The organism is Salinibaculum salinum (assembly GCF_037645885.1).
GTDB classification, from domain to species: Archaea; Halobacteriota; Halobacteria; order Halobacteriales; family Haloarculaceae; genus Salinibaculum; species Salinibaculum salinum.
This window is the reverse complement of sequence record NZ_JBBENW010000002.1, coordinates 1-53,059: the sequence shown is the minus strand read 5'-3', so window position 1 is coordinate 53,059 and position 53,059 is coordinate 1. Positions and strand designations below refer to the sequence as shown.

Sequence of the window (53,059 nt, the reverse complement as noted above, 5' to 3'; positions counted from 1 at the left end):
AATTGGAACGGGACCAGCCCGGCTTTGAGCGCGAACGTGGCGAGCAACAGCCCGGTGAAACCGACGACGGGCGCGCCATCGAGGGACGGGTCTGCGAGCTGGACTGCCATGTCGGCCATGTTGAGCGTCCCCAGCGTGGCGTAGAGCCCGCCGATAGCGAGCAGCATCAGAACGCTCCCGACGGTGTTCAACACGACGTAGCGGACCGCCGCCGCGGTGTGGGTCGCGTTGCCGTAGAAGGCCACGAAGACGTAGCTGCTCATCAACATCACCTCGAACCAGACGAAGAGGTTGAACAGGTCGCCGGTGAGAAAGGCCCCGGTCATGCCGAGCAACATGAACTGGAAGAGGGGGTGGTAGTACACCCGCTGGTTGTCGAGGTCGATGAACAGCACCGAAAAGGCCACGGCGTAGAGCGCGACGACGGCGGTCAGGACGAGCATGAACGCCGCCAGCGCGTCGGCGACCAGCGTGATGCCGAAGGGTGCTTGCCAGCCACCGACCTGATAGCCGAGTGCCGTGGCGTCCGGGCGGAAGACGACCGTCCACGCGATTGCCGCCACCGCGCTCGCGTATGCGAGGACACCGGCGACGCTGGTCACTCGCTGGACGCGCGGCCACCGCCGGACGACGAGCGTGAGCGCGCCGGTTGCCAGCGCGATCACGAGCGGCGCGAGCACCAGTATATCTGTCATCGCTCCTCACCTCCCTGTGCCCACTCGGTGACGTTCATCGTCTCGTTTTCCTGGTAGGCCCGGTAGGACAGCACGAGCGCGAACGCGGTCATCCCGAAGCTGATGACGATAGCCGTCAGCACCAGCGCCTGTACCAGCGGGTCAGCCGTCGTCACGGCCGGCGATTCGTGGCCGTGCGTATCGAGGATTGGGACGAGGTCGAACGTCCCCTCGGCGATTCCGCCCATCGTGATGAGGTAGACGTTGACCGCCTGCGAGAGGATGGAGATGCCGAGGACGATTTTCACGAGGTCGTCGCGCAACAGGAGAAAGGTCCCCATTGCGAACAGCGCGCCGACCGTCAGTGCGATTGCGACGCTCATTCGTTGCCCACCACCGAGAACACCGTCAGGAGGCCGCCAACGACGACGAAGTAGATGCCGGCGTCGAAGACGAGCGCGCTTGCCAGTTCGACCTCGCCGTACAGCGGGAGGTGGACGTAGGTGAACGTCTGTGCCAGGAACGGCTCGCCGAACAGAAGCGGCACCAGTCCGCTGGCGACGACGAGGACGAGTCCGAACGTGAACACCTGTCGGTAGGTGGTGACCGTCCGGTGTTCGTGGATACCCACGTCGGGGTCGACTTCCCGGCCGAGGACGCTCACCTCGACGTAGTCCAGGTCGTAGGCGACGTAGACGAGCGTGAACGCCGCGACCGTGAGGATACCCCCGATGAATCCGCCGCCGGGCAGGTTGTGGCCCTGGAGGAACAGCGAGATAGCGACGACCAGGACGATGGGGACGACGATGCGTGCCGTCGTCCGCATAATCGTCGTCGTCACCGCGTCTCACCCCGGCTTCGCATCGCGAGCAAGACAAGCACCGAGAGAGCCGCAATCAGGACGACGACGCTCTCTCCGAGCGTGTCGAACGCGCGGAAGTCGGTCAGAATGACGTTGACGATGTTCGACCCACCGCCCTCCGGCACGGCGGCGTCTACGTAGAAGCGCGCCGTCTCGCTGAGTTGTCGGTCGGCCGGCGGGGCTGCGAGCAACACCGTTACCGTGGCCGTGGCACCGACGAACACCGAAAAGGCTGCGTCTCTGAGTGCTCTACCCGTGTCGAGTTCGCCGTAGTACGCTGGCATCTGCTCGATGACCAGCAGGAAGATGAGTAACAGCAGCGTCTCGACGATGAGCTGTGTCAGCGCCAGGTCCGGCCCGCTCGCGAGGATGTAGAAGATGGCGACCATCAGCCCCAGAATCCCCAGCGTCAGCACGCCGATGACGTGTGCCTCCGCCCGCGTCACCGCGACGGCCGCGACGACCGCTGTCGCCAGCACCAGCACCATCGCAATCGACGCGTCGACCCGCATCGACGGGAGCGCGACCGACGTGCTCGCGTAGCCCGCCAGCGCGAGTGTACACGCTGACGCCAGCCCCCACGTGACGTAGGTCCGTATCTGCCCGGTGTGGACGGCTGGACCGAGCCAGACACTCGCCGTCTCGACGGCACTCAGCACCCGGTCGTAGAGCGCGGTCGGGTGGACGACGCCCGCGCGGGTGTGGACCCACTCGATAGCGTTTCGAACTTTTCCGACAGCCGTGAACCCCGCCGTGCCGACCACGAGCGCGATTGCGCTCATGACCGCTGGCGGGGTGAGGTGGGTGGGCAGTACGGCGTGAACCTCGACTGATCCGACTGCGGTCGCCTCGGCGGCGTCCTGGACGATGGCGTCGATTGCTAGCTCGGGGGCGACGCTGGTCACGGCGACGAGAACTGCGAGAACCGCCGCCGGAATGACCAGCGCCGGGGACGGCCGGTGGTCGACCGTCGCCGTCTCGGGCTGGTCGCCGACGAACAGCCAGATGAACCGCAGCGAGTACACCACCGTGAAGATGCTGGCAAAGACCGCAAGCGCCGGGAACAGCCACGCGAAGCCGCCAGCCGTCGTTGCCGCGTCCCAGGTCCCCGCGAAGAGCAACTCCTTGGAATAAAAGCCCCCGAAGGGCGGGACGCCAGCCATGCTCAGAGCCGTCACCCCCGCGATAGCCGCGGTCACGGGCAGGTCCCGCCACAGTCCGCCGAGGTCGTCGATGGCGCGAGTGCCGACCTCGTGGGCGACGATGCCGGCGACGAGAAAGAGCGCGGCCTTGAACAGCGCGTGGTTGAACAGGTGGTAGGCCCCCGTTTCGGCTCCGTAGTGTGACTGCAGCCCGAACCCGGCGACCATCAGTCCGAGGTGACTCGCCGTCGAGTACGCCAGCAGTTCCTTGATATCGGTCGACAGCACCGCGAGGACGGCACCGACGGTCATCGTCACCAGGCCGAGCGTCACCAGGATGGCCGTCCACTCCGGCCCGTGAAAGAGCGGGCGGAGCCGGCCGAGGACGTAGACGCCGACCTTGACCATCGTCGCGGAGTGCAGAAACGCGGAGACGGGCGTCGGCGCGACCATCGCCCGCGGCAGCCAGAAGTGCAGTGGCACCTGCGCCGACTTCGCCCCTGCGGCGACCGTAATCAGCGCCAGCGCCGGGAGAAAGAGCCCACTTTCCTCGAGTGCGGCGCGCATCGTCTCTTCGTCTGCGAGCATCGCAGCGAGGTCGAACGCACCACTGTCGAACAGTCCGCCAGCAGCGACCGATAGGAGGAGAACGCCGACGAGCAGACAGAGTCCGCCGCCGACGGTGACGAGCATCGCCATCCGCGCGGAGTAGCGCGACTCGTCGTCGTCCGTGTAGTAGCCGATGAGGACGAACGAACAGACGCTCGTGAGTTCCCAGAACAGGAAGAGTACGACGAGATCTGCGGCGAAGGCGACGCCGAGAATCGACCCCATGAAGGCCAGAAGCGTCATGAAAAAGCGGCCGAGGTTGGGTTTGCCGCGCATGTAGCGGGCGGCGTAGACGAAGATACAGACGCCGATACCGCTGGCCAGTAGCGCGAAGAGCAGCGCCAACCCGTCGACGCGGAGGCGAACCGCCACGTCGAGCGAGGGAATCCACGGGACTGCGACGGTTCCGTCGCGGCCGACCTGCGAGGCGACCAGGCCGAACGACGCGAGTGCGACGAGCGCGCCGGCGTAGCCGACACCTTCGTCGCGCAGTCGCTCTCCGCCGAGCGCGAACAGGCGGTAGGCGAGTGGTGTCAGGGCTGCACCGAGAAATGGCAGCGCAATCGCCGCCAGTACGACTCCCTGTTCGGGTTCCATTGGCTATGCGTGGACAGTGCCACGCGCAACTTAATTGTAGTACCTTTCGATGACAGCGAGTGTTCGCCGCCGAATCACACGCCCGCGCGAGCGCAAGCAAGTGCCTTTTTAGGGGATGGGGGCGTACCGATTTTCAAGATGTTCAACGCCATCGTGAGCGCGGACACGCTCCAGGCGACACTCGACTCTGTGGGCGTGCTGGTGGACGAATGCAAGATCCACCTGGAGGAAGACGGGCTGGAGATTCGGGCAGTCGACCCCGCAAACGTCGGCATGGTCGACCTCAGACTCTCCGCTGAGGCCTTCGAATCCTACGAGGCGGACGGCGGTCTCATCGGCGTCAACCTCGTCCGGTTGATGGATATCGCCGGCATGGCCGACTCCGACCAGCTCGTCCACCTCGAACTCGACGAAGAGACCCGAAAACTTCACATCTCTATCGACGGCCTGGAGTACACCCTCGCGCTCATCGACCCCGAATCGATCCGCGAAGAACCGGACCTGCCGGACCTCGACCTCCCGGCGACTATCGTCATCGAGGGCCGGGATATCAACCGCGCGGTCACGGCCGCCGACATGGTCAGCGACCACATCGAACTCGGCGTCAACGACACCGACGAGGTGTTCTACGTCAAAGCCGAGGGCGACACCGACGACGTGCATCTGGAACTGGACACGGAGGATCTCATCGACCTCGTGGTCGGCCCGGCCTCCTCGCTGTTCTCGCTGGACTATCTGAAGGACATGGACAAGGCCATCCCCTCCGACGCCGAGGTCACGATGGAACTGGGCGAGGAGTTCCCCGTCAAACTCCACTTCGACATCGCCGAAGCCCAGGGCCAGGTCACGTTCATGCTGGCACCCCGCATCCAGAGCAACTGACAGCTCTTCTCGCTTTCCTGACTCGTTGTCTTGCCTCCGTCTGACGTATCGTTTTGTAGCAGGACCGACAACCCGAGGATATGCCAAGTCTCGACGAGGCGTACGACCGGGACCGCTTCACCGAGCGGGACCCGCGCCGCGTCGCGGGTGGGCTCTGTCTCGGTGCCGCAGGTGCGCTTGCGGTACTCGCGGCCATCATCCTCGTCGCAGTCGCCGGCGACACGACGCTGGCGAAAGCACAGTCCGGCGTCCTCGCCGGGCTGGGTGTCCCGGCGATGTTTCTGGCTGTCGTCCTCGTGTTGCCCGCGAGCACCCGCACCCGGCTGGGCGTCGTTGCCGGTTCCGTGCTCTCGGTCGCCGGCGTCTGGCTCTTCTGGCAGGCCTATCCGATGCGGTGGACCCGAACTGCAGACTCGATGGCCTTCGAGACGGTGATGGTGTACGGACTCGGCGGGGCAGTCGCGCTGTGGTTCGTCTTCAGCGCCGTCGCCTCCTTTCGCCGCCGGAACAACCCGCAGGGAACCGTCGAACTCGAAGTCGTCCGGCAGGGTGAGACGAAAACCGTCGAAGTCAGCCGCGACCGCTACCGTCGGATCGTCAGCGACGGTGGCGACGCCAGCGACGTGATCCGGGAACTCGAAGAGTAGTGGTTCTGTTTCTGACCGAACGCCTGTTCTTCACCGACCGACCAGCGACCGGAGACGAGTCCGTGACCAGTACGCCTCGACCAGGAACCACGCCAGTGCGGTCCCACCGAGAACGAGTGCAGCCACGAGGTCCCAGAACGTCATCCACGTCGGCGCGACGTAGAGGAGTCCGTTGACCAGCGGCCCGGTGACGAACGCGACGACCCAGCCCACGCCGGTCTTCCGCTCTGTATCGCTCCCGGCGTCCGTCTGCTGGCCCGTTCCGTTTGCGAGTGCTGCCTTACTCTGGCCAGTCTCGCTCTCTGGACCCGTCCCGAGCCGTTCGGCCTCGTAGGGGGTCGGCACGTCGACTTCCCACACTATCTCGTCGTTCTCGTCGAGTTCGAGGACCCTGTTCCCCTGCGAATCGCTCACGAGCGTGTGGCCGCCGGGCAGGCGGTCGGCGTCGCGAGGCCAGCGGATCTGCTCGTCCTGCCAGGTCCAACTCTGTCGCCACTGGCCGTCGACGCGCTGGTACTCGGCGACGCGGTTGTTCTCCGAATCGCCAACGACGATTGCCGGCCCACCGCGCGATTCCGGGATGTAGTCCGGGTTGTGCTGTTCGTAGAGAATCCCGTAGGCGTCCTCCGCACCGAGCGTCCAGTTTCGCTGGAGTTCGCCGTCTTCGCTGAGGAAGACGACCCGGTCCTGGTTGCGCAGACTCACCATGACGCGGCCGACGTCGAGCAGTTCCACGTCGTTGAGGTGGGTCCAGTCACCCTCCTGGCCGCCGCTATCGGGGTCGAGGTCCGACTCGGCGCGCCACTCCCACTCGATGCTGTCGGTGGTCGTGTTGAGGACGAACACCCGGTCTTCGGCGATACCTGCGATGAGGAGCCGCGAGTCGTCGACCCGGTCCACGTCGTGCCAGATGTCCCAGTGTGTCACTGCCGTGTGTATCTGTTCGGTTTCGCCGGTCGTGAGGTTCGTTCGCTCGATTGCCACCTCTGCACAGCCGTCCTCGAACGTCTCGTTGGCGTGCGTTTCGAGCGATTCCGGGCACTGGTCGTATCGGCTCCCGGCGACGTACAGCACCGTCCGTGACCCGGGCGGATCCGGGTCCACGTCGAAGTAGTTCCCGTACGTATCGTTGTGATAGAGCGTCCGTCCGTCGGCGGCGAAGGCGACGATAGCGGCTGTGCCGGTGTTCCCGCCCGGCGGGTCGGTCGTGATGACGGTCGCGTTGTCCCGCTCGGCGACGACCTGCTCGCGGTCCGAAAACGGGCTCGAGACCTGATTCTTGGCCTCCGACACCGCGTCTGACGGTGCCGACCCCCAGCTGAGGACGAGCGTACCGGCAGCGACGACGAGAACGGCCAGAAAGAGACCGCGGATGACTGTTCGTCTCTTCATTTCACCTCCATTTGATAGCTCGTCGGCAAGACGTTCACGAATCCGGCAGCCGAGCAGCGCAGCGCTCGCCTCGGTGACCGCCGGGTTTTTGCTGGCCCGCCCACAACCGAGTGGCGATGAAGCAACTCCACGCGCGCTACCCCTTTCTCGACGCCGCTCGGCAGGCCGTCGAGGCGGCGGATGTCAACCTCGCGGCGGTCGTCGCCGACGAGGACGCCGTCGTCCAGCGCGCACTCGCCCGCGTCGAGGGTGCCCTGCAGAACGGCACCGTTGGCGACACGCATCGTCGGCCGCGCGTGGAACTGCTCTCCTATCCCGTCGCACGGGTCATCGTTTCACTCGTCGACGAACACGTTCTCACGCGCAAGTACGCCCGCGCCGAAGCCGCGACGGCATACGACCGCTTCACCGAGGAGTTCACGAGCGGCGACGCGCTCAAGAGTACGCAGACTGAACAGCTCTCGCTGGATATACTCCTTGGCGAGTTTGATCTCGCGCGGTCCGTCCGGGAGACGTCCGAGGGCTACCGCGTGGACGTGGGAGCGTATCTCGACCACGCCGCCGACCAGCGCGAGGACGAGTGGCGACTCGTCAACCGCGATTTGACCGACGGCGAGGTTCCGCTGACCGAGCAGGACCTGCTGGTGTTGCTCCGGCAAGCGGTCAGTCACCGCATCGAGGACGGCCTCCCGTTCGACGTGCCCGACCCGATCGGGACGCATCTCGAAGCGGAGCTAGAACACGTCCAGGAACTGCTGGCGGACCTGGAGCTGACCCGCGACATCGACACTGTCGTCCCCGAGATGTTCCCGCCCTGCATGAAGTATCTGCTCGACCAGGTTCAGAAGGGCGAACACCTCGAACACCACTCGCGATTCGCGATCGCCTCGTTTCTGACGAGCATTGGGATGGAAACGGACGAAATTGTCGACCTGTTCCAGGTCAACCCCGGCTTTGGCGAGGAAGCGACCCGGTATCAGGTCGACCACATCAGCGGCGAGACCAGTCCGACCGAGTACTCGCCACCGTCGTGTGCGACGATGCAGTCCTACGGCGACTGCGTGAACATGGACGACCTCTGTGAGACGATTTCACACCCGATGGCCTACTACGAGGCGAAACTGGACGACTCGGACGAAGACGAGCTGACCGACTGGCGCGAGCGTCAGGAGTCGAAGTCCTGACGTTCGAGCCACAGCCCGACGAGTGCCATCACGAGAATAAACCCACCGAGCAGTCCGACGAGCGCGAGCCCACCAGTCGCTGATATCGTACTGCCGCCGTTCGTCCCGTAGGTCTGGCCGATGAAGAACAGCGCGACCACGAAGGCGACGACTGCGAGACCGGCGACGAGAATCTGTCTGACGGTCTCCCCGTCGAGTTCCATGCCCGCCGCTTTTACAGGGAGGGAGAAAAGCGTGTCGAACCCCCTGTCTGCCAGCAGTCTCGCTGCGACCAACTCCGCCCTCGACGAACGACTTAGGGCTGTCCAGCACCTACGTTTCGAGTGGACGCAGCCGGGAAAACGACCGCGTCCGAGACCAATGAGCGATTCCAATACTCCAACCGCACGTCAGAAGACTGCACTCGCACCGGACCTCCGGACGATGCCCGACCGTGCGGCCCGCGCGTGGACCGAGCGGATGGCTGTCCGTCATCTCGGTGGTGCCGACTACGCCATCGACAGCCAGAGCGGCGCGACGTACGTCGTCGACGCCCGCGAGGGGACCTGCACCTGTCCAGACGCGACTATCCGCGGCGAGACGTGCAAACACCAGCGCCGGGTTGCCCTCGAAATCACCAGCAGGCGCGTCCCGCCGCCGGGCAAACGCCGAGCCGACTGTGCGGCCTGTGGCGCCGAGACGTTCGTCCCCGAAGCCAGCCGTCCGCCCGCGCTCTGTGAGGCCTGCAACCTCGACTCGGGTGACGTGATCCGCGACCGCGAGACGGGCGACCGGCTGGTGGTCGCTGCCGTCACCGACCGTCGTGCTGACGAGGTGACAATCGAGGCTGCCGACACCACTGTCGCCGACTATCCCACCAACGAGGGGTATCCGGCCGACGACCTCGTCGTCGAGGTCAGGTATCTGGCCGATGCCGCCAGCGGTCACTCCCGGACGTACTCGTTCCCGCACTCGCGACTCCAGCGAGTCGACGACGCCGCGCTCGTCGACGCCTGAGACTTGGTTGCGAGCTAATTTCTCAGAACTCAGGGCGTCACGACCAGCGACCCGAACGCGTCACTGTTCTCCATCCGACGGAACGCCGTCGCCGTCTCTGCGAGGTCGTAGGTCGTATCCACGACTGGCTCGACAGCCCCGCTGGCGACCAGCGAGAGGACGCGTTCGAGGTCGGGCTGGGTCCCCATCGTCGACCCGGTGAGACGATACTGATCCCAGTAGAGGTCGTCGACGGCGATTTCGGCGCTCGCGCCGGCGGTCTTCCCGCAGACGGCCATCCGGCCGCCCCGCCGGAGCACATCGAGGCCCAGCTGGACGTACTCGCCGCCGAGGTGGTTCAGCACGGCGTCGACTGGCCCGATGTCGGTGACCGCATCTCGGAGCACGTCGGGGTCGCGTCCCTCGATAACGTGGTCGGCGTGGGCGGCGAGACGGTCGCACTTCGCGGAGTCGCCGGAACTCCCGATAGACTCGGCGCCGAGCGCGCCGATCAGCTGGCAGGCGGCGACGCCGACGTTGCCGGTCGCACCGGGGACGAACACGCGGTCCCCGGCGGTCACGTCTGTCCGCCGGAGCATGTGCCAGGCGGTCATGTAGGCCGTCGGGAGTGTCGCCGCCGTGGTCGCGTCGACATCGTCGGGGAGGGGAAGCAGCCGGTCGGAGCTGACACACGCCTGCTCGGCGAAGGCACCGTGAAAGAGGCCGAACTGCTCACAGAGGTTCTCCGGGCCGTCCCGGCAGAAGCGGCAGGTGCCACAGGTCCGGTTCGGACAGAGTACCACCCGGTCACCGGGTGCAACGCTGTCGACGTTCGGGCCGACGCTGTCGACGACGCCGGCGAGGTCCAGCCCGGAGACGAACGGAAAGTCGATGGTGTCGCTCATCGCCGACTCGCCTCGGAGGACGAACAGGTCGTGGCGGTTCAACGACGCCGCGGCCACGTCGACGACGGCTTCGCCGGGACCCGGTTCCGGGTCCGGTACTGTCTGGTAGTCGATAGCCTCAGGACCGGTCAGTTCGGTAAACGTCGCTGCGTGCATGCATCTGGCGACGGCCGGCAGCGCAAAAGGGCTGGCGTCAGTACTCGTCGAGACTGGTGCGGGTGGAGTCGCCGGTCAACTCGTCGAAGTCGGTGCCGTCGGCGAGTGCCGTCTCCTTTTTGACGCGGTAGTTCCCGCCGTCGGTCGTGTACAGGTCGCCGGGATGGAAGAAGTACCAGTCCTCGCGGTCGAAGCGGACGCCGACGCGAGCGCGAGCGCCGAAATTCCGCGAGAAGAAGAGGAGCGATTCGATTTCCTCGGCGTCGAGATAGATCGGGTCGCCGGCGGAGGATTTCGCCTCGATAGCGTAGAACTGCTCGCCGTTGCCCGCGAGCACGTCCGGGAGGTCCCGTTCGGTTGCACTGCCGCTGGCCGGCGCACGCATCACTGCGAAACCGGCGTCGTCGAGTTCGTTCACGAGTTCGCGCTCCATCCGGTCGCCCTTCGCGTTCGACATTGCCAGTAGTTCGCCGACGGAGGGGCTTAAATCGTCTGTCGCCAGCCAGAGAGCTATCATCACTCCACAATTTGGCACACTCCGACACACGTTATTTGTCCCTTCACGCCCTAGCATGGCCGTGTCACAGAAGGTCTCTCCAGAACCGGCGACGGATACCGTCGTGTCGCTGTCGAACGTCACGAAGACCTACGACCTCGGCGGCACGGTGACCGCGCTCGATGACGTGTCGCTGACGCTCGCTCGGGGTTCCTACACCGCGGTGATGGGACCCAGCGGGTCGGGCAAGAGCACGCTCCTGAATCTCATCGGCGGACTCGACACGCCGACCAGCGGGACCGTCTCGGTCAACGGCACCGACCTCGGAACGCTCTCGGAGGCAGAGCGCGCCACCGTTCGCGGCCGCGAAGTGGGCTTCGTCTTCCAGACGTTCAACTTGATGCCCCGGCTCACGGCCCTCGAGAACGTCGCGATGCCGCTCACCTTCCAGGGATGGAGTCACGGCGAGCGAATCGAGCGCGCCCGCGAGTTGCTCACCGCCGTCGGATTGGCCGACAGACTCGACCACAAACCGCCCGAACTCAGCGGCGGGCAGCGACAGCGGGTCGCCATCGCCCGCGCACTCGTCGCCGAACCGGCAATCCTGCTCGCCGACGAACCGACCGGCAACGTCGACACCGAGACGGGCGCGCGAGTGATGGAACTGCTCGGCGAGGTCAATGCCGAGGGACGGACCATTCTGCTGGTCACCCACGAACGGTACATCGCCGAGCACGCCGACCGCATCGTCCACATGCGCGACGGTCGAATTGAGGACATCGAGGAGCTATAACATGGACGCACGCGAGACACTCCGACTGGCGACCCGGTCGCTGCGCGGACACAAACTCCGGTCGACGCTCACCGTGCTGGGCATCGTCATCGGTATCGCTGCCGTCGTCACGTTCGTCACCTTCGGTGCGAGTCTGAAAGCCGATGTCGTGGGCCAAATCGACGACTCCGCGGCGAACAACATCTACCTGCTTTCCTCGTCAGAAGGTGGCGGCGGCCCGCCGACCGGTATTCGTCCCGTCTTTACCGAGACCGATATCGCGACAGTTCGCGGGTTCGAGGGGGTCGACAGCGTCGTCCCACAGGGGCAGGTGGGGATAAGTTCCCTCTCGTACGGCAATCGGACGGTCGCACAAGGGACGGTGACCGCCACCACGTCCGACGCCTTCGACGGGGCGACGTTCCGCGACGGGAGAGGGTTCGCCGTTGGCCAGGACGAAATCGTCGTCAACCAGCAGGCGACTCGGCTGTTCGGCGGCAATCTCTCGGTCGGCGATGAGCTCACTGTCGCCTTTCGCTCGGTCGGAACACGGTCGCTGACCGTCGTCGGCATCGTCAACCGGACGGGGTCGCAGTTGCCCTTCGAGTCCTTCGCCAGCCAGCCTCGCTTTTACGTTCCGACAGAGCCATTCTACGACACGGTCGTCGAGACGCCGCGCGGAACCGACGAGCGGGCGTATCCGCAGGTGACTGTCGTCGCCGACCCCGCCGCGGTCACGTCGACACAGGGTCGTATCGAGGCGTACTTTCCGGACTCGGACGCCGCACAGCTCCAGCCGGCGGGCTCCGAACTGACTGCCCAGACCAGCGGTGACATCGCCGACGGACTCGAGGACCTGGTCGACCGCCTCACGCGCTTCGTGACCGGGCTGGCGCTCATCTCCTTGCTCGTCGGAGCCATCGGCATCGCCAACATCATGCTGGTCAGCGTCACCGAGCGGACCCGCGAAATCGGCATCATGAAAGCCGTCGGCGCGCGCAACCGCGACGTGCTTGTGCTCTTCGTTGCCGAATCTGGGTTGCTCGGTATCGTCGGCGCGCTCATTGCGGTGCCGGTCGGCCTCGCTGGCGCGTGGGCGGCGACCAGCTACGCCGACATCTCGCTGACGCTCCCGATAGAGTGGTTCGCCGTCGCAATCGGCGTCGGCATCTTCGTCGGTGTCGCCGCCGGTCTCTACCCCGCGTGGCGGGCGGCCCGCGTCGACCCGATTGACGCGCTCCGCCGCGAGTGAGGCCGCTTCGATCCCCTGGCGGCCAAAAGTATAATTAGCTGGTTCTCGACTGGATTGGTGGATGGCTGATACGTCTGCCGCAATCGGCACCCTGTCGTTTCTCACCCGATCGGAACCCCGGACGCGGATACTGCTGCAACTACTGTCTTCGGGGTCGCTGTCGCGTCGGCAGTTTCGTGACCAACTCTCTGTCTCCCGGTCGACGATTACGCGCGCACTCGCCGCACTCGAGGAGCGTGACCTGGTCGGCCACGACGGCGGGACGTATCACCTCACCCCGACGGGTCGGATCGTCGCGGAGACGATTGCGGACGCCGTCGATACGCTACAGGTGACTGACGAACTGTCGACGTTTCTCGAGTGGTTCCCCTACTCGGAGTACGACATCGACCTCGACGATTTTCGGACGGCCGACATCACCGTCTCGACGGAAGTTGACCCGTACGCCCCCTCACGCAAACACGCCGAATCACTCGGTGAGTTCGACCAGTTTCGGATGCTGTTACCGTCTATCGATCTGCAAGTTGCCCGAAGTACCGACGACCGACTCAAGAACGGGGACCTGGACCTAGAGCTGCTCGTCTCACCGGAGATGGAGGAGACGATTTCTACTGGTGAGTTCGCGTCGGTGCTTCGCGAGCAAATCGAATCCGGGAGTATGACAGTTCTGATCAGTGCCGACCCGATACCGTTCTATCTCGGACTCTCCAGGAGTGATACTGTCCAGATCGGTGTCGAGGACGACGAGGGGTTCCCACGAGCGGTCCTTGAATCCGACACCGAAGCGCTGCGATCGTGGTGTGAAACGGTGTACCGACAGTTCCGTGCGGATGCCCGGACGAAATCTGCCGACGAGTTCTGAGCGAACCATCTATCTTCGATACTACTTTGAGGCTGAACACAGAGGCCACAACATGCATCGACTTCGCGAGTCAATCGAGGCGGCACCGCTCGTCGACAAGGACGGCTATTCCTATCTCGTTCACCCGCTCAGCAACTGCGTTCCGGCGCTCGACCCGAAACTCCTCCGTGAGACGGTCGTCCGCATCATGCGCGCGGCAGAACTCGAGAACGTCGACAAGATCGTCACACCCGAAGCGATGGGCATCCACATCTCGACGGCCCTCTCGATGATGACCGACATCCCGCTCGTCGTCATCCGCAAGCGCGAGTACGGTCTCGACGGCGAGGTCTCCCTGTCCAAATCCACGGGCTACTCGGAGGGCGAGATGTACATCAACGACGTGGCTGCCGGCGACCGCATCCTTCTGGTGGACGACCTCATCTCCACCGGTGGCACGATGCGGGCCATCGTCGAAGCGCTCGACGATATCGGCGCGGACATCGCCGACATCGTCATCGCTATCCGGAAGGTCAACGGCGAGAACGAACTCGCCGGTATCGACCACTCGGTCCAGACGCTCATCGACATTGAAATCAGTGACGGCGACGTTTTCATCGTCAACGAGAACGGCAGCAGCGGCCGCGAGGCGAGAGGAGAACTCTCTCGAGAACCCACGCCCGTCGAGTAGCGCGGCGCTGCCGCTGTCGGGTGTCGCCTCGCGTCTCGATGCAGTACTGTGTCGGCTAGTTGTGGTTCCGCTGACGCACGTCGATTATATTGGTAACGACCGCATCAGCTTCGGCAACTTGTTTTCCAGTCGGATACGGAGTCCGCCGCGCAACTCGTGGATGCGCGTCATCTCTTCATCGGTCAGCTCGAAGTCGAAGACCGCGAGGTTCTGCGCGAGGTGATCGCGGCTGGTCGAGCGAGGAATCGCCATGACCTGTTCCTGCTGGACGAGCCAGCGGATGGCGACCTGTGCTGCCGTCTTCTCGTAGCGCTGCCCAATCTGGCTCAGTTCCTCGCGACCGACGACGGCACCCCGTGCGAGCGGGCTGTAGGCGGTCAGCGCCACGTTCGCATCCACACAGAACTGCTGGAGAGCACGCTGGTCGGTGAGCGGGTGATACAGCACCTGGTCGGTGACGAGTGGTACATCGGCAATATCTATCGCCTCCGTGAGTTGCGACCGGGTGAAGTTGCTCACGCCGAGATGGTTCACGAGCCCGTCGTCGCACAGATCTTCCATCACAGAGAGTGTCTCCGAGACGGGGACTCGCGGGTGTGGCCAGTGAATCAACAGCAGGTCGACGTAGTCGACGCCCAACCGGTCGAGACTGGCTTCGACTGCCGGCCGGACGTCCTCTGCCGCGAGATTCGAGCGCCAGACCTTCGTCGTCAGGAAAACCTCGTCCCGGTCGACCGGCGCGCGCTCGATGCCAGCACCGACTGCTGTCTCGTTGTCGTAGTATTCGGCAGTGTCGACGTGTCGATAGCCGAGTTCGAGAGCTGTCTCGACTGTGCGTCGACACTCTACGCCGGAGAGCTCGAAGGTGCCGACGCCGAGTGCGGGAATCTCGGCGTCGCCTGCGGAGACGGACTCCATACTCAACGTCTCTCGGACGGTCCTGTAATTTCTGTGGTCCCAGCCGACAGTTCTGCGCGGATAGCCGGCGCTACGTTCCGTGCTGCCAGCTCTCCATGTACTCGCGCTGGTCGTCGGTCAGGTCGTCGTAGGCGACGCCCTCGGCGTCGAGTTTGATTTCCGCGACTTCCTTGTCGAGTTCGTCGGGCACGTCATGGACGCCTGGTTCGTAGTCGTCGCCGTTCTCGACGAGTTCTCGAACGCTGACCGCCTGCACGCCGAAACTCTGGTCCATCACTTCGACCGGATGACCCAGCGCGATGGGCGTCGCGAGGTTGACGAGTCGCCCCTCCGCGAGGACGTTCAGCCGACGCCCGTCTGCCATCTCGTAGGCCTGGACGCCGTCGCGTGCCTCGTACGTGTCGACTGCCCTATCGGAGAGCGCGTCGAGGTCGATTTCCACGTCGAAGTGGCCGGCGTTCGCCAGCAACACGCCGTCCTGCATGGCGTCGAAGTGCTCGTCGACGATGATATCGCGGTTGCCGGTCGTGGTGATGAACACGTCGCCCTCCTCGGCGGCTTCGGCCATCGGCAGCACGTCGTAGCCCTCCATGTGGGCTTCGAGCGCGCGACGGGGTTCGATTTCCGTGACGACCACGTCGGCGTTCTGGCCGCTCGCTTTCTTCGCGACACCCTTGCCACAGTGGCCGTAGCCGGCGACGACGACGGTCTTGCCGGCCCACGAGAGGTTCGTCGTCATGGCGATGGAGGCAAGCGAGGACTCGCCGGTGCCGTGGACGTTGTCGAACAGGCGCTTCATCGGGGTGTCGTTGACGGCGAACATCGGGTACTCGAGCGCGCCGTCCTCGTCCATCGCGCGCAGGCGGTGGACGCCCGTCGTCGTCTCTTCGGCTCCACCGACGATGGAGTCGATGAGTTCGGGGTAGTCCTCGTGGATGGCGGCGACGAGGTCCATCCCGTCGTCGACGGTGATGGTGGGTTCGTGTTCGATGACCGCCTCGATGGCGGCGTAGTACTCCTCGTCGTCGACAGCGCGGCGGGCGTAGGAGGTGACGCCGTCGACGGCGTCGAGCGCGGCGCTCACGTCGTCGTGTGTCGAGAGCGGGTTGCAGCCGGTGATGGCGACTTCCGCGCCACCGGCGGCGAGCACCTCGGCGAGAATTGCGGTCTTGGCTTCGACGTGCATCGCCATGCCGATTCGCTGGCCGGCAAACGGTTGGTCGGCTTCGAACTCCTCGCGCAGGGCGGCCATGATGGGCATATGCTGGCGTGCCCACTCCATCTTGCGCTGGCCGGACTCGACGGCGTCGGCGGGGTCGTCGAGTTGCTCGCGGATAGGGGATGTCATACCCAGTAGATGGGGGAGCGATCAAAAAACCCTACCGAAGCGGGGACAGCAGTCGGCTATTCAGTCCACCGAACGCGTCGGTGACTCAGGACTGCCCTGCGTGATCCGGGGGACCGTGGCGGTCGTCATCGTCGTTGTCTTCCTCATCTTCATCATCGTCGTCGCTTTCACTTTCTTCGTCGATTTCCTCGGCATCCTCTGCTTCGTCATTGCCGGGACCGGCATCGGCCGGTGGCCCCTGTTTGTCGTCGTCAGGGCCAGCATCAGCGGGCGGACCACCACTTTCGGGTCCGCTGGGTCCAGCATCGTCAGGCGGTCCCTGCGTGCCGTTCGGACCCACGTCTTCCGGTGGGCCGCGGTCATCGGTTTCGTTCTCGTCTGCGTCGTCACCACCGACGACCCAGGACGGCGGACCGGCGTGGTCGGGCGCGTTGCCGGGGTTGTTCGAGACGACGAACGACGCGACGAGCGGTCCGAGCGGCCCGCTTTCGTTCTCTTTTGCATCGTCGACGAACGAAGAGACCTGCAGGCCGAACGGGAGTGACCCGCTGTCAGTCTCGTTGCCGACCGAGTCGTTCCCGGCCGTCTCGTCGTCCGTGGTCGAATCATCAGTTGTCGAGTCGTTTCCGGCAGTCTCCTCCGTGGTATTGCCAGCCGTGTTTCCTGCGTCTCCGGCCGCCGCTACCCCTGCCAGCGGCGTCGCACACAGTAGCAGCGTCGCCAACACCAGTGCACACAGTTTGCGCGTCATGCTTGTTCTTCTGTGCAGCTTACTTCCCACTAAACCCCACACGTGGTTCAGGCTGTTTACCAGTCGTTCACGCCAGCTCAGACTCGCTCAGAATCGGCTATACGGTTTAGAAACAGAACTCGTCGTTTAACAGCCGTCCGCGGCGGAACGCATTATTGAGTCGCGTTCGAACGGCCGTCCATGGAGCAAATTGGCTTCATCGGACTTGGCGCGATGGGCGAACCGATGGCGTGGCACGTTGCCGACGAATACGACCTCGGGGTCTACAACCGCACTGCCTCCAGGATGGACCCGTTTGCGGACGCTGGCGTCCGCACGTACGACACACCGGCCGCACTCGCAGCAGATTCGGAGGCCATTGTCACGATGCTCACTGGGCCCGAGGCGCTTCGAGCGGTCACACTCGGCGAGGACGGCGTTCTGGCGGGACTCCGCGAGGGAACTGTCGTCGTCGACGCCTCTACCGTCTCCCAGGGGGCGACTGAAGAGGTGGCTGCGGCCGTTCGTGAGGCGGGCGGAGCCTACGTCGATGCGCCTGTTCTCGGGACCATCGGCCCTGCGGAGTCTGGCGACTTGCTGGTACTTGCGGGAGCCGACGAGGATATTTTCGCCGAAACGAAGTCGCTCCTCTCGGTGTTCGGCGACGTCCGTCACGTCGGCGGCGTCGGCGATGGAACGAGCATGAAACTCACGACGAACCTCATGCTCGGTGTGCTGATGGAGGGGTTCGCGGAGGCGCTGGCCTTCGCCGATGGGCAAGACCTGCCGCTGGAGGAGGTGCTCGACGTGATTCAGGGCGGCGTCCTCGGTGCGCCGCTGTACGACTACAAGGGGCCAGTCGTCCGTGAGCGTGACTTCACGCCGCAGTTTCCGGTCGACCTGCTGTTCAAGGACCTGAATCTCGCTCTCGACGCGGCCGGCGAGACGGAGGTGCCCCTGCCGGCGACGGCGGCGACCCGCGAGGCTGCGAGCGCTACACGCGCGCTCGGTCACGGCGGGGAGGACATGATGGCACTGCTGAAACACCTCGAAGCAGTCACCGGGCGCACTGTCGGGGAGTAGTCACTCCGCCCGCGCGACGAGTGCCTGCGCACGCTCTTGTGCCTGTTCGAGCGCGGCCGCTTCGTCGATAGTCGTCAGCTCGCGGTCTCGCATCAGCACCTGGCCGTCACAGACGGTGTGGCGAACGTCGCTCCCGCTGGCGGCGTACGCGAGATGGCTCACGAGATCGTGCTGTGGCGTCAGATGGGGCGCGTCCAAATCAACGACGGCGAGGTCGGCGTTCGCACCCTTTTCGATACGCCCGCTGTCGATACCGATGGCGTCGGCGCTGCCCTGCGTCGCGATCTCGACGGTCGTCGCCGCGTCGACGGCGCTGGCGTCGTCGGCGGCGAGTTTGCCCAGCATCGCGGCGTCGCGCATCTCGTCGAACATGTCGAGGTCGTTGTTCGAGGCCGCACCGTCCGTCCCGAGGCCGACAGTCACGCCGGCGTCGAGCAGTTCCTGGACGGGTGCCATCCCGCTGGCGAGTTTCATGTTCGAGGCTGGGCAGTGGACGACGGCTGTGCCGCGATCGGCGAGCAACGCCATCTCCGAGCGGTCGACGTGGACACCGTGGGCGATGAAGGAATCATCGGCCAGGAGCCCCAGTTCGTCGGCCCAGTCGAGCGGTCGGCGGTCGCGTTCCTCGACGATGGGGTCGACCTCGTCGGTCGTCTCGTTGGCGTGGAAGTGAATCGGGACGCCGGCCGCCTTCGCTTCGGGGACGAACTCGTCAAAGTGGTCCTCGAACACCGTCGTCAGCGAGTGTGGCGTGAACATCGTCTCAACGCGGCCGTCTGCCGTGCCGTCGTACTCCCGGGCGAAGTCGATGCCCTCCCGGAAGTCCGCGCGGGCGCTCTCGTCGTCCTTGCCCACGGAGATACAGCCGTGACCCAGACGGGCGCGAACGCCCGTCTCGGCGACCACGTCGGCGACTTCGGGCATGAAAAAGTACATATCGGCGAAGGCGGTCGTCCCCGAGCGAATCATCTCGGCGATGCCGAGACGAGCGCCGGCGGCAACGTCCTCGGCCTTCAGTTCCGCCTCGACCGGCCAGATGTCCTCCTGTAGCCACGCGTCGAGCGGTTTGTCGTCGGCGTGACCGCGAAACAGCGTCATCGCGACGTGGGTGTGGGCGTTGACGAGGCCGGGGATGACGAGGTCGCCGTCGGCGTCGAGCGTGTCGGCCGCGCTGGACGCGATGTCCGTCCCAACGGCCTCGATTGTGCCGGCGTCCTGGTCGACGAGTACGTCGGCCCTGTCGACGGTCGCGTCCGGTCGGAGGACGCGCCCGCCGGTGACGAGAAGTGAACTCATACCGCGGCGTTTGCCGCCGGGGAGTGTCAATCCTCGGATTGAGAGCGTCAGCGTCTTTCCCGTCGGTCCCCTTCTCTCGGTAGTGTCATCCACCGTTCGTTCGACACTCGCAACTCTCCGGGAGACGCTTCAGGACGTTCACGGCGACGGCCGCGGCTGGACGCTCCTCGCGGTTGCTGCTGGCTGGTTTTTCGTCCTCGGACTGCGCTTTGTTGTCCCCGCACTCCTGCCGTCTATCACCCAGGATTTCTCGGTCTCGAACGCCACCGCTGGCGGGGCCATTACGTTGCTGTGGGTTACCTACGCTATGATGCAGTTTCCCGCTGGCGCACTCGTCGACCGCCTCGGTGAGCGTCGCCTGCTGGTCGCCAGCGTTCTTGTCGGCGCGGCCGGACTGGTCGGCTACGCGTTCTCACCAACGTTTGGTGTGTTCCTCGCGGCGACGGCCGCCTTCGGCTTCGGGACGGGGCTGTACGGCCCACCCCGCGGAATCGTCCTCTCGCGAACCTTTCCCGACCGCGATGGGCTCGCCTTCGGCGGCGTGCTGGCAGCAGGGAGTCTCGGCGCGGCGCTCCTGCCGGCGATTGCGACGGTCGTCGCCGCGGTCGCTGGCTGGCGGACGGCTATCGCCATTACGATACCCGGCTTTCTGGTGGCTGCACTCGCGCTCTGGCGGGTCGTTCCCGGCGGGCAGTCGGCTGGCGCGGTCCCGGCGACCGACGGCGGCACGGAGAGTGTCCGCGCCGTCGCCGCAGCAGTCGCCGATGCAATCCGGACGCGCCGCATCGGCCTCGCCGTTCTCGGCGTGACGCTGATGCTCTTTATTTTTCAGGGGCTGACTGCCTTCTTTACGACCTACCTCGTCAATGTCAAGCACCTTTCGGCGGGGACCGCTGGTCTGCTCTTTGGCCTGCTGTTCGTGTCGGGTGCCGTCTGGCAGTCGGTCGGGGGCGGACTCGCGGACCGCTACGGGCACGGTCCTGTCCTCGCCGCCGTCGCCTTCTCCGGCGTCGTCCCGCTAGTCGCGTTGCCCTTCGCCTCTGGGACGCTGGTTCTCGCTGTTTTGGCGGTCTGTCTCGGCGTCCGTCTCTCGATGGGACCGGTGACAAACTCCTACATCGTCTCGCTGCTCCCGACGGCAGTTCGCGGGACTGCGTGGGGGTTACTTCGGACTGGCTTCTTCACTGTCGGCGCGTTCGGTTCGACGGTTGTGGGAGCGATGGCAGATCGCGCGCTCTTCGCGGAGGCGTTCTTCCTGCTGGCCGGGTTGTCGGCACTGGCTGGCGTCGTCTATCTGTTCTTGCCCGCGCGCGAGGGTGGGCGCGAGCGGACGACTGGGACAGATTGAGTCCTGCCGAGAGAGGGAAAGACAGTTGCCCGCCGAGTGTGACCTGCCAGTATGCGCATTGCCGTGCCCAACAAGGGCCGTCTCCACGACCCGACACTCGATCTGCTGGAGCGTGCCGGCCTCCACCTCGTCGACGGGGCCGACCGCAAACTCTACGCTGACACCGTCGACCCCGACGTGACCGTCCTCTTCGCTCGTGCCGCAGACATCCCCGAGTACGTCGCCGACGGGGCCGCCGACATCGGTATCACCGGCTACGACCAGGAACAGGAATCGGAAACCGGCCTCGTGGATTTACTCGACCTCGGCTACGGCTCCTGCCGACTCGTGCTGGCCGCACCGGAGGAGGGTGATATCGAAACGGTTGCCGACCTCGACGGCGGTACCGTCGCGACCGAGTTCCCGAACATCACCCGTAATTATTTTGCGGACAAAGCTGTCGACGTGGACATCGCGGAAGTCTCTGGCGCGACGGAACTCACGCCACACGTCGATATCGCCGACGCTATCGTCGACATCACCTCCACCGGAACGACGCTGCGGATGAACAGACTGGGCATCGTCGACGAAGTGCTGAGTTCTTCCGTCCGTCTCTTTGCCCGTCCCGACACGAAAGACGACGAGAAAGTCGAGCAGGTGACCACTGCACTCGCCTCGGTGCTCTCGGCGGAGGACAAACGCTACCTGATGATGAACGTCCCGGAGGAGAAGCTACAGGACGTGAAAGACGTGATTCCGGGGATGGGTGGGCCGACGGTGATGGACATCGCCGGCGGTGAGCTGGTCGCGGTCCACGCCGTCGTCGAGGAGAGCCGCGTCTTCGAGACCATCAGCGACCTCAAGGAGATGGGCGCGAGCGACATTCTCGTGACTGAAATTGAGCGCCTCGTCGAGTGATGGCCGACGACGACAGCGCACCATCTGCTGACGGGGCCTTCGAAACGACGCACCGGGTCACCATCGGCGACGCCCGGGACCTCTCCGTTCCCGACGAATCGGTCGAACTGGTCGTCACCTCACCGCCCTATCCGATGATAGAGATGTGGGACGACCTCTTTGCGACGCTCGCACCCGATGCGGGCAGCGCGCTCGCTGCCGGGAACGGACAGGCGGCCTTCGACGCGATGCACGACGCACTCGACGAGGTGTGGGCGGAACTCGACCGGGTGCTCGTCCCCGGTGGCATCGCCTGCATCAACGTCGGCGACGCCACGCGGAAGGTCGACGGTCGCTTCCGCGTCTATCCGAACCACGCCCGCATCACAGACACGTTTGAGAGACTGGGTTTCGACCCGCTGCCGGACGTGCTCTGGCACAAACCGTCGAACAGCGCGGCGAAGTTTATGGGGTCGGGAATGGTTCCGCCCAACGCCTACGTCACGCTCGAACACGAGTACGTGCTGGTCTTTCGGAAGGGATCACGGCGGTCGTTCGAACCCGGCGCTGCCCACCGCTACGAGAGCGCCTTCTTCTGGGAGGAGCGAAATCGGTGGTTCACCGATCTCTGGACGGACGTGCGCGGCCGCGTGCAGGACCTCGCAGCCGAGGAGTTGCGCGACCGCGCGGCCGCCTACCCCTTCGAGATCCCGTACCGGCTGATCAATATGTACTCCGTCTACGGCGATACCGTGCTGGATCCCTTCTGGGGGACAGGGACGACGACGCTCGCGGCGATGGTCGCCGGCCGCAACTCCGTGGGATGCGAACTCGACAGGGAGTTTCTGGCGCACTTCGACGAGCGCGTCGGCGATGTTCCCGACCTCTCCCGGACCGTGATAGCGGACCGCCTCGACGGCCATCGCGAGTTCGTCGCCGATTGCCGGGCCGACGATGACGACTTGCGCTACGACGCCGACCACTACGACTTTCCGGTCCGAACCAAGCAAGAACGGGAGATTCGCTTCTACGAGGCCAGTGACGTGACCACTATCGAGGACGGCGACCGCCGATATCGCGTCGACCACGACCCGGTGTGACTGGGCAGTGACCAGAGAAACCTAAGACCGCTCGGTCCCTTCGACCGGTGTGTACCAGAAGGGTCACTACGGCGCGGCGCTGCTCGCGTACGCGCCCATCGGATTTGTGGTCGCTGTCGCCGGCTTCCGGCCGCTGGCGTTTGCCGGCGGTGCCGTCGCCGTCGCGCTCGCGATGGTACCCGACTTCGATACCCGGATTCCGTTCGTCGACCACCGCGGACCGACCCACACCGTCTGGTTTGCCGTCTTCGTCGGCCTCGCTGTCGGCACGGCGGGGCTGCTTTTCGGTGAGGGACTGGGTGTCGTTTCGGCGATAGCACTCGCCGGGTTTGGCTTTCTCGTCGGCTTCGTCACGATCTGCTCGCACATCGCCGCTGATTCTATCACGCCGATGGGCGTGACACCGTTTACGCCGTTTTCGAGTCGACACATCTCCTACGATCTGGTGTTGGCGAAAAACAGGGCTGCGAACTGGCTGTTTCTCGCGGCCGGCGTACTCACGACTGGCGGGGTGTTCACGCTGGCCCTGCTGGTCGTCTGAGACGGAGCGAACGACGAAACCGTCTGTTCGCAAATTAGATGAACCCGAAGAGGTTGCCGAGTGCGATGCCGAGCACGGCGGCGAAGGTGAAATGGAGGAGCGTGAGCGGAATCGCCGAGGACCACTTCAGGCGGTAGACGAAACTGATGGCGATAGCGTCAGCCAGCAGCGTCGCACCGATCGTGATGAGGACGCCGACGCCGGGGGAGACGATGCCGCTGCCGATGCCGTACTGCTGGAGAAGCAGACTCACGAGAGCGGGCACGGGTGCGACGGTGGCGGCGCGCTGGCTGGGCACATCACCGATAAAAAAGGTGGCTGCCAGGTGGAGCGTGACGGCGTAAAACAGCGTCGCCAGCAGAAAGGTGACGAGAAGCGCGAGCAGTCCACCGCCCGTGATGTCCACCGAAGACTGGAGGAGCATACGCTGGCTTGGGCTGGCGCTATCTTGTAGGCTGTGTTCTGGAGAGAGACGGGTCGCTTACTCCAGGAGGCCGAGGTCTTCGAGACGCGAGACGATTTTGTCGACGGCTTCGCGCGCGTCGTCGGGCTTCTTTCCGCCGGTGATGACGAGTTTGCCCGAGCCAAACAGCAGCGCCACCACGTCGGGGTCGTCCAGCCGGTAGACGAGACCGGGGAACTGCTCGGGTTCGTACTCGATGTTCTCCAGTCCGAGCCCGATTGCGATGGCGTTGAGATTGAGATTACGGCCCAGGTCCGCGGAGGTGACGATGTTCTGGACGATGATTTCCGGCTCCTCGTCGACCTCGATGTTCAGTTCGCGGAGCTTGTCGAAGACGATGCGGAGGCTCTCGTGGACGTCGTCGGTGCTCTTTGCACCGGTACAGACGATTTTCCCCGAGCGGAAGATGAGTGCCGCCGATTTGGGCTCCTGTGTCCGATAGACGAGACCGGGGAACTGCTCCGGATCGTAATCGGCCCCTTCAAGATCCATCGCCACGCTCTGGAGGTCGAGCTCCTGCCCGATTCCAGTCGAGGCGACGACGTTTTCGATGTTGATGGTCTCCTTTGGGTCAACCATGACTCGACTTAAACGTCGTATTTAAAGCATATAAAGGTTCGTGGCATGGCCACGACCGCCGCATCAGAGAGCGGTCAGAATCCTGACGTTCGACTGTCCTGACGGTGACGATGTCTGCATTTATAAGAGAATGTTGCCGGCATTTGCCGGGGTCGAGCCTGCGTTTTCAGGGCGAGCGGGCAGGTGGCTGACCGATACGCTGATAGGCACGCCGTCGTCAGACAGCATGTGTACGTACTCGAACTCGGCGGACAGGACGACGAGTTTGCGGCGTTCGAGGCCGAGAGCGCTGCCTCTGACGTGACCGTCCTCGCGCCGGGGCTGGCGACCGCACGCGGTGTCACCGACCGGATTCGCACTCTGGCGTACACACACGCCGCGAGCGAACTCCTCGGGCAGTGCGACCCTGATGTGGACAGCGCCCGCACGCTGCTCGAGGCGACCGCGATTCAGCGCACCGGGAGCGTCGCCGTCCGCGCCGAAAACGTCCGGGGTCGGACCGATATCGACACCCAGCGAGCAGAGCGGGAACTCGGACAGGTCCTCGTCGACCGCGGCCACGCCGTCGACCTCGACGACCCCGACAACGAACTCCGCGTCCTCTTTACCGAGGAGACCTGCGCCGTCGGGTGGCTCGTTACCGAGAGCGTCCGCGACTTCGGCGACCGCAGACCAACCGACCGCCCCTTTTTCCAGCCCGGAAGCATGGACCCGCTGCTGGCGCGCGCACTCGTCAACATGGCCGGGGCGCGCCCGGGCGCGACCGTGCTGGACCCGATGTGTGGCACCGGCGGAATTTTGCTCGAAGCGGGCCTCGTCGGCGCGCGCGCGCTCGGCCTCGACGCACAGGAGAAGATGGTCCGGGGCACCCACCAGAACCTCGCGGCTGGTCTCGACACTGGGTGGGACGTTGTCCGTGGTGACGCACGCTCGCTCCCCGTCGCCGACGACGCCGTCGATGCCGTTGTCTTCGATGCCCCGTACGGCCGCCAGTCGAAAATCGAGGGGGAAATAAACAGTCTCGTTCTCGACGCCCTGCAGGAGGCTCACCGGGTCGCTCCGCGGTGTGTCATCGTCGGCGACCGGCCGTGGGCACAGCCAGCCCACGAGGCCGGCTGGACGACCGAGGCCGCCTTCGACCGGCAGGTCCACCGCTCACTCACTCGATACGTGCTCGTTTTGCGTCGGATTTGAGCCAACTTGTTACATAATCACAAGCTTATTGCGTACTGTTACCGTAGCTCGTACAGAGATGACAAAAGAAGACCCGGCACCGTCGCAGGCACCGATCTACGAGTGTCTCGACTGCGGAACGCGCGTCGAGGACCCGGATGGACGGCTCTGCACGTGCGGTGGATACCTGCAGAATATCAGCGTCCCGCGTCCGCAGTAACTCGCGCGCGATCTTTACACTACTCGTCCAAAAGCACTGACCAGAGGCGTCGCGGCTCGCCGTCCATCTGCGAGAGGAGGTCCCGCGCACGGTCGGACGTCGTCCGGGTCACTTCCACGTGGACCATCCCCTCGCCGGGTTGGCCGTAGACGACGCTCGCACCGGTCGGTGCGGCGACTAGCGCCGGCAGCGTCGCCAGGTCTTCTTCGCCGTCGACGACGATGAGCGTCGTCTCTTCGCCGGCTCGCTGGATCGCCGTCCGGAGCGCCGTCAGTAACTCCGCGGTCAACGTGGCAGGCGGGTTCGACACCGTGACCTCACGGTCGAATCCCTCGAAGGCGTCGACGACGCTGTCCTCGACGGCCGTGCGCTCGGTGTGTTCGTCGACCAGGGCCACGTCGGGGATCCGACCTGCCCGCAGCAGGTGGTAGGTGACCATGTCGCCGACGGTGATAATCGGTTGCTGGGCCGTTGCCAGCAGTTCTTCGGTGTCGGTGTAAATCGGGCCCATCGGCTCCTTGAGCTTCGGGCGCAACGCCGGCTGGAGTTCGACGACTGCCTCTGTCACACTACCGTACCTTCAGTGCGTACTGCCCCGGTTCCGTGACGCCCATCTCGGCGGCAATCTCGCTCTCCTCGGGATGGGTAATAACGACGTAGCCCGCCCAGTCTTCGGTCAGCGAGGTGGAGCCACAGGACTGACAGGAGTCTGTCTCGACGGATTCCTGGACGCGGTGGCACTCGCGGCAGACGAGTCTGTCAGCCATGCTCACTCACCTTCCGCCTGTGCCTGGCGACTCTCGCGCTCTTCTTTCAGCCAGCCGTGTTTGCCCAGTCCGACCTGTTTGGCGGTGAGGCCGATCTTCGAGTCCCGCGGGTTGCGCTCGTCGATGCTCTTGGTGACGATGCGCGTCCGGACGGCGTCACCGACGCCCAGCGTCCGGTTGGATTCGCGTGAGGCCAGCGCCTGTCCCTCCTCGTCGTAGGCGAGATACTCGTCTGAAATCTGGGAGACGTGTAACAGTCCGTCGACCGGACCGATGCCGACGAAGGCGCCGAAGTTGACCACTTCGACGACCTCGCCGTCGACGACTTCCTGCATCTGCGGGTCGAAGGTGACCGCGTCGAACTCCGCTTCGAAGTAGACGCCCTCTTTCCCTGGCAGGACCGCGCCGTCGCCGATATCTTTGACTTCGATGACCGATACCACAGACCCCACGTCCTCGTCGACGCGCCCCTCCAGTTTGTCCTGGAGCAGGTTCTTGACGAGGGCGGGCGTCACGTCCGCCAGATGCTTGGGCGGAACCTCGACCGTATCGCGTAGTGTGACCCGTTTGTACATTAGTTAGTGATGCCGAGTTTGTTCTTCCCCCGTAAACTAATTACTGATACGTCCGCGTCGCGCAGACGCTGTTGTAGGGGTTTGTCGTTCGTCACGACGTGTGTCACGTCGTCTGCCTGTGCCAACTCGATGACTGCGTCGTCCGCGTACGCCGCTGTCGTCTCCTGGACACGACACCGCTCGACGAGGTCCAGCCCGACGCTGGCCGCCGTCGCCTCCTCGCTCGAACCATCTGCGAGTTTGGTGAGTTCCTCGACGACTGCCCGTGGCGTCACGCAGTCGGGCGACCCGAGGAGCCTATCGAGTTCCTCGAACACCCGGACGTTACATTCGACGGGCATCATCAGCGCGTTCGTGTCCAGCACGACGCTCATTCCCGGAGCGTCCCGAAGCCGATGAGTCGCCAGCGCGCGCCGACGCGGCGGTTGATGGCGATTTTGACGCCCGGCTCGGCACAGACGGGGCGTTTCAGCGCCACCTCACACTCGCCCGAGCGGGCGCTCGTGACCGACCCGACCGTCGTCGCCGTGCCCACGGTGAGCATCAGCGGCTCGCCGGTCGAGATCTCGTCGACCTCCTCTTCCTCTGCGTCCGCGCCGACGATGCGGTCCAGCAGTTCCACGTCCATCGTGAACTGCTCGTGGACCGGCGGCAGCGTACCCGGCGGGCCAGCGACCTGTCCCGCGAGCGCGTCACCCTTCGTGATGGCGGGGTCGAGTCCCGTCCCGACACCCAGCAGTCCACCTGGTGTCGCCGTCTCGACGGGGTTGCCGCCTGCCTGCAGCGACCGGACGGTGGTCTCGACGGGTTGCCACTCGGTCTGGCCGCCTTCCTCGACCTCCCGGCCGGGTTTGAGTTCGATGTCGTCGTCGGGTTCGAGTTCGCCCGCGACGAGCGACCCGCCGAGGACGCCGCCAGCGAGCTCCTCCCAGGTCGTGCCCGGGCGGTTGATGTCGAAGGAACGCGCGACGAGCATCTCGGCGTCGGCGTCGGGGTCCCGGTCCGGCGTCGGAATCTCTTCTTCGATGGCGTGCATGAGGAGGTCCATGTTGACCTCCTGCTGGGCGCTGATGGGGACGATGGGTGCCCCTTCGGCGACGGTGCCTTCGACGAAGTCCTGAATCTGCTCGTAGTTCGCCTCGGCCTGCTCGCGGTCGACGAGGTCGACCTTGTTCTGCGCGATGACGATGTTCTCGATGCCGATGATATCGAGCGCCATCAGGTGTTCTTCGGTCTGTGCCTGTGGTACCGGTTCGCTCGCCGAGATGACGAGCACGGCACCGTCCATGATGGCGGCACCCGACAGCATGGTGGCCATGAGCGTCTCGTGGCCGGGTGCGTCCACGAAGGAGACCGTCCGGAGCGGCTCACTTTCTGAGCCGTCCGGACACTCCTCGTCGACGGTGTACCGCTCCGGTTCGTCCATATCCGGACAGTGTCGGAAGGTTGCGTCGGCGTAGCCAAGACGGATGGAGATACCGCGTTTCATCTCCTCTGAGTGCTGGTCCGTCCACTGGCCACTCAACGCCTGGACCAGGGTGGTCTTCCCGTGGTCGACGTGGCCGACGAGCCCGATGTTTACCTCCGGTTGTTTGTTCGCTGTCATCTCGACAGTAATCCTGGTAGAGGTTCGCCCCCTGCCGGTGATAAACCTACTGTTTGCGCTTTTTTGCTGCCCCCGCTCGCCAGCCGCCGGACTGATACTCCCCGCTCTGTTAGGGTGGCTATGACCGAGACCGACGCGTGGGCCGAGCGTCTCCGCGAGAACCGCGCCGAGAAGGACCGCTTTCTCTCCGAGCACCGCCAGTCGCCAATCCCGCCCGAAGACCGCGACGACTTCGAGGGGTTGGACTACTTCGACCCCGACCCGACGTATCGTGTCGAGACGACTGTCACCGCCCACGACGACCCCGAACCGGTCGAGATGGACACCAGCGACGACCGCACCGTCCGTTATCTCCGGGTCGTGACCTTCGAGTTCGAACTCGACGGCGAGAGCTACGAACTCGCGGGCTACCAGCAGGAGCCTGCCGAAGACGACACCATCTTCGTCCCCTTCCGGGACAAGACGACCGGCCAGCAGACCTACCACGGCGGTCGCTACATGGAACTGGAACCCGACCGCGCGCTCGAAGACGGGGACGCGGTCACCATCGATTTCAACATCGCCTACTCCCCGTTCTGCGCCTACAGCGAGACGTTCTCCTGTCCGCTCCCGCCCGAGGAAAACTGGCTGGAGACGACCATCGAGGCCGGCGAACGGACGCTCTGACGGCTTTTTATACGACCGCTGTCTACGCTGGGGTGTGTCCGAGTTCGCCTTCGAGCTGGCACTCTGTGCCCACTTCGAACGGGAACGCGATGCCATCGTCAGCCGTCAGCTCGGCACCGCGATCCACGACCGGCGCATCCTCGATACGCTCCTCGTCGAACCCGGGCCGGGCTTCGACGAGCGGGCCGCCATCACCAGCGAGCGCATCCCGCTGCCGGCGATCGAGAGCGACGTCGGTCCCGGCTCGGCCCGCTTCTGGAAGGATGCCTTCGACTGTCATCCCGACCGCGCGCGCTCGCTCGTCGAGTGGGCCGTCGACGTGGGGTTTTTCGAACGCGAGCGCCGCTCCGGCCGCACGTACGTCCGCCAGACGACCCGCTACCCCGACGACTGGTTCGACCGCATCGTCGGCATCGAGAACAAACCCGACCTCGGTCGGCCCGGCGCGCTCGAAACGCAACTGCTGACCGACGTGACACTCGCGCTCGTCGACGAAGTCGTCCTCGCAACGGAATCCCACGTCACCGGCGCGCATCTGAATCGGATTCCAGAGGCTGTCGGCGTCTGGCGATTCGACCCCGAGTCCGGCGAGCGGACCGTAATTCGAGAGGCTGAGCCGCTGCCGACAGACGAGGCCGGCATCGAAATCGTCGAGCGAACCAGTGCGCGAACCGAAATCAGGGTCGCGACCGCCGCGGAGAAGGCACGCGCACGCTGTCGGGTCGCCGAACGCGCCTACGGCAAGGGCTGGCGAACGTTCGATTTCCCGGACTGCGCTCGCGTCGCGCCCGACGACGACGGGCTGCCGTACTGTCCGTACAAGGAGCGCGTCGTCCGGCCAGCGACCGACTGTGGGCCCGCCTGTGGGGGTCACGACCCGACCGACGCACCAGACCAGAACATCGACGGCCTCCGCGCGGCGCGGACGCCGTGGGAGCCGGACCCCGCTGGTCGAAAACGCCGCCAGAGCGGGCTGGACCGCTACGTCGACGACTAGTTCGACCCGACGAGCGATTCGATGGTGTCGGAGTAGAAGGCAAAGACGAGATAGACCACTGCGAAGACGACGGCGAACAGCCCGACTTCGACGGGGTCGACCGTCTGGCGCATCACGAAGGAAATGACCGCGTAGGCGGCGGCTCCGACCGCGACGATGATGCTCAGTGCCAGTACAAGATGCTGTTCAATGATGTCGTCACAGTCGCCCATGCACTGTGGGACGGGTCCCATTGGAAAATCGTTCGTCCCAAACCAATGTGGGTGTATCGGCTCTCGGCTCGGTTCAGCTCGCCTCTGAGAGCCAGCCGGGCTCCTCGACGCTCGTCGAGCCGACATTCGAGAGGTTCGTCGTCGCGTCGATGCTCGTCGTCCCCTGTTGGGTGGTGACCGTGTACGCGATGTCTACCTGCCTGACGGCACCGTCACTGTCGACGTACAGCGTGCCGCTCGCGTCCTCGATGGTCGCGTTCTCGCCGAGTCCGAGGGTATCTCTGTCGGGCTCGCCGGTCAGCGAATACTCGGTGACTGCGTCGCCGTCGACTTCGCTACTCCCGGACTGTTCCCAGGCAAAGCCGTCGACGATTCCGGTGTAGTTCTGTGCGAAGGCGGCGGTGTTGACCGGCTGAATGCCGCCGAAGCTCTGTGGCTCACCGTCCTGCTGGTCGTAGGAGGTCTCGCCCTGGGCGGTCTGCTTGCGGTAGGAGGTACTGCCGTCCGTATAGACGACGGTGGACTGCTCCTGGGCCCCGTCACCGCTATCGACGGTCTGTGTCTGGTTCCGGATGCCGCGGTCGTCGTCGAGGTTGACTCGAAGGGTCGACTCACTCGTCGAGGTCTGTTCTTCGCCGCCCTGACTTGTCGTGAACGTCGTGGTCGTTTCGACGGTAAACGAGCCCGCGCTCTCGACGCTATCGCTCGTCGCGTCCGTCAGCGTCTGCCCGTCGAGGTCGGCCCCGGCCACGTCGTAGCCCGACCCGCTGGCACCGTCGCCGTTTCCGTCGTTGGCGCCGTTGCCACCAGTGAGGCTGCTACAACCCGCCGTCGCAACCAACAGTGCAACCGTCGCTGTCAGCAACAATCGTTTCAGCCGCGTCTTTTCCATATCGGTGCGTATCAGGGGCGACCAAAACCCCTGTCGGTCTCGCGCTCACAGCTGGAACCGCTCGCCGTCGACGGCCAGGTCCGCGTCGAAGGCCCGTTCGGGCGGCGTGAAATGCGAGACGTGGACCAGCCGATGGCGGTCGGCATCCAGATTGGCCGCGAGCGCACGCGCGCCCTCGAAGGTCATGTGTTTCGTCCCGAACGTCCGCGGGACCCCATCGCTGTCGTGATGCTTGCCGCCCAGCGAGTGCTGTTCGCAAAAGCCGGCGTGGACGATGCCGTCCGCAATCAGCAGGTCCGGATTGCGGAGTGCGTCCCGCGAGACGTCCGGGATGTCGTAGGTTGTGTCGCCGCTAATCGACAGCTTCGCGCCAGTCTCTGGGTCTTCGACGACGAGCCCGTAACAGACCAGTGGCGGGTGGTCGACGGGAACGAGCCGGCAGTCGAACCCCGCTGCCTCGAACGACTCCAGTGGCGTCTCGCCAGATACGTCGAGTGCGGCGAGGTAGTCGTACTGTCGCTGAACCGTCTCGGCGACGCTTTCGCCCGTCTTTGGGTCGGTCCGGTTTGTGGCGTGGACCGGTAGCGACCGGGTCAGCCGGAAGACGTTGCCCAGACCGTGGAGGTGGTCGAAGTGAATGTGGGTGATGATAACGGCGTCGGGGGCCGGGAGATCCTCGCGGAGGAACTGCTGGCGAAAGTCGGGGCTGGCATCGACCAGCAGCGACTCGCCGGTCCGTTCGTTGTGGACGTGGACGGAAAAGCGAGTGCGCTCGACGTTCCGGTTTTTGGCCTCGGTACACGTCTCACAGTCACAGCCGACCGTCGGCGTCCCCGTGGTGTCGCCCGTCCCGAGTAGTGTGACCTCCATCACGTCGGGGGGTGGGGCCGACAGCGCCTAAATGGTCCGACTCGAAATCGGCCGGGGACGGCGGTTATTTGTTGGGCCAGTCCCTGGGAATGATATGGCGAAGGCCGCACTCGTCGTGTACGCGGGAACCGACGACTCCTCGGATGCCGGACGCGTCATCAACGCGATGGTCGCCGCGAGGGAGTTCATCGAGGCCGGTGACGAGGTCAGGCTCATCTTCGACGGAGCCGGCACCCAGTGGATTCCGATTCTCGAATCCGCGGAGTACGAGTACCACGACCTCTACACTGTCGTCCGGGACGTGGTGGCCGTCTGTGAGTACTGCGCGAGCGCCCACGGCGTCGACAACGCCGTCCTGTCGGCGGATCTCGATCGCCTCTCAGCCAACGACGGCCACCCGAGCATCCGCTCGCTGGTCGACGACGACTACGAAATCGTCACGTTCTGAAACTCGTCGACGGCGTGTCCAGTCAGTGGTCGTGGTCGTGACCGTCGCTGCCGCCACCGAGGTCACCGCCAGCGACCAGCGCGTCGTGGTCTCCCTCTATCATGTCCATGTTCTTCAGCGTGTCACGCTCTTCGAAGTCCTCGACGGCGTCCCTGAGGTCCTGCTGGGTCAGCGTCGTCCGCTCCTCGGTCAGCGCGTCGAGCACCGCTTCCCGGAGCACCAGTCGGAGGTCGCTGCCGGTCAGCCCCTCGGTAATCTCTGCCAGCGCACCGGGGTCGAAATCGAGGATGTCCATCTCGCGGGTGACGATCTCGAGGATGTCCGAGCGCATGTTGCGGTCGGGTTTGGGGAAGTTGACGATTTCGTCGAAACGTCGCCACGCGGCGGCGTCCAGCTGGTCGGGGTGGTTGGTCGCGCCGATGAGGAGCACCTCGTCCTGCACGAGCGAGACTTCGTCGATGCTCTTCAGGAGCGTGTTGACCGCGCGCTTGATGGCGGCGTGTTCGTCGCTCGACCGGGTCTTGGCGACGAAGTCGAACTCGTCGATAAAGAGGATACACGGCGAGAGGCGCTTTGCCACCTCGAAGGTCTTCTCGACGTTCTTGGCGGTTTCGCCGAGATACTGACTGGTGATCATCGAGAGTTTGACCTCGACGAAGGGGAGGTCGAGTTTGCGTGCGAGCGCGCGAGCCACCGTCGTCTTCCCCGTCCCCGGCGGGCCGACGAACAGGAGCTTCCCGATTTCACGGAGGCCGATGGAGGCGAGGTACTCGCGGTGTTCGATGGCCTTGACGATCTTGAGAATCTCGTTTTCCTGGTCCGCTGTGAGGACGATATCGTCGAGGGTCATCTCGATCTCCGAGGGCGCGCGAACGTCCACGAGGTCGAGCATCTCTCCCTCCTCGTCCTCGTCGAAGTACTCCGAGAGGAGGTCGTCGATGACTGCGCGGTCGGCTCGGGAGGGTCGGTTCTGCCGCCGGGCACTCTCGTAATCTGCCCCCTCAATTTCGCTTTCGAAGTGCTTGGCGATGACGGGATTGTCCTGGATGTCGCTGGTGGTCGCGCGGTCGTGGAACCACTCTTCGGCCATCTCGCGGTCGGTGAAGGTGAGCGAACCGTCGAAGTCGTCCTTGTCGGTGAACATTAGTCCCGAGATGACGTTCCAGGGCTCGTCGACGCCCGTCGCCTCGGCGGCCGTCTCCATCGTCGGGGTGAGTGGTCGCTCGATTCGTCCGTCGCTGTAGAACACGGCGCGATACGACGGCGGCAGGTCGTCCGGCTCCAGTGTCTTGTCTTCGCTGTAGACGTTGGCCGTCAACACGAACTCGACGACGGCTAACTCCGGGTCGTTCATTCCCACAAACGTTGCCACGCAATCGTCATAAGTGCCTCGAATTGCCGGTCAGTACCCGGGTCACCCACCGGCGTTCGGCCGTTGCCGCTCGCTGCCCGCCGTCTCAGACCGCGCGATTCCGCAGTTGCTCGCCGCGGTCCCGTCGGTCGAGGTTCTCCGTCAGGATGTCCGCGACGCGTTCGTAGTACTGCGGTGTGTCTCCGGAGTTGTGCGGCGTGACGAGGACGTTCGACAGCGTCCACAGCGGGTGGTCTTCCGGTAGCGGTTCGGGGTCGGTCACGTCCAGTGCGGCCCCGCGGATGTCGTTGCTGCGGAGGGCGGAAACGAGGGCGTCCGTGTCGACGACGGGGCCGCGTGCGACGTTGACCAGCACCGATTCGGACGGGAGCGTCTCGAACACTGACTCGTCGACGAGACGTTCCGTCGCGTCGGTCAGCGGGCAGGCCAACACCAGATAGTCCGTCCGGGCACACGCCTCGTGTATCTCGTCGAACCCGAGGACCTCGTCGGTCGGCCCGCCCTTCTCGGGCGTGTAGCGAACGCCGACCGTCTCGACGCCGAACGGATCGAGGCGGTCGACGACCGTCTCACCGATGGCGCCCAGTCCGACGACCGTCACGGTGCTGCCCTTGAGTTCCCGCGTCTGGTAGTGTCGCCACTCGCGGCGCTGTGTCTGTTGCCACCCCTGGTGAAGTCCACGAGCGAAGCTGAGCATCGCCCCGACGACGTACTCCGCGATGTTCGGGCCGTGGACACCCGACGCGTTCGTGACAGCGATGTCTCGCTCCTCGAAGGCGGTCAGCGGGAGGTGACCGGTCCCGGCGAACAGACAGGCAAAGAGCTCCAGTTCCGTGGCTGCGTCCAGCAACCCCTCGTCCATCCGAAATCCCGTTACGACCGGTGCAGACGCGACCAGTTCCCGTTCCTGTTCGGGCGTCTGTGCCAGCCGGACGTCTCTGTCCGGCAGCCGTTCGCGGAGTGTCTCGGCGTACGCTTCGATTGGTCGTCCGTGGACGCTCTTCCGGAGCACGACGACGTCTGGATCGCTCATACAGAGAGGGACGTCCCCATCTGCCTTATCGATGGGTGGCGGAAACTCCAGTTCTCTCGCTCACCGTTTGTGAGCGTTTAACAGGCAGGCGGTCGTTGTCGGGACCATGGCACAACCAGTCATCGTCGAAGCACTGCGGACACCGCTTGGCAAGGAAGACGGCGCGTTCGCCGACGTACGCAGCGAAGACCTCTCGATCCCACTGATCGACGAAATTCTCGACAGCACCGGACTCGCCGGTGAAGACGTCGACGACCTGCTGTGGGGCTGTGCCCAGCAGCGCGACGAACAGGGCAACAACGTCGCACGCGTTATTGCGCTGATGTCCAACTTGGGCGAATCCGTTCCCGCGAGTACCATCAACCGGTGGTGTGCGTCTTCCGCCGAATCGGTGATGCGTGCGGCCGACGCCATCGCCGCCGGGCAACGCGACGTGCTCATCGCCGGCGGCGTCGAATCGATGTCACGCGTCAAGATGGGCGAGAATACACACAAGGTTCATCCTCGCCTGAACGAGTATTACAACGTCGGCGAACTCCAGATGGGGATGACCGCCGAGAAGGTCGCCGAGAAGTTCGACATCTCCCGGGAGGCCCAGGACGAGTACGCCCTCCGGAGTCACGACCGGGCCGCCGACGCCACCGAATCCGGTGACTTCGCCGAGGAGATCGTCCCCATCGAGACCGAGGACGGAACCGTCGAGAAAGACGAGGGTATCCGCTACGACACCAGCATGGAGAAGATGGCCAGTCTGCCCACGGTGTTCAAATCCGAGGGGACGGTCACGCCGGGCAACGCCTCTCAGACGACCGACGGCGCATCGGCCCTCGCTGTGACGAGTCGGTCGTACGCGGAGGACCACGGCCTCGATATCATGGCCGAGGTCGGCAACCACCAGGTCGCGGGCGTCGACCCGACTATCATGGGTGTCGGCCCGGTCCCGGCCGTCCGCCAGCTCTGTGAGCGCACGGGGCGAGAGACCGACGAGTACGACCTCGTGGAGCTGAACGAAGCCTTTGCCTCACAGACGCTGTACTGCCGGGACGAACTCGGCTTTGACGACGACATCTTCAACGTCAACGGCGGCGCAATCGCGCTCGGGCACCCGCTGGGCGCGTCGGGTGCGCGCCTGCCCGTGACGCTCTTGCACGAGATGCAACGGCGCGACGCGGAACTGGGACTCGCCACCGAGTGTGTCGGCTTCGGGCAAGGTGCGGCGATCGAATTCGAGCTAGCGTGAGGGCGGCCCCGAGCCGTGCGAGGGGGCGTTTTTTGTCCCAGCTTTTTGGATGAGTGGTCCGCAGCGCGGACCCGAGTCGAAACAGATGGTCGCGGCAGGGCGCGGCGATCGAATTCGAGGTGGTCTGAGGGCGGTCCCGAACTGTGCGAGGGCAGTAATACGCCACGGGGCACCCGCCGCCGGCACTGCGATGCTTGCAGAAAATAATATTCAGAAACTGAATTGGGGAATTAGTGTCTGAATAATACATTATCTCGGCGCAATATTGGGCACTATGGTTGCTGTTTTGCCTCTTGCGTCCGATTGGGAACACGGGGATACCGGCCCGCCGGTTCACCTGTATTCACTGACTTCCACCCAGTGCCTGTTGTGTGTCCACCTGCCGGCGGTCGGCCCCCACCGCGGCTTCGGCCTGCCGGGCTGTCGGCTTGGCTCTGGGGTTGCGTCCAGTCCCGAGATGTCCCCCGTACTCACGACCAATATATAGCACTCTTAGTAACCCTTTGGGAGTGACGGCAGTTCCACTCGACCGATGGTAACTGTCACCGGCGCGTTCGCAGACGAGATTCGCTCGCGGACGGATACCTACCTGAACCAGGTCGAAGCGACGACGGCACATCTCCCCGATATCGTCGACGCCTACGGTGAGAACCCTGATGCGTTCGTCGCAACGGTCGATCGCCTGAACACACAGGAATCAGAGTGTGACGCGACGCTGCGGGAACTGAGCACGCTTCTGGGTGAGTCGCTCCCGCCGAACTACACGGACGTGTATCTCCGCGCCGACGATGTCGTGCGTCTCTACGGCCGTCTCGACGCCGTGCCCAATCGGAGCGAGCGGTTCGCCCGCGAACTGGCGACGATGCACCCGTCGCTGACTACGGAGACGCGGGATGCATTCCGGGAGATGAGCGAACTCGTCGTCGAGGGAACGGTCATCCTCGCCGACCTCGCGGACGCCTACGTCGAGAACCTGGTTACGTCGGGGGACCCCATCGTCGTCGCCGACGAGGTCGAGACGATCGTCGAACTGGAGACAACCTGTGACTCTTTCAAGTACGACGCGCTCGACGCTGTGTTTGCCGACCACGAGACGGCCGACGCGCTCGTCGTTCGCGAACTCCTGCTGGCGCTCGACGCCGCGATGGACGCCGTCGAGGACGCCGCCGAACACCTGCTGTCGATGCAGAGTATCACGCACTAGCCTGTCGGTCGCCGACCACGCCTGTTCAGTTGTCGACCGTTCGGGGAGGCTTATCCGTCGCACTGTACTGTAACGGATATAAACATGGAGTCGCTGTTCAATCAGACGCCATTCGTCGAACTGCTTGGTATCGAGGTGACCGACGCAGCGGACGGCCGCGCCGAGGCCCGTCTGCCGTTCTCCGAGGACCTCCTCTCGAACCCCTCGGGTGATGTCATCCACGGCGGGGCGACCTACGCACTCGCGGACACCGCGGGAGGTGCGGCGGTCATCTCGCTCTCGAAGGCGGTCTCACCGACTGTCGACATGCGCATCGACTACCTCGCACCGGCGACGACGGACCTCACTGCCGAGGCCGAGGTCGTCCGGTTCGGGCAGAGTCTGGCGATGACGCGCGTCGAAATCCACGACTCGACGGGAACCCATATCGCAACTGCTCACGGGACGTACAAGACCGGCGGGCAGGGAGAGGCGACGCCGTGGGCAGAGCGGACGGACGTTCCCGACGAGTTGTAATACTTCCGTCACTCCTTCTGGAGGAGTTTCATCCCCTCACGAACTGGGTCGTGCTGCCCGAGCAGGGTGAGCTTGTCACCGCGCTCGACGACGTAATCTGCCGTGGGAACCCTCGTCTCACCGTTCCGTGCCACAAGCGCCACAAGGCAATCGTGGGGGAGCATCGGACCAACCTCCTCGATGGACTTGCCGACGACCTCTTCGTTTCTGACCTCGACCTCCTGGACGTCACCGGTACCACCGACGCCGGTTATCCACTCCGAGAGCGCGGGCCGTTCTATCTGATTGTCGATTGCCCACGCCGTCGCCATCGGTGAATCGATCGTGTTGACCCCGAGTTCCTCGAACGCCTCGACGTTATCGGGGTCGTTGGCTCGGGCGATTATCTTCTCGGTATCGAACTCTGATTTGACGAGCTGTGAGACAAACAGGTTGGTGTCGTCGTCGCGGGTCGCGGCGACGATTGTCTTCGCATTCTCGGCCCCGGCACCGCGCAGGACTTCCATGTCTGTCCCGTCACCCCACTCGACCGTATACCCCTCATTTCTTGCGTCCTCTACCACGGCTTCTTTTTCTTCGACCAGAACGACATTTTCTCCTCGGTCGTTGAGGCGGTCGGCGAGCGCACGGCCCACCGTTCCACCGCCGACGATGATGACTCGCATTGGTATCACGTCCAGATATTCCGCGATGTAGCGCGCGAGGCCACCCTCGAAGACGACCGTGACGAGGATGACCAGAAACACCGTGCCGACGAGTATGTCGGCCTGATTCGACAGCGTCGCTGCTTCCGCCAGTAGTTCGGCCGACTCCGATCCCGCGACGGCCTCTGCCTCTGCTCGGAGTTCGCTCGCCTGTGTCCGGAGTTCGACGGCAAACAGCGTCGCCACCGACGCCGGGATGATACCCCGCGGCCCGATGGCGCTCATGAGCACCCGCTCGTTCGTCGAGAACTGTCCGCCGATCGTCGAGACGAACACGAGCAGCGGTCGGAGGACCAGCGCGACGGCGGCGACGACGAGCAACTTCGGGATGGCGAGTTCGAGCAGCACGTCCACTCGCAGGAGCGCCGCCAGCGCAATGAACACGAACGAGAGCACGAGCAGCGTGATGTCGCCTTTGAAATCGGTGACGTTCTGTTCGTAGGGAATGTCCGCGTTTCCGAGGACGATTCCAGCAGTCGCCGCCGCTGCGACGCCGGCTTCGGTCAGTTGCGCGTTGGCGACGGCATAGGAGACGAGTGCTCCGGTCAGAACGAGCAAGCGGGCGTTCTGTGGCGCTGCGCCCGGAGAGAGGTCGACGTACTGGAGCACGTAGTAGATGATGGCGGCCACGACCAGTCCGACGAGGACGCCGGTGCCCAGTCGGGCGGTGAAATCGGCGACGAGTCCATTGTCGGCCGCCGTCGGGTTGACGATCTGGAAAAACACGACCGCCAGAATCGCCGCGGTGACGTCGTTGACGATACCTTCCGTCTCCAGGGCAGCCGCGACGTGGTCTCGGACTGGGACGACGTTCAGTATCGGCGTGATGACGGTCGGTCCAGTGGCGACCAGCAACGCGCCGATGAGGAAGGCCAGCGACCACTCGATGCCCAGTGCGAACCGGGCGACTGCGGCCGTCCCGACCAGCGCGATTGCCGCACCGATAGTGACGAGTCGAAACGTGGCTGCCGGCGCCTCACGAAGCCGCTCGATTTTCAGGTGGAAGGCCCCCTCGAAGACGATGATGGCGACCGCGAGCCCGACGATAGTCGGGAGTCCTTGACCGAACGCCTCGGGTGTGACGAACCCGATGCCCTCGGGTCCGAGCGCGATACCCGCACCGAGGTAGAAGATGATACTGGGGACCTCGTAGCGGTGTGCCAGCAACTGCGCGATGACGCCCAGTGCGATGATACCCGCGACGAGCAATATCAGCTCGTTTGCCGCCATTACTTGGTCGAAAGATTGTGGCAGGTAATAAACCCGTGTACTGCTTTGCGCCCGTCAGCTCACTCGCCGGCAGTTACTTCGGATCCAGCACTTGGTCGCCTGTCCGAATGTCTTTATATACGCAAGACGAAGCGCGGTTGATGGTTGAAGCTGTTGGCTTCGATATTCTTACGCTCCTTCTCGTTCTGACGCTGGCCTGGATATTCGGTAACGGTGCCGAACGGGTCGGATACCCCGCGCTGATGGGGGAGATCTTCGCAGGTATCGTCTTTGGACCCGCGATACTCGGCCTCTTGCAACCAGCCGAGTTCCTCGACATCTTCGCCGAACTCGGTGTGTTTCTCCTGATGATTTACGTCGGGATGGAGGTCGACCTCCACGACCTCTTCGAACTCGGCCCGCAGGCATTGATGGTTGCAATCGGCGGGTTCATTCTGCCGTTTGCCCTCGGCTACGGCATCGGCGAGTTCATCGGTGCGTCGCTCGAGGAGGCGCTGTTCATCGGTATCGCGATGGCTGCGACGTCGCTGGCGACCAAATCGCGGATTCTGGTCGACCTCGACCTGCTCGATACGCGGATCGCCGGTGTACTACTCGGCGGCGCACTTCTTTCGGACGTCGGTATCATGGTTGTGTTTGCGGGCGTTCTCGGCTACGTCGAGACCGGCGCGGTCACGCCGATGGAACTCGCGGTTATCATCGGCAAGGCGCTGGGCTTCTTCGCAGTCGTCCTGGTAATCGGCGACCGGCTCCTCCCCTACGTCTGGCAGCGCCTGGAGACGCTGATGCAACGCCACGGATTCGTCGACAAGACGTCGGTCTTCTCTGTCGCACTGGTCGTCGCCCTCCTGTTTGCCTACCTCGCCGCGGCTGTCGACCTTCACATGATTATCGGTGGATTCGTCGCCGGAATGTTCCTCCGCCAGGCGCAACTCGACGAGGAAATATACACTCACATGCACGACGTCATCTACGACCTCGCGATGGGCTTTTTCGCCCCCATCTTCTTCGTGACGATTGGCTTCGAGCTCACGCTAAACGTGTTCACACAGCAACTAGACCTGCTCTTGCTTGTCATCGCGGCCGCGTTCGTCGGCAAGATAATCGGAAGCTGGCTGTTCGCTCTCCCGACGAAACTGTCGAGTCGGGAGGGATTCGTCATCGGCTTCGGGATGAACGGCCGCGGCACTGTCGAGATTATTATCGTCTCGATCGGTCTCACTGCGGGTGTCATCTCTCAGGAGATGTTCTCCATCCTGGTGTTCATGGCTATCTTCACCACGGCGCTCGTTCCAGTGACGATGAAAATCGGCGTCGACTGGCTCAACCGCGCGGACGAACTCGTGTACCTGACCGACGACGCGCAGGCCGAGGTCGACTGACTCTGCCGGCAGCCCTGTTCAGTGGTCGACGCTCACTCTCGATGGTCGAGATACGTGAGTACGCCGCGGACGTTCAATCGCTCCTCGTCGCGTCCTTTCCGCTCGCCCCACACGTCTGTCGCGTCGGTCGATTCCTGGAAGTGCTCGATGACCGCCTCGTCGTCGTCGAGTCGCTCGCGGACCCGTTCGACGTCGGCGACCCACTCTTCGATGACCGTCGCGTACTCGGACAGCCGGTCGTCAGCCTCCCAGTCGCCGAAGTGGCCGTAGTACAGCGCTGACGGGTCGAGTTCCTGGAGCATCTCCACGTCCGCGAGCACCTGCGGGAGGTCGAACGTCGGCGGCGGACTCGTCTGTCGGACACCGTTGGTCGCGGGCGTACAGATGCCCGCGGCGTCAGCGGTGAACACGCCGTCACAGACGGGGTCGTAGTAGACGGCCTGGTGGGGTGCGTGGCCCGGCGCGTAGTGAACGTCTAGCTGGTGGTCTCCGAGATCAATTGTGTCGCCGTCCGTAAGCTCCGTGATGCGTTCCTCGGGAATCGGTTTCGGCTCGCCGTAGTACTCTATCTGACTTTCGACGGCTGATTTGGTCCCTTCCCAGAGCCGCTCGGGGTCGACGAGATGTCGTGCGCCCGCTTCGTGGATGTACACGTCGGCGTTCGGGCAGGCGTCGGCGAGATGGCCTGCCCCGCCCGCGTGGTCGAGGTGGACGTGCGTCGGCGCGATGACTTCGAGGTCCTCGGGTTCGATTCCGACCTCGGCCATCGCGTCGACGATGGTCTCCCACCGCAGACCGATGCCGGTGTCGACCAGTGCGGGACGTTCTGCGTCGAGAATGTATATCGAGCCATACTCCGGTGTGTCGTACATCTCTGTGTCGACGTAGTAGAGGTCGGTACTGTCGCCCGCTGTCGCCTCGTAGAGGTCGCCGAGTGCCATGTCGGAAGTGCACCACCGGCGGGCAAAAACGTTCGGCCTCGTGTGTTACACTGGCGACACGGCCACGTAGCTACGACCCGAATTCGCTCTCGAATGCGGTCGTGCTGTCGTCGGTTCCGGCGACGATGACTTCGTCGTCCGTCTGGAACTCGAATCGCTCGGGGTCGAAGTCCGTGATTGTCTCCTCGTCTCGGACGATTGCGACGACCGTACAGCCCGTCTTCTCTCGGATGGCAGCCCCGGAAACGGTGGTTTCGGTCAGGCGGCCTACTGGCACTCGAACGACGTTTATCTGCTTGCTGTAGGCCAGTACGTCTTCGTCCTCGAAGACAGTCGAGGCCAGCATGCGCCCGCTAATCGTGGCCAGGGACTGGACGTAGTCGGCCCCTGCCCGGCGGAGTTTCTCGGTGTTTTCCTCCTCGTTCGCTCGAACGATGATTCGCACCTCGGGGTTTTGCTTCCGTGCAATCAGCGTCGACAACGTCGCAGCGGTGTCGTCACCAACCATGAGCAACAGTGCAGAGGCGTCGTCGATTCCCGCGTCCTGCAAGACGGTCGGGTCGCGCGCGTCCCCGACGACGTCGACACGCTCTTTCGCCACGCTGTCGAGAATTGTCACCTCCGAACTGGTGTCTGCCAGCGCGTCGTGGGCGGCCTGTCCGGAGTCGCCGTATCCGGCGAGAATGACTCGCTGTGGCGAGAGCCGCCGAACGGTCGATGCCGTCGCTTCTCGAAGCTCGGTCAGACGGTCGGGTTCGCCGGCGGCGAGCAGTCGCGTCCCGGGCTCGAGTTCGGTCTCTGGCTCGACCGGTGTCTCGAAGTCCCCGTTGACCCACGCTCCGATGACGTTCACGCCGAACCGCTCGCGGAGGGCCGCCGTCGCGAACGTCGTGTGTGCGAGCTCACTCCCCTCCTCGATAGCGAACTCGACGAGTTCGAACTCCTCGCCGATGACGACACTCTCGTCGCTGCTCGCCGTCACTGCCGTCGGGAGTTCGGCAGCCAGACTCTGTCCCAGCAACTGCCGCGGTGACAGCACGTCGTCGGCACCGGCAGCGTCGTGGTACTGGGCGAGTTCCGCGTCCTCGACCAGCGTTACCATCTGTACGTCTGGAGCGACCGCCCGGACAGAGAGGACGATACTCGCGTTCGTGTCGTCACCGCTGTCTGCGACAACCGCGCGCGCTGTTCCCACGTAGGCGGCTTCGAGTACTGCAGTCGACTCCGGGTCGCCGTGGATGACGTCGTAGTTGTCCTGGTGGAGGTCCTGTGCCTGCGCTTCGTCCGGTTCGACGAGCACGTACTGCTGGTCTCTGGCATCCAGTTCCGTAATAAGCGCGTCAGTGCGGGACGTGTGTGCACAGATGACGACGTGCCCCTCACGCTCGGGGAGCGACGTGGGCGCTTCCGGCGAGAGTGCGTTCTGGAGCCACGGCACTGCGAAGACGTCGACGGCCGTGAGGATGAGGCCGATGCCGGTAAACTGCATCAGGATGACCAGCACGTTCATTTGGGGGGTCTGCCAGGGTGCGTCTTCCCCGTAGCCGGTCGTGGTAAAGCTCTGAACGACGACCTCCAGTGACCGATAGAGCGGGCGCGGCCGCCCTTCCCAGACCGCCATCCCGGCACTGTAGACGACGGTCAGCACGACAGTCGTCGTCACCACCAGCGCCAGATAGGAGAGTGTCCGCCGGTTCAAAAACGCCATGTTGGTACGTCTCACGCCTCGAACTTGACTCTCTGGATTTCCCCGGGCGCTGCTCGGGTGGGGCCCGCAGCGCGGCTGTCGATTAGAGGGTCGTGACGACGAATCGGAGCGTGTAGGCGTCGCGCTCCTGGACGAACGCGACGGCTTCACCCGGCCCTGTCTGGAGTGTCACGTGCCCGGTCAGCCCAGCCACGACCGCTGCGAAATCTGCCCCGTAGTAGTTCGTGACTGCCGGGCCGTCGACGGTCGAATCCAGCGGTGCCGTGGCCCTCGCGTTCTCGCCCGTGACGTCGACAGCGAGGTGTCCATCACGGACGACCAGCGGATACCCCGCCTCCGATTCGGCGAGGTCGACGGCGTCGACGAGTCGAACGAGTTGCCCGGCTGTCGTCTCGACGGTGGTCGGCATCGGATTCCCATCGGCGTCGAGAAACCGCGCCCCGGCAAATCGATCGGGCAGGTCGGTCTCGACGGCGTCGAGGACAGCGGGGTCATCGGAACAGCCGATGGTGACCTCGTCGTCGTCGGCTCGCAAAACGAGCTCGGTGACCGCGTGGTCGCCCCGGAAGTGGACGGCGACGCTGTCGGTGTCGACCCAGTCGAGCCAGCCGAGAAACGGCCCGATTTCGAACATCGCGTCGAGTGGCGACGCGGTTCGCACGTCGAGTCGGTCGAAGTGGTCGGCGGCGAGCGTACAGTAGGAACTCCGTGTCGCCCCGGCGGCGCTGGCCGGCGTCTCGATACAGTCGTCGGTGAGCCGAACGAACATCTCCTGGTCGGTGTCGCCCTGCTCGTACAGTGCGGCTGTCTCGACGGCCGATGCCAGCGTCTCTGGGTCACTCTCGATAACCGCCAGCGTTTCCATACGCTCACCACCAGCAGAATCCATTTATATAATTGGATGCGGACACTTCCGTCTCGACCAGCCGTTGATTTCTGCAGATTGTGGTGGTCTGTCTCATGAGAAGACAACTCGATGTCCTGTGCTATTACTGCTCTACGGATTGAAATCGGCAGTTTCAGATATCCTCTAGACTGATAGAATACTCCCGTCGAGTTACTTGTGTATGTTGCCAGGAATGGATATAGAACTATAGTGTGTACGGAGTGGTATGAGTTCGACTGTAGTGTCTCGGTCTGAACAGACAGACTGCGAGTCACTGTGCGAGGAAATCGTTTCGGCCGTTGCACGAGCAGAAGGTGTCGATCCGCTCGCGGTGAGCCCGCAACTGTACGACGTTGTCGACCCCGATTCGCTGGAACAGCTCTTCGAGCACAGTTCGACCGCCACTGACGTGACGGTCAGTTTCACGTACGGCGACTGGTGTGTCGAAATCGACAACGGCAACGTGAGCGTAACGGACAACACGGAAGCAGCGCGGGACGCTCCCGTCCGTCGAGTGTAGCATGACAACAACAACTGACACTGCAGTCTCGCTGGACCGTATCAGAGCGGTGTACGACGAGTATCCGGTCGGCGACTCGACGGTCGGCATGCTCACCGATCCGCTGAACGAGCACGCCTGGCTGTACACCACTGACCCCGTTCCAGTCGAACCGTAGCGCCGGTCGTGACTTCTCGGCGGCAGTCACTGGTAGCAGGGCAAGAGCGACACGGTTTAGCCATTCCGTCGAGAATCCGCCATCATGTTATCGAGGCAGTTCCTCCGCGAACACACCGAGGAGGTCCGCGCGGCGCTGGAACTCCGTGGAAGCGACGCCGACCTCGACGCGATTCTCGACATCGACGAGGAGTGGCGTGACCTCAAAGCGCGCGGCGACGACCTGCGCCACCAGCGCAACGAGGTGTCGAGCGAGATTGGCGAGCTCAAACAGGCGGGCAAAGAGGAGGAGGCACAGGCGGCCATCGAGCGCTCCTCGGAACTCAAAGCCGAGATTCAGGAACTCGAGGAGCGCGCCGACGAACTCGAAGCCGAACTCGACCAGCACCTGCTCGAACTACCCAACGTCCCACAGGACGACGTTCCCCCGGGCGAAGACGAGACCGACAACGAGGAGGTCCGCCGCGTCGGCTTCGAGGACGCTCGCGACCTGCCCGAGACGGTGACGCCCCACTACGACCTCGGCGAGGACCTGGAGATCATCGACTTCGACCGCGGCGCGAAGGTCGCCGGTGGCGGCTTCTACTTCCTGAAAGGCGACGGCGCGCGGCTGGAACACGCGCTCATCCAGTTCATGCGCGATATCCACCGCGAGCAGGGGTACACCGAGGTGTTCCCGCCTATTCCCGTCACCTCTGAATCGATGCGCGGGACCGGGCAACTCCCGAAGTTCAACGAGGACGCCTACCGCGTCGGCGGCGACGAGCACGACGACTACGCGGACGACGACCTCTGGCTCTGTCCCACCGCCGAAGTCCCGGTCACCAACATGTACCGCGACGACATCCTGCTCAAAGACGACCTCCCGATCAAACACCAGGCGTACACCCCTAACTTCCGCCGAGAGGCGGGCGAACACGGCACCGAAACTCGGGGCATCGTCCGCGTCCACCAGTTCAACAAGGTCGAACTCGTCAACTTCGTCGAACCCGCCGACAGCGACGACCGCCTCACGTCGCTCGTCGACGAGGCCGAGGAGGTACTCCGGCGACTTGATCTGCCCTACCGCGTGGTCAAGCTCTGTGGGGGGGACCTCACCTTCGCCTCCGCGAAGACCTTCGACATCGAAGTCTGGGCACCCGGCGACGACATGGAGTACGGTCCCGACGCCGGCGGCCGGTGGCTCGAAGTCTCCTCGGCCTCGAACTTCGAGGCGTTCCAGGCGCGTCGCGCCGGCCTCCGGTACCGGCCGGAGCGCCACGAGTCGACGGAGTATCTCCACACGCTCAACGCCTCCGGGCTGGCGCTCCCGCGCGTGATGGTCGCGGTCCTCGAATACTACCAGAACGAGGACGGTACCGTCACGGTCCCCGAGGCGCTTCAGCCGTATCTCGGCGGCCAGGAGATAATCGAGGGCCACGACCCGGTCGGCGAAGCGGCGGTCGGTGCCGGCGAGAAAGAGTAGTCACGCGGTGAACGTCCGAATCCGCTCTATCTTCTCACCTTCGAAGGAAAATACGTCGATGAACCTCGTTATCGTGTCCCCGTCCGAATCGAGGAGTCGGCCCCTGACGATCACCTCGCCACCGTCGACCTGCTGGTAAACGCCATCGATGGGGTGGCTGGTGTCGGTCATCGGTCGCTTCTCGCGCATGAACGTGACGAACTGATTCCTGCCTTCGTGGGTCATATCCGGGCGCTCGTGGACGAACTCGGGGGTGAGCAGTTCCGTCAGCAGGTCGTAGTCGCCCTCGTCGAGGGCACGGTAGTAGGTGCGCGCGACCGCTTGCGGTGAGCGGTCTGTCGCCGTGTCTTCGGGCATCGTCACAGCGAATCTGGAACTCCGTGGTTTCCGCTGTTCGGTTCCTCGCTCTCCCCATTCTCACCTTCGTCTGCCTCGTCCTCTCCGTCGCCCGCCTCGTCCGACGCCGACTCATCTCCGTCCGTCGGGTCCGCGAGGTCCAGTTCGATGTCGTCCTCGTCGAGTTCGCCCTCGACGTTCTCGGCGTCTGGTTTGTCACTGTCCGATACTGGTTCGCGCTGCTTGCCGGTGCCACCGGGAGATGAGGCACTCTCGCCGGGAGCCGAATCCGCTCCAGGTTCCACTGTCTCGCTGTCGTCGATTGGCGACTCTTCGACGGTGCGCGAACTGTCGTCGTCGGATTCCTCGTCGGCCGCCGCGACTTCGCGTGCGTGCTTCGCGTTGGCTTGCTTGGTCTGTTCTTCGAGTTCTGCTGCGATCTCCTCGAGTTCCTCGTCGTCTATCTCGTCGGCCACCTCGCGTTCGTCGTCTGCTTCGCTACTCTCGTCGTCTCCCGAGCCGCTCTCTGCGTCGGCTGTTTGCTCCGTTGCAGTCACAGTGTCAGTCGCGACGGATTCCGTGTCCTTGCTCCGCATCTCGTCTGCCAGCGCTTCGGTTTCGGGAGGCTCGGCCGACTCGTCGATGTCGGCTTCGAGCGACGGGGGCGGTCCGGTGTCCGCTGACGGGAGAACCGTCTCTTCTTGCTCGTCCCGATTTGCCGGGTCTTCTTCCGGCGGGAAGTCGTCCGGATCGGGCGGTTCGTGGATGTCACGGGCCGTCTCGAGCGGCGACTCGGCGTCGGTGCGCATCTCCTGTCCTCTGGCACCTTCGCCGCTGGCGTACGCGCTGGCAGACTCGGCCAGCCACTCGGCGGCCTGCCAGAGCGCTTGAGCCTTCCGCTCGGCGCGCTCGAAGTACGTTCGCGGCGTCTCGTCTTCGGCGAATCGAACGGCGGTGTCGAACTGGTCTTCGGCCTCCTCGAACTCGTCTTTGGCACGCGTAAAATCACTCTGGGCCATCATCCACTCCATCTCCGAGAACCCGTTCATCGCCTTCGTGAACGCGCGTCGTCCCTCGACGTAGTGGGCGTGACCGACGCGGTAGCGGGCTGCTGCCGTGCTGGCTCCGCCGATACCGTCGACGGCCTCGCGCACGTCCTCGACAGGTGGCAGTCGCTTCAGCTTCTCGGTCTGCCAGGCGTACTGGACTTCGCCATCGGGGTCGATGACGATCACGGCGCGGTTCGTGAGATAGCCCGCATTCGGCTCGTCGACCGCGACGCCGTAGTCTGCAGCCACGTCTGCGTGTACGTCCGCGAGCAACGGGATGTGCAGGTCGTACTCGTTTGCGAACGCGCGGTGGCTGTAGACGCTGTCGGCGGCGATACCGAGAATCGAGACGTCTTTCTGCATCGTAAAGAGGTCCAGCTCGTCGAGGTCGGTCTCCTCCTCGGAACAGGCGGGGTTGAAATCCGCCGGATAGAAGGCGAGAATGACGATGTCGTCGCCGAGGTAGTCGGTGAGTGCGACCTCCTCGAACGCGCCGTCGACCACTGCCGGCAAGGAAAACTCCGGGGCGGCATCGCCTTCGCCAATCATTGTCACGACATTTTCGCACGCACACTTAATACTGGGGGCATTCCGGGAACAATCCCTGACCACTGCGGCGGTTTATCGAGTGAGTCGACCCGGAGCATCGCGTGACCTGTTGGTCTAGTCCGGGACGGTTCGTTTTTGTCTGCCCGCCGCCGTAGGTTGTGTGTGGAGCTACACGTCCGGTATGAGGGCGACGACGACCCGAAGAAGTGTACGGCCCGGAAACTGGAGCGACTGGGTCACGCCGAGTTGCACCACTCGGCGCGAGCGACGCCACCGGGACTCGTTCTCAACCCCTTCGCCGAGCGCGCGCTCTCGCCGGCCGACCGTCACGAGCGCGGCGGCGTCGGGGACCGTCTCGTCGCGCTCGACTGTTCGTGGGAGACCGCCGAGCGCGAGGCGTTCGACCTCGATGGCGTTCACCGGTCGCTCCCCTTTCTCGTCGCTGCCAACCCCATCAACTACGGAACGGCGTTCCAGCTCAACACCGTCGAGGCGTTCGCCGGTGCGCTCGCCATCCTCGGCGAACGCGACCAGGCCGAAGAGATCCTCTCGACGTTCTCGTGGGGCCCCACCTTCCTCGAACTGAACGCGGAACCGCTCGAACGGTACGCCGAGTGTGACGACTCGAGCGACGTCGTCGCCATCCAGGACGATTATCTGGCCGAAGAATCGTCGTCCTGACCGCGACCCGACTTCCTCGCTGTCTCACTCCTCGGGTGCGTACTCCTCGTGGATGCGGTCCATCCGGGCAGCCATCACGAAGTCTGCGTGGTGGAGTCCGTCGATCTTGTGCGTCCACATCTCGACGACGACTTCGCCCCACGCGAGATGGATATCGGGGTGGTGCCACTCCTCCTCTGCGAGTTCACCGATTTCGTAGGTGAACTCCAGTGCGGCCCGGAAATCGTCGAACTCGTAGGTCCCTTCGAGGTGGTGTTCCTCGACGATTTCCCAGACGCCCGTCTCTATCTGTTCGTACAACGAGTCCAGCTCGTCGCCAGTGAGCGGCTCGTCGTCGCTCGTACACGCTTCGCACTCCTGGTCGGCAAGCGCTTGAGTCACACCGTATTGATTGGGTGCTATCGAATTGAATCTTTGGTGCGTGGTACCCCGTCACTCCCAGTCGAACCCGGCGTCGACCTCCGAGATGTCGAGCGGACTGGACGGCACGTCTGGATTCGGTTCGGGATCGTTGTACGCGGGTGGTGCAACGTCGTTTGGCCCGTCTGGATAGAACAGGCCAGCCAGCAGTTGAATCTGCCGGCGACCGACGCCGAGTTCGAACTGGCCACCGCCGTACAGTCGGATGTCGCGTTCCTCGCAGTAGTCGATGGTGTCGAGCAGGGACTCGACGCTTCCGAAGCGGGAAGGCTTGATGTTGAGCCAGGACGGTTCGAAGGGCAGTGCCTCGATGTCGTCGATACCGTGGATCGGTGCGTCCCAGGAGACGCGTCCCTCGTTGTCGAAGAGCGGCCGCGTCTCCTCGGTGAGCGCGGGGTCCTCGACGACAGCGTCGGGAAAGGCAGTCAGGAGTCGCTCGTAGAGTTCGGGGTCGGCCGGATTCTCGACTTCGGTCCCCTCGTAGTGACCTTTGAAATCGAGGATACGGATTGCCCCGGTCGCTGCGAGGTCGTCGATGACGTCGCTCGGCCAGTCCGGTGTCGGGTCGGTCTTGAACGTCAGCGTCGGGTCGACGTCGAGCCACCGGTGAATCCGGTCCGCAGTCGGCGGCTCGTCGCTCTCGGCGTCGCTCAGTCGCGTACTGACGACGAACGACACCGGGTCGACCCCCCGGTCGAGCCGTGCCGACAGCGTGGTGTCGGCCTGCCGGAGCGCCAGGTCGAGGGCGGCACTCTCGAATCCCCAACGACGGTAGCTGTGGAACACCGCCTGGTCGGGTTCTGCCGAGAAGAAGTCGGTGTCGGCCAGCAGCGACGAGAACGTATCGAGTGTGTACTCGCCGGCCACGTCGAGAGAGAGTTCGGCCCAGAGATCGGGGTCGTGTGCTTGGGTGGTATAGGTCACGTCCTCGCCACGGCCGCGCTCGCCGTCCCCAGCGAGCGTGACGACGGTGGTCGCGCGGGCGAAACCACTGGACGTGTCGCGTTCGCGTCGCTCGGTCGTGACTGAGTCGACGACGAGGGGGAGGTCGGCAACGCTATCGTACATAACGGGGTATCGGCCGCACGTGTGAAAACACGGTCGAAACCACGGTACTTAAGCGCGCCCGTGAGCAATCGCGGGTATGGCCAGGTTCGAGAAAGCGGAAGACCGCATCTTCAACAAGCAGGTCTGTATGCGCTGTAACGCCCGCAACCCACAGCGAGCGACCGAGTGTCGCAAGTGCGGCTACGGCAACCTCCGTCCGAAAGCCCGAGAGACCCGGAGTACGTAACTGTACACTTCCGTTCGCTGCATTTCGTTGTCCGAGTAGCGACACTTCCTCTTCCGGTTTGTTCTCCCCTCTCACGACTGTCTACCGAGACGGTAGTCAGCGACTGCTCGTGATACCTCGTCGCAGTCTCCCGGCTTGATACCTTTTCCGAGAAGTCGCCGTAGCTGAGAACTACGGAAAATACACCACTTGAAACCATTGGTTACCAGAAAACACCAGTCAACGTCATCCTTATGTGTGTTCCAACCCTATCACAGGGTGCATGCCACTCCAGTCATGTCGGTCGTCGTCCGCGGCGCGTGCTCAGGGGCAGAAGAGCGTGCTGTTCTGTCCCACCTGCGAGCACGAGAGTCCGGTGGACGGGGATTGGCAGGTCCGGGCACGAGGTGAGACACTCGTCTACGGCTGTCCCACCTGTGGCGAGTCTATCACCGAGCGACCGACGGCCGGCGACATGACATCACCTGTGTCATCAACGTCCCACAAATCGTCCGCTGGCGGTTCCCTGCTCGCCCGGTCTGTTCGGCTCGCATTCGCCTGGGCGGCGTGGCCGTGCACACCGGCGGAGTGTGCGCTCTCGTACGTGTCCGACGGACGCACCGACCCCACGTCGGGACCGTTCTCGTCGGTCGCGTAGCGCTATTCCCCCACACGGGTAACCGGTCTCGTTACCCCTCACGTTGCATCCACCCCAGGTTGCATTTCGTACGAGACTGTGCGCTCACTCCGCCGGGTACTTTGGCTCGCGTTTCTCTGCACGCGTCAGTGCCGTCTCTACGACATCCCGCACGTCTCCGTGGAACTCTCCGCCGTGACCCGCGTACATGTGTTCGACGCTCGCGGGCAACCGGTCGAGTAACTCCTCGATGCTCTCGATGAGCTGCTCACGACTCATTCCCGGATAGTCCGTCCGCCCGAAACTCCCGTAGTCGAAGGCACCGTCGTCGTGGACGACCACGTCCCCCGAATACAGCGACCGGTCGCCGACGAAGGAGACGTGGTCGTCGCCGTGTCCCGGTGTGTACACTACGTCACACGTCTCGTCGCCGATCCGGACGGTGTCCCCGTCGGCCAGTTCGTGGGTCCGAGCCGGATGGTCGGCGTAGGCGTAACAATCCGCGTCGAAGGCATCGACTACTGTCTCTAACTGCTCGACGTGGTCCTCGTGCTGGTGGGTCACGACGACCTTCGAGAGCGTGTCCGTATACTCCCGAACCACGTCGACGACACCCTCCATCGCGCCGGCATCGACCAGCGTCGGCTCTTCACCCAGCGCCAGGTACGCGTTACACGTGAATACGTCCGCGTCTGCGGTGACGTTGACGACGTCCATATTTGCCACTTGTCCGCTGTCGGCTTGAATCCCGGCCCTCGGCGCTGGCCGTCCGGCGACCTTGTCTCCCCGACCGTGTCAATCGTTCTCATTTCCCGGTTGATTTTTTAGTACGACTCTCTAATTAGCTCAGCTTTGAACGTTAGTGTCGGCTGTTGAGTGAACGAAAAGATGGTCGATCTCTTGCATAAGGTCATCGACGCCACGATCATCGTTGTCTCGAACCCACGAGAGAAGGTTGTACACGGCTTCTTT

Annotated in this window: 61 protein-coding genes and 1 pseudogene (1 of these 62 cut by a window edge); 28 read left to right on the top strand and 34 right to left on the bottom strand. The window is 64.2% G+C overall.

Annotated elements, in window-relative coordinates:
• The 4 genes in view from WDJ60_RS03170 to mbhE are tightly spaced (each overlapping or abutting the next) and all read right to left on the bottom strand, a layout consistent with a single transcriptional unit that may run on beyond the window.
• Positions 1-695, bottom strand: the 5' end (the start) of a protein-coding gene (locus WDJ60_RS03170; RefSeq protein ID WP_340098434.1) for a complex I subunit 5 family protein. It extends 895 nt beyond the left edge of the window; 695 of the gene's 1,590 nt are visible here — the first part of the coding sequence; its start codon is at positions 693-695; its stop codon lies off the left edge, out of view.
• Complete coding sequence (locus tag WDJ60_RS03165) at positions 692-1,057, bottom strand: sodium:proton antiporter (RefSeq protein ID WP_340098432.1); 366 nt, start codon at positions 1,055-1,057, stop codon at positions 692-694. Before WDJ60_RS03165 ends, WDJ60_RS03170 begins: the two co-directional genes overlap by 4 nt.
• Complete coding sequence (locus WDJ60_RS03160) at positions 1,054-1,515, bottom strand: MnhB domain-containing protein (RefSeq protein ID WP_340098430.1); 462 nt, start codon at positions 1,513-1,515, stop codon at positions 1,054-1,056. The genes WDJ60_RS03165 and WDJ60_RS03160 overlap by 4 nt, the downstream gene beginning before the upstream one ends.
• Positions 1,512-3,884, bottom strand: a complete 2,373-nt coding sequence (gene mbhE, locus WDJ60_RS03155) for a hydrogen gas-evolving membrane-bound hydrogenase subunit E (RefSeq protein ID WP_340098429.1) — start codon at positions 3,882-3,884, stop codon at positions 1,512-1,514. The genes WDJ60_RS03160 and mbhE overlap by 4 nt, the downstream gene beginning before the upstream one ends.
• 138 nt (positions 3,885-4,022) lie before the next feature.
• On the opposite strand from mbhE, the gene WDJ60_RS03150 reads away from it, so the two are divergent.
• Together WDJ60_RS03150 and WDJ60_RS03145 are read left to right on the top strand one after the other, a co-directional pair.
• Positions 4,023-4,766 carry a DNA polymerase sliding clamp gene (locus WDJ60_RS03150; RefSeq protein ID WP_340098427.1) on the top strand — a complete coding sequence of 248 codons (744 nt, stop codon included), beginning with the start codon at positions 4,023-4,025 and terminating at the stop codon, positions 4,764-4,766.
• A gap of 80 nt (positions 4,767-4,846) precedes the next feature.
• Positions 4,847-5,413 carry a cell division protein CdpA domain-containing protein gene (locus WDJ60_RS03145; RefSeq protein ID WP_340098425.1) on the top strand — a complete coding sequence of 189 codons (567 nt, stop codon included), beginning with the start codon at positions 4,847-4,849 and terminating at the stop codon, positions 5,411-5,413.
• A gap of 30 nt (positions 5,414-5,443) precedes the next feature.
• Here the strand turns inward: WDJ60_RS03145 and WDJ60_RS03140 are convergent, their stop codons facing one another.
• Positions 5,444-6,805: an arylsulfotransferase family protein gene (locus tag WDJ60_RS03140; protein ID WP_340098424.1), complete on the bottom strand. Its 1,362-nt coding sequence runs from the start codon at positions 6,803-6,805 to the stop codon at positions 5,444-5,446.
• A gap of 116 nt (positions 6,806-6,921) precedes the next feature.
• Here WDJ60_RS03140 and priL point away from each other — a divergent pair, with 116 nt between their 5' ends.
• Positions 6,922-7,989: a DNA primase regulatory subunit PriL gene (gene priL, locus WDJ60_RS03135; RefSeq protein WP_340098423.1), complete on the top strand. Its 1,068-nt coding sequence runs from the start codon at positions 6,922-6,924 to the stop codon at positions 7,987-7,989.
• Here the strand turns inward: priL and WDJ60_RS03130 are convergent.
• The gene (locus tag WDJ60_RS03130; RefSeq protein WP_340098421.1) at positions 7,971-8,192 is read right to left on the bottom strand and encodes a DUF7472 family protein; all 222 of its coding nucleotides are present in this window, start codon (positions 8,190-8,192) and stop codon (positions 7,971-7,973) included. The genes priL and WDJ60_RS03130 overlap by 19 nt on opposite strands.
• A gap of 157 nt (positions 8,193-8,349) precedes the next feature.
• On the opposite strand from WDJ60_RS03130, the gene WDJ60_RS03125 reads away from it, so the two are divergent.
• Positions 8,350-8,985, top strand: a complete 636-nt coding sequence (locus WDJ60_RS03125; protein WP_340098420.1) for an SWIM zinc finger family protein — start codon at positions 8,350-8,352, stop codon at positions 8,983-8,985.
• A gap of 29 nt (positions 8,986-9,014) precedes the next feature.
• Here WDJ60_RS03125 and WDJ60_RS03120 read toward each other — a convergent pair whose 3' ends face one another.
• Positions 9,015-10,025: an alcohol dehydrogenase catalytic domain-containing protein gene (locus WDJ60_RS03120; RefSeq protein ID WP_340098418.1), complete on the bottom strand. Its 1,011-nt coding sequence runs from the start codon at positions 10,023-10,025 to the stop codon at positions 9,015-9,017.
• Positions 10,026-10,062: 37 nt separating this feature from the next.
• Entirely contained in the window at positions 10,063-10,482 is a 420-nt protein-coding gene (hjc, locus tag WDJ60_RS03115; RefSeq protein WP_340099039.1) for a Holliday junction resolvase Hjc, read from the bottom strand.
• Between the two features lie 115 nt (positions 10,483-10,597).
• Here hjc and WDJ60_RS03110 point away from each other — a divergent pair, with 115 nt between their 5' ends.
• From WDJ60_RS03110 to hpt, 4 genes are all read left to right on the top strand, one after another.
• A complete protein-coding gene (locus WDJ60_RS03110) occupies positions 10,598-11,314 on the top strand; it encodes an ABC transporter ATP-binding protein (RefSeq protein ID WP_340098417.1) in 717 nt (238 codons plus the stop codon).
• 1 nt (position 11,315) lies between these two features.
• Complete coding sequence (locus WDJ60_RS03105) at positions 11,316-12,545, top strand: ABC transporter permease (RefSeq protein ID WP_340098416.1); 1,230 nt, start codon at positions 11,316-11,318, stop codon at positions 12,543-12,545.
• A 61-nt stretch (positions 12,546-12,606) separates the two neighbouring features.
• On the top strand, positions 12,607-13,407 hold the full coding sequence (locus WDJ60_RS03100; RefSeq protein WP_340098414.1) for a helix-turn-helix transcriptional regulator: 801 nt from the start codon (positions 12,607-12,609) through the stop codon (positions 13,405-13,407).
• Between the two features lie 52 nt (positions 13,408-13,459).
• Positions 13,460-14,077: a hypoxanthine/guanine phosphoribosyltransferase gene (hpt, locus tag WDJ60_RS03095; protein ID WP_340098413.1), complete on the top strand. Its 618-nt coding sequence runs from the start codon at positions 13,460-13,462 to the stop codon at positions 14,075-14,077.
• 84 nt (positions 14,078-14,161) lie between these two features.
• On the opposite strand, the gene WDJ60_RS03090 is transcribed toward hpt, so the two are convergent.
• From WDJ60_RS03090 to WDJ60_RS03080, 3 genes are all read right to left on the bottom strand, one after another.
• Positions 14,162-14,995, bottom strand: coding sequence for an aldo/keto reductase (locus WDJ60_RS03090; RefSeq protein ID WP_340098411.1), 834 nt, complete (start codon positions 14,993-14,995; stop codon positions 14,162-14,164).
• A 70-nt stretch (positions 14,996-15,065) separates the two neighbouring features.
• Positions 15,066-16,343, bottom strand: coding sequence for an adenosylhomocysteinase (locus WDJ60_RS03085; protein ID WP_340098410.1), 1,278 nt, complete (start codon positions 16,341-16,343; stop codon positions 15,066-15,068).
• An 85-nt stretch (positions 16,344-16,428) separates the two neighbouring features.
• Complete coding sequence (locus tag WDJ60_RS03080; protein ID WP_340098408.1) at positions 16,429-17,094, bottom strand: hypothetical protein; 666 nt, start codon at positions 17,092-17,094, stop codon at positions 16,429-16,431.
• A gap of 180 nt (positions 17,095-17,274) precedes the next feature.
• On the opposite strand from WDJ60_RS03080, the gene WDJ60_RS03075 reads away from it, so the two are divergent.
• Complete coding sequence (locus WDJ60_RS03075) at positions 17,275-18,156, top strand: NAD(P)-dependent oxidoreductase (protein WP_340098406.1); 882 nt, start codon at positions 17,275-17,277, stop codon at positions 18,154-18,156.
• On the opposite strand, the gene WDJ60_RS03070 is transcribed toward WDJ60_RS03075, so the two are convergent.
• Positions 18,157-19,452 (bottom strand): amidohydrolase, encoded by a 1,296-nt coding sequence (locus WDJ60_RS03070; RefSeq protein ID WP_340098405.1) that lies wholly within the window; start codon positions 19,450-19,452, stop codon positions 18,157-18,159.
• Positions 19,453-19,534: 82 nt separating this feature from the next.
• On the opposite strand from WDJ60_RS03070, the gene WDJ60_RS03065 reads away from it, so the two are divergent.
• Genes WDJ60_RS03065 through WDJ60_RS03050 form a run of 4 tightly spaced genes read left to right on the top strand, consistent with a single transcriptional unit; the run spans position 19,535 to position 23,317 of the window.
• Positions 19,535-20,800, top strand: coding sequence for an MFS transporter (locus WDJ60_RS03065; protein ID WP_340098404.1), 1,266 nt, complete (start codon positions 19,535-19,537; stop codon positions 20,798-20,800).
• A gap of 51 nt (positions 20,801-20,851) precedes the next feature.
• Positions 20,852-21,697: an ATP phosphoribosyltransferase gene (hisG, locus tag WDJ60_RS03060; protein WP_340098403.1), complete on the top strand. Its 846-nt coding sequence runs from the start codon at positions 20,852-20,854 to the stop codon at positions 21,695-21,697.
• Positions 21,697-22,776 (top strand): DNA-methyltransferase, encoded by a 1,080-nt coding sequence (locus tag WDJ60_RS03055; protein ID WP_340098401.1) that lies wholly within the window; start codon positions 21,697-21,699, stop codon positions 22,774-22,776. Before hisG ends, WDJ60_RS03055 begins: the two co-directional genes overlap by 1 nt.
• Before the next feature lie 49 nt (positions 22,777-22,825).
• Positions 22,826-23,317: a metal-dependent hydrolase gene (locus tag WDJ60_RS03050; RefSeq protein WP_340098400.1), complete on the top strand. Its 492-nt coding sequence runs from the start codon at positions 22,826-22,828 to the stop codon at positions 23,315-23,317.
• Between the two features lie 34 nt (positions 23,318-23,351).
• On the opposite strand, the gene WDJ60_RS03045 is transcribed toward WDJ60_RS03050, so the two are convergent.
• Positions 23,352-23,741: a DUF7473 family protein gene (locus WDJ60_RS03045; RefSeq protein ID WP_340098399.1), complete on the bottom strand. Its 390-nt coding sequence runs from the start codon at positions 23,739-23,741 to the stop codon at positions 23,352-23,354.
• 57 nt (positions 23,742-23,798) lie between these two features.
• A complete protein-coding gene (locus tag WDJ60_RS03040; RefSeq protein WP_302082013.1) occupies positions 23,799-24,359 on the bottom strand; it encodes a TATA-box-binding protein in 561 nt (186 codons plus the stop codon).
• Positions 24,360-24,587: 228 nt separating this feature from the next.
• On the opposite strand from WDJ60_RS03040, the gene WDJ60_RS03035 reads away from it, so the two are divergent.
• Together WDJ60_RS03035 and WDJ60_RS03030 are read left to right on the top strand one after the other, a co-directional pair.
• Positions 24,588-25,553: a methyltransferase domain-containing protein gene (locus WDJ60_RS03035; protein WP_340098396.1), complete on the top strand. Its 966-nt coding sequence runs from the start codon at positions 24,588-24,590 to the stop codon at positions 25,551-25,553.
• Positions 25,554-25,611: 58 nt separating this feature from the next.
• Complete coding sequence (locus tag WDJ60_RS03030) at positions 25,612-25,752, top strand: rubrerythrin-like domain-containing protein (RefSeq protein ID WP_340098395.1); 141 nt, start codon at positions 25,612-25,614, stop codon at positions 25,750-25,752.
• A gap of 19 nt (positions 25,753-25,771) precedes the next feature.
• Here WDJ60_RS03030 and WDJ60_RS03025 read toward each other — a convergent pair whose 3' ends face one another.
• The 5 genes from WDJ60_RS03025 to WDJ60_RS03005 are packed head-to-tail and all read right to left on the bottom strand — an operon-like array spanning position 25,772 to position 28,700.
• Positions 25,772-26,320 carry a GTP-dependent dephospho-CoA kinase family protein gene (locus WDJ60_RS03025; protein ID WP_340098394.1) on the bottom strand — a complete coding sequence of 183 codons (549 nt, stop codon included), beginning with the start codon at positions 26,318-26,320 and terminating at the stop codon, positions 25,772-25,774.
• 1 nt (position 26,321) lies between these two features.
• On the bottom strand, positions 26,322-26,519 hold the full coding sequence (spt4, locus tag WDJ60_RS03020) for a transcription elongation factor subunit Spt4 (RefSeq protein ID WP_340098392.1): 198 nt from the start codon (positions 26,517-26,519) through the stop codon (positions 26,322-26,324).
• A gap of 2 nt (positions 26,520-26,521) precedes the next feature.
• Positions 26,522-27,094: a DNA-directed RNA polymerase gene (locus WDJ60_RS03015; protein ID WP_340098391.1), complete on the bottom strand. Its 573-nt coding sequence runs from the start codon at positions 27,092-27,094 to the stop codon at positions 26,522-26,524.
• Positions 27,094-27,468, bottom strand: a complete 375-nt coding sequence (locus WDJ60_RS03010; RefSeq protein WP_340098390.1) for a PIN domain-containing protein — start codon at positions 27,466-27,468, stop codon at positions 27,094-27,096. Before WDJ60_RS03010 ends, WDJ60_RS03015 begins: the two co-directional genes overlap by 1 nt.
• Complete coding sequence (locus WDJ60_RS03005; RefSeq protein WP_340098389.1) at positions 27,465-28,700, bottom strand: translation initiation factor IF-2 subunit gamma; 1,236 nt, start codon at positions 28,698-28,700, stop codon at positions 27,465-27,467. The genes WDJ60_RS03010 and WDJ60_RS03005 overlap by 4 nt, the downstream gene beginning before the upstream one ends.
• Before the next feature lie 120 nt (positions 28,701-28,820).
• Here WDJ60_RS03005 and WDJ60_RS03000 point away from each other — a divergent pair, with 120 nt between their 5' ends.
• Together WDJ60_RS03000 and WDJ60_RS02995 are read left to right on the top strand one after the other, a co-directional pair.
• Positions 28,821-29,366 (top strand): DUF1684 domain-containing protein, encoded by a 546-nt coding sequence (locus tag WDJ60_RS03000; protein WP_340098388.1) that lies wholly within the window; start codon positions 28,821-28,823, stop codon positions 29,364-29,366.
• A 34-nt stretch (positions 29,367-29,400) separates the two neighbouring features.
• Positions 29,401-30,363 (top strand): DUF5787 family protein, encoded by a 963-nt coding sequence (locus WDJ60_RS02995; RefSeq protein WP_340098387.1) that lies wholly within the window; start codon positions 29,401-29,403, stop codon positions 30,361-30,363.
• Here WDJ60_RS02995 and WDJ60_RS02990 read toward each other — a convergent pair.
• From WDJ60_RS02990 to WDJ60_RS02980, 3 genes are all read right to left on the bottom strand, one after another.
• Positions 30,360-30,575 carry a hypothetical protein gene (locus WDJ60_RS02990; RefSeq protein ID WP_340098386.1) on the bottom strand — a complete coding sequence of 72 codons (216 nt, stop codon included), beginning with the start codon at positions 30,573-30,575 and terminating at the stop codon, positions 30,360-30,362. The genes WDJ60_RS02995 and WDJ60_RS02990 overlap by 4 nt on opposite strands.
• 73 nt (positions 30,576-30,648) lie before the next feature.
• Positions 30,649-31,467: a DUF7537 family lipoprotein gene (locus tag WDJ60_RS02985; protein WP_340098385.1), complete on the bottom strand. Its 819-nt coding sequence runs from the start codon at positions 31,465-31,467 to the stop codon at positions 30,649-30,651.
• Between the two features lie 45 nt (positions 31,468-31,512).
• The gene (locus tag WDJ60_RS02980; RefSeq protein ID WP_340098384.1) at positions 31,513-32,337 is read right to left on the bottom strand and encodes an MBL fold metallo-hydrolase; all 825 of its coding nucleotides are present in this window, start codon (positions 32,335-32,337) and stop codon (positions 31,513-31,515) included.
• Between the two features lie 94 nt (positions 32,338-32,431).
• Between WDJ60_RS02980 and WDJ60_RS02975 the strand changes: the two genes are divergently transcribed.
• Entirely contained in the window at positions 32,432-32,785 is a 354-nt protein-coding gene (locus tag WDJ60_RS02975; protein WP_340098383.1) for a hypothetical protein, read from the top strand.
• Between the two features lie 22 nt (positions 32,786-32,807).
• On the opposite strand, the gene WDJ60_RS02970 is transcribed toward WDJ60_RS02975, so the two are convergent.
• Both WDJ60_RS02970 and WDJ60_RS02965 read right to left on the bottom strand, forming a co-directional pair.
• Entirely contained in the window at positions 32,808-34,139 is a 1,332-nt protein-coding gene (locus WDJ60_RS02970; protein ID WP_340098382.1) for an ATP-binding protein, read from the bottom strand.
• A gap of 103 nt (positions 34,140-34,242) precedes the next feature.
• On the bottom strand, positions 34,243-35,190 hold the full coding sequence (locus tag WDJ60_RS02965; protein ID WP_340098381.1) for a D-2-hydroxyacid dehydrogenase: 948 nt from the start codon (positions 35,188-35,190) through the stop codon (positions 34,243-34,245).
• A 106-nt stretch (positions 35,191-35,296) separates the two neighbouring features.
• Between WDJ60_RS02965 and WDJ60_RS02960 the strand changes: the two genes are divergently transcribed.
• The 3 genes from WDJ60_RS02960 to WDJ60_RS02950 all read left to right on the top strand — a co-directional run bounded on the left by WDJ60_RS02960 (position 35,297) and on the right by WDJ60_RS02950 (position 38,150).
• Positions 35,297-36,430, top strand: coding sequence for a thiolase family protein (locus WDJ60_RS02960; protein ID WP_340098380.1), 1,134 nt, complete (start codon positions 35,297-35,299; stop codon positions 36,428-36,430).
• 532 nt (positions 36,431-36,962) lie between these two features.
• Positions 36,963-37,634 carry a hypothetical protein gene (locus tag WDJ60_RS02955; protein WP_340098379.1) on the top strand — a complete coding sequence of 224 codons (672 nt, stop codon included), beginning with the start codon at positions 36,963-36,965 and terminating at the stop codon, positions 37,632-37,634.
• Between the two features lie 84 nt (positions 37,635-37,718).
• A complete protein-coding gene (locus WDJ60_RS02950) occupies positions 37,719-38,150 on the top strand; it encodes a PaaI family thioesterase (RefSeq protein WP_340098378.1) in 432 nt (143 codons plus the stop codon).
• Positions 38,151-38,158: 8 nt separating this feature from the next.
• Here the strand turns inward: WDJ60_RS02950 and WDJ60_RS02945 are convergent, their stop codons facing one another.
• On the bottom strand, positions 38,159-40,084 hold the full coding sequence (locus tag WDJ60_RS02945; protein ID WP_340098377.1) for an NAD-binding protein: 1,926 nt from the start codon (positions 40,082-40,084) through the stop codon (positions 38,159-38,161).
• A 140-nt stretch (positions 40,085-40,224) separates the two neighbouring features.
• On the opposite strand from WDJ60_RS02945, the gene WDJ60_RS02940 reads away from it, so the two are divergent.
• Positions 40,225-41,466, top strand: coding sequence for a cation:proton antiporter (locus WDJ60_RS02940; protein WP_340098376.1), 1,242 nt, complete (start codon positions 40,225-40,227; stop codon positions 41,464-41,466).
• A gap of 32 nt (positions 41,467-41,498) precedes the next feature.
• On the opposite strand, the gene WDJ60_RS02935 is transcribed toward WDJ60_RS02940, so the two are convergent.
• The 3 genes from WDJ60_RS02935 to WDJ60_RS02925 form a co-directional block, all read right to left on the bottom strand.
• Positions 41,499-42,407: an MBL fold metallo-hydrolase gene (locus WDJ60_RS02935; protein WP_340098375.1), complete on the bottom strand. Its 909-nt coding sequence runs from the start codon at positions 42,405-42,407 to the stop codon at positions 41,499-41,501.
• A 70-nt stretch (positions 42,408-42,477) separates the two neighbouring features.
• Positions 42,478-44,115 (bottom strand): potassium channel family protein, encoded by a 1,638-nt coding sequence (locus WDJ60_RS02930; protein WP_340098374.1) that lies wholly within the window; start codon positions 44,113-44,115, stop codon positions 42,478-42,480.
• 82 nt (positions 44,116-44,197) lie between these two features.
• Complete coding sequence (locus WDJ60_RS02925; RefSeq protein ID WP_340098373.1) at positions 44,198-44,980, bottom strand: hypothetical protein; 783 nt, start codon at positions 44,978-44,980, stop codon at positions 44,198-44,200.
• 247 nt (positions 44,981-45,227) lie between these two features.
• On the opposite strand from WDJ60_RS02925, the gene WDJ60_RS02920 reads away from it, so the two are divergent.
• The 3 genes from WDJ60_RS02920 to serS all read left to right on the top strand — a co-directional run bounded on the left by WDJ60_RS02920 (position 45,228) and on the right by serS (position 47,142).
• Positions 45,228-45,521: a HalOD1 output domain-containing protein gene (locus tag WDJ60_RS02920; RefSeq protein WP_340098371.1), complete on the top strand. Its 294-nt coding sequence runs from the start codon at positions 45,228-45,230 to the stop codon at positions 45,519-45,521.
• A 1-nt stretch (position 45,522) separates the two neighbouring features.
• Entirely contained in the window at positions 45,523-45,678 is a 156-nt protein-coding gene (locus WDJ60_RS02915; RefSeq protein WP_340098370.1) for a hypothetical protein, read from the top strand.
• Between the two features lie 84 nt (positions 45,679-45,762).
• A complete protein-coding gene (serS, locus tag WDJ60_RS02910) occupies positions 45,763-47,142 on the top strand; it encodes a serine--tRNA ligase (RefSeq protein WP_340098369.1) in 1,380 nt (459 codons plus the stop codon).
• On the opposite strand, the gene WDJ60_RS02905 is transcribed toward serS, so the two are convergent.
• Positions 47,143-47,499 carry a nuclear transport factor 2 family protein gene (locus tag WDJ60_RS02905; RefSeq protein WP_340098368.1) on the bottom strand — a complete coding sequence of 119 codons (357 nt, stop codon included), beginning with the start codon at positions 47,497-47,499 and terminating at the stop codon, positions 47,143-47,145.
• Positions 47,500-47,501: 2 nt separating this feature from the next.
• The gene (locus tag WDJ60_RS02900) at positions 47,502-49,076 is read right to left on the bottom strand and encodes a redoxin domain-containing protein (RefSeq protein ID WP_340098367.1); all 1,575 of its coding nucleotides are present in this window, start codon (positions 49,074-49,076) and stop codon (positions 47,502-47,504) included.
• Positions 49,077-49,238: 162 nt separating this feature from the next.
• Between WDJ60_RS02900 and WDJ60_RS02895 the strand changes: the two genes are divergently transcribed.
• Positions 49,239-49,757 carry a DUF367 family protein gene (locus WDJ60_RS02895; protein WP_340098366.1) on the top strand — a complete coding sequence of 173 codons (519 nt, stop codon included), beginning with the start codon at positions 49,239-49,241 and terminating at the stop codon, positions 49,755-49,757.
• Between the two features lie 24 nt (positions 49,758-49,781).
• On the opposite strand, the gene WDJ60_RS02890 is transcribed toward WDJ60_RS02895, so the two are convergent.
• On the bottom strand, positions 49,782-50,138 hold the full coding sequence (locus tag WDJ60_RS02890; protein ID WP_340098365.1) for a 4a-hydroxytetrahydrobiopterin dehydratase: 357 nt from the start codon (positions 50,136-50,138) through the stop codon (positions 49,782-49,784).
• 51 nt (positions 50,139-50,189) lie between these two features.
• On the bottom strand, positions 50,190-51,245 hold the full coding sequence (locus tag WDJ60_RS02885; RefSeq protein ID WP_340098364.1) for a hypothetical protein: 1,056 nt from the start codon (positions 51,243-51,245) through the stop codon (positions 50,190-50,192).
• A gap of 76 nt (positions 51,246-51,321) precedes the next feature.
• Between WDJ60_RS02885 and WDJ60_RS02880 the strand changes: the two genes are divergently transcribed.
• Both WDJ60_RS02880 and WDJ60_RS02875 read left to right on the top strand, forming a co-directional pair.
• Positions 51,322-51,471 carry a 50S ribosomal protein L40e gene (locus WDJ60_RS02880; protein WP_302081986.1) on the top strand — a complete coding sequence of 50 codons (150 nt, stop codon included), beginning with the start codon at positions 51,322-51,324 and terminating at the stop codon, positions 51,469-51,471.
• A gap of 262 nt (positions 51,472-51,733) precedes the next feature.
• Entirely contained in the window at positions 51,734-52,108 is a 375-nt protein-coding gene (locus tag WDJ60_RS02875) for a DUF8106 domain-containing protein (RefSeq protein ID WP_340098363.1), read from the top strand.
• 84 nt (positions 52,109-52,192) lie between these two features.
• Here WDJ60_RS02875 and WDJ60_RS02870 read toward each other — a convergent pair whose 3' ends face one another.
• Both WDJ60_RS02870 and WDJ60_RS02865 read right to left on the bottom strand, forming a co-directional pair.
• The gene (locus WDJ60_RS02870; RefSeq protein WP_340098362.1) at positions 52,193-52,804 is read right to left on the bottom strand and encodes an MBL fold metallo-hydrolase; all 612 of its coding nucleotides are present in this window, start codon (positions 52,802-52,804) and stop codon (positions 52,193-52,195) included.
• A 129-nt stretch (positions 52,805-52,933) separates the two neighbouring features.
• Positions 52,934-53,059 (bottom strand): annotated as a pseudogene (locus tag WDJ60_RS02865) (IS701 family transposase); the annotation flags it as partial.

What these genes read in the sequence shown, in the direction of transcription:
- WDJ60_RS03105 (WP_340098416.1), top strand. Translation starts at nt 11,316, where the DNA reads ATGGACGCACGCGAGACACTCCGACTGGCGACCCGGTCGCTGCGCGGA.
- WDJ60_RS03000 (WP_340098388.1), top strand. Translation starts at nt 28,821, where the DNA reads ATGACCGAGACCGACGCGTGGGCCGAGCGTCTCCGCGAGAACCGCGCC.
- WDJ60_RS02965 (WP_340098381.1), bottom strand. Translation starts at nt 35,190, where the DNA reads ATGAGCGATCCAGACGTCGTCGTGCTCCGGAAGAGCGTCCACGGACGA.
- WDJ60_RS02955 (WP_340098379.1), top strand. Translation starts at nt 36,963, where the DNA reads ATGGTAACTGTCACCGGCGCGTTCGCAGACGAGATTCGCTCGCGGACG.
- WDJ60_RS02945 (WP_340098377.1), bottom strand. Translation starts at nt 40,084, where the DNA reads ATGGCGGCAAACGAGCTGATATTGCTCGTCGCGGGTATCATCGCACTG.
- priL (WP_340098423.1), top strand. Translation starts at nt 6,922, where the DNA reads ATGAAGCAACTCCACGCGCGCTACCCCTTTCTCGACGCCGCTCGGCAG.
- WDJ60_RS02950 (WP_340098378.1), top strand. Translation starts at nt 37,719, where the DNA reads ATGGAGTCGCTGTTCAATCAGACGCCATTCGTCGAACTGCTTGGTATC.
- WDJ60_RS02875 (WP_340098363.1), top strand. Translation starts at nt 51,734, where the DNA reads ATGCCACTCCAGTCATGTCGGTCGTCGTCCGCGGCGCGTGCTCAGGGG.
- WDJ60_RS02870 (WP_340098362.1), bottom strand. Translation starts at nt 52,804, where the DNA reads ATGGACGTCGTCAACGTCACCGCAGACGCGGACGTATTCACGTGTAAC.
- WDJ60_RS03010 (WP_340098390.1), bottom strand. Translation starts at nt 27,468, where the DNA reads ATGAGCGTCGTGCTGGACACGAACGCGCTGATGATGCCCGTCGAATGT.
- WDJ60_RS03125 (WP_340098420.1), top strand. Translation starts at nt 8,350, where the DNA reads ATGAGCGATTCCAATACTCCAACCGCACGTCAGAAGACTGCACTCGCA.
- WDJ60_RS03090 (WP_340098411.1), bottom strand. Translation starts at nt 14,995, where the DNA reads ATGGAGTCCGTCTCCGCAGGCGACGCCGAGATTCCCGCACTCGGCGTC.
- WDJ60_RS02885 (WP_340098364.1), bottom strand. Translation starts at nt 51,245, where the DNA reads ATGTACGATAGCGTTGCCGACCTCCCCCTCGTCGTCGACTCAGTCACG.
- WDJ60_RS03110 (WP_340098417.1), top strand. Translation starts at nt 10,598, where the DNA reads ATGGCCGTGTCACAGAAGGTCTCTCCAGAACCGGCGACGGATACCGTC.
- WDJ60_RS03085 (WP_340098410.1), bottom strand. Translation starts at nt 16,343, where the DNA reads ATGACATCCCCTATCCGCGAGCAACTCGACGACCCCGCCGACGCCGTC.
- WDJ60_RS03140 (WP_340098424.1), bottom strand. Translation starts at nt 6,805, where the DNA reads ATGAAGAGACGAACAGTCATCCGCGGTCTCTTTCTGGCCGTTCTCGTC.
- WDJ60_RS03030 (WP_340098395.1), top strand. Translation starts at nt 25,612, where the DNA reads ATGACAAAAGAAGACCCGGCACCGTCGCAGGCACCGATCTACGAGTGT.
- WDJ60_RS03165 (WP_340098432.1), bottom strand. Translation starts at nt 1,057, where the DNA reads ATGAGCGTCGCAATCGCACTGACGGTCGGCGCGCTGTTCGCAATGGGG.
- hjc (WP_340099039.1), bottom strand. Translation starts at nt 10,482, where the DNA reads ATGTCGAACGCGAAGGGCGACCGGATGGAGCGCGAACTCGTGAACGAA.
- spt4 (WP_340098392.1), bottom strand. Translation starts at nt 26,519, where the DNA reads ATGGCTGACAGACTCGTCTGCCGCGAGTGCCACCGCGTCCAGGAATCC.
- WDJ60_RS02920 (WP_340098371.1), top strand. Translation starts at nt 45,228, where the DNA reads ATGAGTTCGACTGTAGTGTCTCGGTCTGAACAGACAGACTGCGAGTCA.
- WDJ60_RS02925 (WP_340098373.1), bottom strand. Translation starts at nt 44,980, where the DNA reads ATGGAAACGCTGGCGGTTATCGAGAGTGACCCAGAGACGCTGGCATCG.
- WDJ60_RS02935 (WP_340098375.1), bottom strand. Translation starts at nt 42,407, where the DNA reads ATGGCACTCGGCGACCTCTACGAGGCGACAGCGGGCGACAGTACCGAC.
- WDJ60_RS03120 (WP_340098418.1), bottom strand. Translation starts at nt 10,025, where the DNA reads ATGCACGCAGCGACGTTTACCGAACTGACCGGTCCTGAGGCTATCGAC.
- WDJ60_RS03005 (WP_340098389.1), bottom strand. Translation starts at nt 28,700, where the DNA reads ATGACAGCGAACAAACAACCGGAGGTAAACATCGGGCTCGTCGGCCAC.
- WDJ60_RS02985 (WP_340098385.1), bottom strand. Translation starts at nt 31,467, where the DNA reads ATGGAAAAGACGCGGCTGAAACGATTGTTGCTGACAGCGACGGTTGCA.
- WDJ60_RS03145 (WP_340098425.1), top strand. Translation starts at nt 4,847, where the DNA reads ATGCCAAGTCTCGACGAGGCGTACGACCGGGACCGCTTCACCGAGCGG.
- WDJ60_RS03150 (WP_340098427.1), top strand. Translation starts at nt 4,023, where the DNA reads ATGTTCAACGCCATCGTGAGCGCGGACACGCTCCAGGCGACACTCGAC.
- WDJ60_RS03040 (WP_302082013.1), bottom strand. Translation starts at nt 24,359, where the DNA reads ATGGTTGACCCAAAGGAGACCATCAACATCGAAAACGTCGTCGCCTCG.
- WDJ60_RS02960 (WP_340098380.1), top strand. Translation starts at nt 35,297, where the DNA reads ATGGCACAACCAGTCATCGTCGAAGCACTGCGGACACCGCTTGGCAAG.
- serS (WP_340098369.1), top strand. Translation starts at nt 45,763, where the DNA reads ATGTTATCGAGGCAGTTCCTCCGCGAACACACCGAGGAGGTCCGCGCG.
- WDJ60_RS03015 (WP_340098391.1), bottom strand. Translation starts at nt 27,094, where the DNA reads ATGTACAAACGGGTCACACTACGCGATACGGTCGAGGTTCCGCCCAAG.
- mbhE (WP_340098429.1), bottom strand. Translation starts at nt 3,884, where the DNA reads ATGGAACCCGAACAGGGAGTCGTACTGGCGGCGATTGCGCTGCCATTT.
- WDJ60_RS03045 (WP_340098399.1), bottom strand. Translation starts at nt 23,741, where the DNA reads ATGCTCCTCCAGTCTTCGGTGGACATCACGGGCGGTGGACTGCTCGCG.
- WDJ60_RS02900 (WP_340098367.1), bottom strand. Translation starts at nt 49,076, where the DNA reads ATGATTGGCGAAGGCGATGCCGCCCCGGAGTTTTCCTTGCCGGCAGTG.
- WDJ60_RS02970 (WP_340098382.1), bottom strand. Translation starts at nt 34,139, where the DNA reads ATGAACGACCCGGAGTTAGCCGTCGTCGAGTTCGTGTTGACGGCCAAC.
- WDJ60_RS03080 (WP_340098408.1), bottom strand. Translation starts at nt 17,094, where the DNA reads ATGACGCGCAAACTGTGTGCACTGGTGTTGGCGACGCTGCTACTGTGT.
- WDJ60_RS02905 (WP_340098368.1), bottom strand. Translation starts at nt 47,499, where the DNA reads ATGCCCGAAGACACGGCGACAGACCGCTCACCGCAAGCGGTCGCGCGC.
- WDJ60_RS02930 (WP_340098374.1), bottom strand. Translation starts at nt 44,115, where the DNA reads ATGGCGTTTTTGAACCGGCGGACACTCTCCTATCTGGCGCTGGTGGTG.
- WDJ60_RS02880 (WP_302081986.1), top strand. Translation starts at nt 51,322, where the DNA reads ATGGCCAGGTTCGAGAAAGCGGAAGACCGCATCTTCAACAAGCAGGTC.
- WDJ60_RS03130 (WP_340098421.1), bottom strand. Translation starts at nt 8,192, where the DNA reads ATGGAACTCGACGGGGAGACCGTCAGACAGATTCTCGTCGCCGGTCTC.
- WDJ60_RS02940 (WP_340098376.1), top strand. Translation starts at nt 40,225, where the DNA reads ATGGTTGAAGCTGTTGGCTTCGATATTCTTACGCTCCTTCTCGTTCTG.
- WDJ60_RS02975 (WP_340098383.1), top strand. Translation starts at nt 32,432, where the DNA reads ATGGCGAAGGCCGCACTCGTCGTGTACGCGGGAACCGACGACTCCTCG.
- WDJ60_RS02915 (WP_340098370.1), top strand. Translation starts at nt 45,523, where the DNA reads ATGACAACAACAACTGACACTGCAGTCTCGCTGGACCGTATCAGAGCG.
- WDJ60_RS02990 (WP_340098386.1), bottom strand. Translation starts at nt 30,575, where the DNA reads ATGGGCGACTGTGACGACATCATTGAACAGCATCTTGTACTGGCACTG.
- WDJ60_RS02980 (WP_340098384.1), bottom strand. Translation starts at nt 32,337, where the DNA reads ATGGAGGTCACACTACTCGGGACGGGCGACACCACGGGGACGCCGACG.
- hisG (WP_340098403.1), top strand. Translation starts at nt 20,852, where the DNA reads ATGCGCATTGCCGTGCCCAACAAGGGCCGTCTCCACGACCCGACACTC.
- WDJ60_RS03100 (WP_340098414.1), top strand. Translation starts at nt 12,607, where the DNA reads ATGGCTGATACGTCTGCCGCAATCGGCACCCTGTCGTTTCTCACCCGA.
- WDJ60_RS03055 (WP_340098401.1), top strand. Translation starts at nt 21,697, where the DNA reads ATGGCCGACGACGACAGCGCACCATCTGCTGACGGGGCCTTCGAAACG.
- WDJ60_RS03070 (WP_340098405.1), bottom strand. Translation starts at nt 19,452, where the DNA reads ATGAGTTCACTTCTCGTCACCGGCGGGCGCGTCCTCCGACCGGACGCG.
- WDJ60_RS03075 (WP_340098406.1), top strand. Translation starts at nt 17,275, where the DNA reads ATGGAGCAAATTGGCTTCATCGGACTTGGCGCGATGGGCGAACCGATG.
- hpt (WP_340098413.1), top strand. Translation starts at nt 13,460, where the DNA reads ATGCATCGACTTCGCGAGTCAATCGAGGCGGCACCGCTCGTCGACAAG.